Raw genomic sequence first — 55,605 nt, forward strand, 5'->3', positions numbered from 1 at the left:
TCGTCGGTCAGCAGGGTTGCCACTTCCTTCACCAGCGAATCGACATCGGTCACGGTGATCAGGCCTTCGGCTTGGGAGAGCTTGGCGCAGATGTCTTTAAAGTTGAAAGTATGCGGGCCCATCAACACCGGGATGGCGTGCGCGGCGGCTTCCAGCGGGTTGTGCCCGCCGCGTTCCACCAGGCTGCCGCCGACAAAGGCCAGATCGGCGATGCCGTACAGCAGCATCAGTTCGCCCATGGTATCGCCGATCACCACCTGGGTGCTGCCGGACGGGATTTCGCCGCTGCTGCGCAGGGTGTAACTGAAGCCGGCCTTCTGCACCAGCTCTTTGGCTGTCGGGAAGCGTTCCGGGTGACGCGGCACCAGGATCAGCAGCAGGTCAGGGTGTTTTTCCAGCAGCTTGCGGTGCGCTTCCAGCAGGATGGTTTCTTCACCGTCATGGGTGCTGGTGGCGATCCACACCGGGCGGCGCGGCGCCCATTGGCGGCGCAATGTAACGGCGCGGGCGGCCAGCTCCGGGGTGACGGAGATATCGAATTTCAGGCTGCCGGTGACGGCCAGCTGAGAGCGTTTCAGGCCCAGTTCGATAAACCGATCGCCATCTTCCTGGTTCTGTGCGGCGATCAGCGTGATGCGGCGCAGCATATCGCGCATGAATCCGCCAATTTTCTTATAGCCGGCGGCGGAGCGGGCCGACAGGCGTGCATTGGCGATCACCAGGGGGATTTGCCGCTGATGCAGCGCGTTGATCAGGTTAGGCCATAGCTCGGTTTCCATGATGATCACCAGCTTGGGATTCACCTGGTCGAGGAAGCGGTTCATGGCGCCGGGCAGATCGTAGGGCAGATAGACATGATGCACGTCTTTGCCGAAAGCGGACTGGACGCGTTCTGAACCTGTCGGGGTCATTGTGGTCACAGTTATCGGCAAAGCGGGGTAACGATGGCGCAGCGCCCGCACCAGCGGGATGGCCGCCAGCGTTTCGCCGACGGAGACGGAATGCAGCATGATGCCGCCTGGCACGACTTTCCCGGCGCAGAAGCCATAGCGTTCCGCCCAGCGTTTACGGTAGGCTGGAGCTTTGCGGCTGCGCAGCAGTAAGCGGAGCCAGATCAGGGGTTGGATGAGGTAGAGTAGTACCTGATATAAACGCAGCAACATTCTATCAATTTCATTTATATGGGTTATTCGGAATAGTACCATAACTGGAAGGGAAAGGCGCTAATTTGGTAACCTTGGGTGTCAGTTTCAGACAACCGGCGAGCGATTTCGCCGACAGGCTCGGAATGAAGAATATTTTAATTATTCGCCGCGACAACATCGGCGATCTTGTTTGCACCACGCCCTTGATTGAGGGGGTGAAAATTGCCTATCCGGACGCAAAAGTTTATCTGCTGATCAATAAAGTCAGCCAGGATGTTGTTAAAAACAATCCTCATCTCGAGAAAGTCTTTGTCTATAAAAAGGCCAAGCACAAGGCGAAAAATGAGACCACGTTGGGCGTTTATTTCGAACGCATGATGATCTTCCTGAAGCTGCGCAAAATAAAATTCGATGCGGTTATTCTGGCCAACCCGGTGCCTTGCAAATACAGCCTGCGTCTAGCGAAAATGGCCGGGGCCACCCATATCATCGGCGCCGATCTGGGCACGAAAGCTATTCATCGCCCGTTCCGCAAGGACGATTTCCGCGGCCTCCATCAGGTCGAGCACACCTACAGCTATTTATCGGCGATAACCGATCAATCCATTCCGATCCCGCCGGTGCGGGTGTTTCTGGCGCCTGAAGAGCGGCAATTGGCGGCGCAGCGGCGGCAGGAACGTCTGCCGCCGGTCGAGCGCGTATGCGCCGTGCACATCAGCAGCCGCAGCCCGAAACGGCGTTGGCCGGTTGAGCGCTATGCCGAAATCATCAACCGTCTGGTTGCCGATCCCCACACCGGCGTGCTGATCTTTTGGTCGCCGCAGGGCACGCTGGCGCCGGACGACATCGGCGATCAGCAGCGCGCTGAACAGCTGCTGGCGCTGTGTCAAAATGAACGCGTCGCGCTTTATCCGACGGCGTCGGTGCGTGAGCTGTTGGGCGGGTTTGATTTATGCGACCGGGTGTTGTGCAGCGACGGTGGGCAGATGCATCTTGCCGCTGCGTTGAATAAGGACATGGTGGTGTTCTTTGGCGATACCGATAAAGTGTCCTGGCATCCATGGACTGGCCGCCATCATATTTTGCAAAGTGAATCGGGGCACTGTGAAGATGTTTCTGTCGATGAGGTTTGGCAGAAAATGCAGGCGCTCAACTAACGAAGAAAATAAGGCAGGCATCCCCTGCCTTATTTATTTTTTTATTGTTCTTCTTTCAGCTCAATATATTGATGGCAAATAGGCTCAAGCCCATAGCTCAGCAATTGCTGTTGATTTATCTGCGGCGGGTTGGCGTAAACCTCCGCCATTTTTTCTGCCAGCGACGCTTCGTTTAATTCCGCCAGCGCGTTAGCCATGCCGGCTTTTTCCAGAATTTCCGCAGGGCCGCCCGGGCAGCGAGTGCTGACCACCGGTGTGCCGCACAGCAGCGATTCTACCAGTACGTTGCCAAACCCTTCGCTGTCGGAGCTGAGCACCAGCTGCGAGGCATGGCGAATAAACGGGTAGGGATTGCTCTGGAAACCGAGGAACAACACGCGCTCTGCGATGCCCAAGTCTGTCGCCAGACGTTTGACCTCGTCGACTTTGGCGTCGTCACCGGACCCGATCAAGGCCAGCGGTGCCTGAATGCCGGAGAGCGCATAGGCTTTCAGCAGGCGGTCATGCCGCTTGGTGGTGTGAAAGCGGCCGACGTGCACCAGATAGTCCTGGCCGGCCAGTTCGCAAGGCGCCGCCGCCTGTTGCTGAATGGCGTCGATGTCGAACGGGTTGTTGATGACCGCCAACCGGCGCGGGCGGATCGGCAAGTTCCGCTGCAGATCGTCGCCGACCGCCTGTGAAACGGCGACGATATTTCTTCCCTGGTAAACGTTGGCGATTTTGCGTTGCTTCAGCCAGCGGTCCAGACCCTTGCGGTGGCCGAGGTAGGACGTGGAGAGAATGCCGTGAATGCAGAACCACAGGCGATCCGCGGCCAACCGCTTGCTGCGGCTGACGATGCGATCGGTTTTATGCAGGTTGGAGAACACCAGATCGAACGCGCCGTGTTGGCGCTCGTGTTCGGCTATCGCGCGATCCAGCGCGGCGGCGCGGCGCGACAGCTCGGTCAGCTTGCGCCAGGGGGCACGGCTGCGATCGGCCACCACCTGATAATCAATGCCCGGTGGAATAGGGTAATTGCAGACGTCGCGCAGCGAGATCAGACTGACGTCGTGCCCCTGTTGCTGCATGCCCTGACACAGGGTCAGCACCACTTTTTCCGCGCCGCCTCCCGGCAGGCCATCGATGATCATCAGAATACGCATAGCTAATCCAGTAACCGGTTATAGAGGGAAATCAGCTGTTCGGACAGATGCGCCGGCGTAGCCGTCATAATGCGCAATCTTGCCGCTTCGCCCATGGATGATCCCAGCGCCTGGCGCGGCAGTGCCCGAATAGCCTCCGTGATGGCCGGTACGTCGAGCGCGTCGGTCACGAAGCCGTTCTGGCCTGGGGTGATAAACTCGGCGCCGCCGCAGGTGGTGCTGGTGATAACCGGCAGGCCGCACGACATCGCTTCCAGAATCACATTCGGGAACGGATCGTACAGCGTCGGCAGCAGCAGCGCGTCCGCGGCCTGATAGAACGGCAGGGTCTGCTTCTGCACGCCCATAAAGTGAATGCGATCGCCGCAGCCCAGCGACTGCGCCAGCGCCCGGTAGCGTTTTTCGGCTTTGTCTTTACCGATCACCAGGAGGTGGCTGTCGGTCGCCGCCACGGCGCGGATGGCGGCGGCCAGCCCTTTGCGCTCGAAACCGGAGCCGACGAAGATCAGGCAGTGCGCCTGTTGCGGGATCTGATATTGCTCGCGCAGACGTTGACGCAGGGCCTCGTCGGCGGGCGGGAACTTTTGATTGTCGATGGCGTTATAGATCACCGTGATCTTGTCGGCGGGCACGCCAAAGTCGGCGATGATTTCCTGCTTGATCATCTCGGCGTTGCAGATGACGGCTTTCAGCTCGGGCGCGGCGTACATGGCGCGTTCGGCGCACATCACATAGCGGTGATAGCGATTGGAGAACAGCCACTTGCGGCGCCATTCCGGCAGCAGACGCGCGCGTTGCAGCAGCCAGCGGCGGTGTACGCCGTCGCCGGCGCGATAGATGTCGCAGCCGGGAATGCGCTCGTGGCTTTGCACCAGATCGAAGCGCTCTTTCTGCCACAGCGCCCTGGCTGCCACGGCGAAGCCTCGCTCGCGGCTGATGCGGCCGAGCTTTAACGGGTTACACAGGTGGATATGCCAGTTGGGATTGGCGTCGCCCTGCCATTCGCGAGTGATGACGTTCAGATCGAGATCCTGTTGCTCCAGCGCTTCCAGGGCGCGGGAAACGAAACGTTCGGCTCCGCCGTCCGGGCGATATTTTTGGCGAACGATCGCCAAACGAAATGCTTTCATGCCAGCGTGCTCCGCGCGGCTGCAATCACCGCGTCTGTAGGAATAAGGTCGAGATACCGTTCGTCGGTGCCGGTATCGATGGCGTCCGGATCGGGCAGTTCGCCGAAGTCGCCGGCCCAGATCACGGCGCCGGTAGCTTGCCACGGCCGCCAGAAAGTCAGCTTGGAAGGGCCGAACAGCGCCACGCACGGCGTTTGCAGCGCGGCGGCCATGTGCATCGGCACCGAATCCACGCCGATAAACAGCTTGGCGTGGTCGATCAGGGCGGCCAGTTGGCGCAGCGTCAGCTGGCCGGCCAACGAGATCACGCCCTGTGGCGGGCAGAGCGCCAAAATGCGCTCGACCATGGCTTGTTCTCTGGCGTCGGGGCCGGAGGTGATCACCAGCTGGTGGCCGTCGGCCTGCAAGGCGGTGAGGGTGGCGGCCATTTTCTCTTCGCTCCAGCATTTGAAGAACCAGCGCGAGGTGGGTTGCACCACAATATAACTGCCGAAGACGCCCTGCTTCTGCAACCGTTGCTCACAAGCCTGCCAATCCTGCGGATCGTAACTCATGGTCACATGTTCATTGAGCGCGGGCAGGTTCAGCGGCGCCAGCAGCGAAAGATTCTGTTCGACGGTATGCAGGTGGGCGTGATTGTCGACCGGCACCAGCTGGGTGTGGCAATGGCGCCACAGCAAGCCGCGGCGTTTGGGGAAATCGAAGCCCAGACGGATACGCGCACCGGTCAGGCGCGTGAGGATGGCGCTGCGCCACTGATCGGCCAGGTTGACCACCAGATCGTAGCGTTGCGCCTTCAGGCGACGCAGCAGCGCCAGTTCGTGCCCCAGGTGCGCGCGGGCGCCCTGTTTTTTCCATTGACGGTCGATGGCGAACAGCGTCGACAGTTCCGGATTACTGGCCAGCATCTCCTGCGTTTCCTGATACAGCAGCACATCGATCTGCGCCTGCGGGTAGTTTTGCCGCAGGCTGCTGATGACCGGCGTGACCAGCAGCATATCGCCGTGATGGCGCAGTTTTATGATCAGAATACGCTGTACGGATGGGGCGGAAGTTGGGGCTGGCGCGTCGTTCATCATGAGTCGCTTTCTGGGAAACCAATCTTTGATTCTAAATGACACGATCGCATGTGGCTACTGTTGCAAGGTTTTCTTGCCTGGCCGTAAAAAAATCGCCGAGCCGGGGACGAATGCGCTTCAACGTTGTCCAAACCAGGCAGCAAAGTCGTTTGCCCTGGCGAAACGGCCTGCGTAACATAGTGCATTCTGTTGATATCAGGCTCGATATTCATGACTAAACCGGCGTTTCTCATCACCATTGATACCGAAGGCGATAATCTGTGGCAAAACCACGATCGCATCGCGACCGAAAACACGCGTTTCTTGCCGCGCTTTCAGGCATTGTGCGAAAAATACGCCTTCAAACCGGTTTATCTCACCAACTATGAAATGGCGGTGGACCCGGCTTATGTCGAGTTCGCGCGCGACGTGATCGCTCGCGGCACGGGTGAAGTGGGCATGCACCTGCATGCCTGGAACAGCCCGCCGCTGACGCCGCTCACCGACGACGACTGGCGCCACAAGCCTTATTTGATCGAGTATCCCGCCGATCAGATCCGCGCCAAGGTCGATCACATGACCAAGCTGCTGGAAGATGCCTTCCAGACCAAAATGCTCAGCCATCGCGCCGGCCGTTGGGCGTTCAACGAATATTATGCCTCGCTGCTGCTGGAATACGGCTATCAGGTGGATTGTTCGGTGACGCCGCGGGTCAACTGGCAGTTTTCGCCGGGCAATCCACAGGGCAACGGCGGCACAGATTACAGCCGGTTCCCGTCGCAGGCCTATTTCATCGATCCGCAGAACATCGCCAAACCGGGCGCTTCGTCGTTGCTGGAAGTGCCGATGAGTATCCAGTACAAGCACTCGGCGCTGATGAATGCCTTCAAGCAGGGCTATGACCGGCTGCGCGGCAAGCGGCGTTCGCCGTCCGTCAACTGGCTGCGGCCGAGTGGCGGCAACGTGGCCAAGATGATAAGCGTGGCCGAGACGTCGTTGGCGCAGGGGCATGACTACGTCGAGTTTATGCTGCACTCCTCCGAGTTTATGCCGGGCGGCAGCCCGACGTTCAAAACCGAGCAGGATATCGAAGGGCTGTACCGCGATCTGGAGCAGCTGTTTGACTGGCTGCAGCAGCGCACGGTGGGCATGACGCTGGCCGAGTATTATCAACTTAAAGCGAATTAAGCACGCACATGTCGAAGAAATGGAAAATCAAGGTTGCCGACTGGTTCTTGCGGCGCTATACGGCGAAGTACGGCCGTTTTCAGGACAAGGCGACGTTCGACGGCGCCCAGCAGTTTGACAATATCGTCATCTATTCCACCACGGCGTTGGGCGATTTCATGTTCAACACGCCGGCACTGCGGGCGATGCGGGAACGCTACCCCAACGCGCACATCACGCTGGTGGTGCACAAGAAAAACCGCGAGCTGGTGGAAAACGGCCGCTATTACGATCGCGTGGTGTATTGGGACAGCAAGATCAAGACGATGCGCCCGTTGCTGAAATCGCTGCGCGAACATCAGCCGGATTTGGCGCTGATCCTGCACTCTCACCTGCCTTATGACATCATCAGCGCCGTCATGGCGGGGGCAAAGTACATCATCAGGGATAACTACAGCTCGGGTATTTGCGGGCTGGAACCTTGGTTAACCAACTATATCTTCCATTATTACGGCCACTTCGTGCGCCGCAAGCTGGAGCTGATTTCCATTTTGGGCTGCCGCAGCGACGATCCGACGATGGAAATTCCCGTGGATTATCAGCGCGGCGTCAAAAGCAGCGAGCATCCCACCATCGGTTTTCAGCTGGGGGCGTCAACGGAGTCGCGTTGCTGGCCGGTTGCGCACTATGCGCGGCTGGCCGATGAGCTGGTGGCGAAGCACCCAAATGTACGCATCGTGCTGATTGGCGCACCGTTTGACGACGGCAAGGCCAAACAGTTTTTGAGTCTGATCGGCCCGCAAACGCAGGCCTGCGTGGATAACCAGATCGGTAAAACGGGGCTGCAAGGTTTGCTGACGTTGCTCGACAGTTTCCATGTTCTGGTTACCGGCGATACCGGGCCGCTGCATCTGGCAGTGGCATTGAAGGTGAAAACCATCAGTCTGTTCGTGACCGCCGACTCACGCTCCACCGGGCCGATTCAGGATCCTGAACTGCATCGCATCATTCAGGTGTCTCGTACCGGTTATACAATGCCGCTGGAGGCGGAAAGCCCGATGGGGGTTATCCAGCCGCAGCGGATTTATGACGAGCTGGTCGCGCACGTGCCTTTAGCGCGCTAAAGGCGAGACGACGCATCGGCCGCCCGGCCGATGCGATTAGTGCGGCCTGCGCCCGCGCAGCTTCGAAAGAAAGGTATCTACTCGCGCATAGCGCATCTGGCGGACTTTTTTGCCCGGCACGTCGCTGTTGCGGCAGACAGCGGCGGCGCGGCGCAGGATATGCAGCGTTGCCGGTGCGTAATGGTAATAGCCGTATACCGCCTTCGACATGCTTTTCACCTCGGAAAAGCAGTTGGCCAGCATCAGGGCGGCTAACCGGCGCAGCGGCTCATCCCCGGGATGCTGCGCCACAAAACGCAGCATCTTCTCCATGGCGAACAGCAGATCTTCAATATCTTTGGGTTTGATATTGCGGGTGATGCCCTGGCTGTTGTCCCGATAGAAGTAGAGTTCGCAGTCAAGATGGGCGATGCGGCGAGTTTTGAAATACTGAAAAGGCGTGAAAATCACGTCTTCGTAGCGCCTGCCGTCTTCGAACGCCTCCCCTTCCAGCAGCGTGCGTTTATATACCCGGCTCCAGAGATGCCACATCGAACGTGCAAACAGCGGTTGCAGGCAGCCGAGCCCCAACTGTGAAAAGTCGTAGGCTACGGGCTGCGCCGCGCGGTTATCCGGTGTCGACGGATGTTCGGTGAACTTCTGATAATTAAAATCGATCAGGTCATATTCACCGGCGATCAGCAGGGGGCGCAGGATCGCCAGATAGTCGTCGCTCAGCAGATCGTCTCCGTCGAGAAAGGTGATATAGCGCCCGGTGGCCTGCTGTAGGCCGACGTTGCGGGCGTGCGCAATGCCGCCGTTGGCCTGCGAAGTAAGGACCGCGCGCGGGTGCCGCCGCTGCGCCAGATAGTGGCTGACCAGCGCCCCTGACGCATCGGTAGAGCCATCGTCGATGATCACCACTTCGATATCGTCGCTAATCTGTACAAATAACGAATCCAGCGCAGCGATAACGAACGCTTCATTATTATAAAACGGCACGATAACGCTGAGCAGCGGCTGCTGAGGATTCACAAGGTGGGCTCCTGAACTGGGGGCTGTTTCGTAACGGAAAGAACGGCGGCGATCAGCGCCAGACAGAACATGACGGTGCCTTCCGTGCTGAAGAAGATGACGTCGCTCAGGCCGTAAACGAACAGGCTGGCGCTGACGCTCAGCAACAGCGCGTTGCGCTGCGGCCGGAATGAAGAGCAGAACAGGCCGATATACAGCGCCAGCAACAGCAACGTCCCCCAGACGCCCTTGAGCGAGTAGGTTTCCAGCAGTTCGTTGTGCAGGTGGACGTTGATGTAGGGCATGACGCCGTACAGATGTGGCTGCTGCGCGACGATGGCGCGGATCTCTTCACCGCGTTGTTCGGCGGATTGGCCCCAAGGGGCTTGTGAACCGGTACGCCATGCCAGCGTTTGCATCGACAGCCGGGAAATGATCGAGTTATCTATCTCAGGTTTATCGATCAGTTGCATGTTGGTTTTGAAGTCGGCAATGCGTTGTTCAATCTGCGCTTTAAAGACGAATCCGCAGATGAGTAGCAATAATGGCACCGAGGAGACCAGCAAAAACTTGTGTTTTCTGGATACCAGATGCTTGGTCGCCAGCAGCGACAGACAAACCGCCACCGGGTAAACCAACATGGCCGCGCGCGTGCCGGTGAGCACCAGCGCAGAGAAGGACAGCAGGAACGCCGCAATGTACAACACCAGACGGTAGCGGGTGCGCAGCATCAGGATGGCTTGCATCATCACCAGATCGATGGCGGTCATCAGGTAGGCAACGACCGTGGCGCGATCGAAGTTGAGCTCCACGCGCGGAATATCCAGCCGCAGCCCCTGATAGAGTGAATAACCGTTGACCGCCAGACCGGTAATGAGGGCCACGACAACGAGCAGGCGCTGCACGCACAACCGCTCATTAAGCGCAATCAGCAGGATGAAGGCGGTTGCCAGTTGGAGTTTACCGGTCGACATATAAGAGCGGTAAATGTTGATGTATTCACCCGGCTGTTTGAAGTGGTGCATCCAGAGGATGGTCCCCATGCCGACGCTGAACATCAGCGCCGGCAACAGCAGATTTTTAACGTTGCTGAGGTAATAGCGCGGATACAGGCAAACGGCGATAAAGGCGATGTAGCTGGAAACATAAAACAGATTGCGTCCGGTCGCGGAACCGAAAGGAATGGTGCAAAAAGCGATGGCGCACCCCAGATAGATTAAATAGCTGAAGGCAGGGTGCGGTGTTCTGTGTTTTAACATTGGGCGTGTTTTCCGGCTCACGTTTTAATTAAGCGATGAAGGAGCGCAGCGTGTCGTCGAACTCAACTTTGAACTGAGCATAGTTGAAATGCTCCGCAGGATAGCGCTGCGCATTTCGGCTCAGAGTCTGGTAGGTTTCTCGCTCCAGCAATTTCTCAACGGCATCCGCACAGTCGATATGCGACAGCAGCTTGGGCGCCACCAGGCTGTCGGTCTGCGGATCGTAGACCTCATGCGGGAAGTCGACCTCGATATCGGTGAGCTGCCGGTGTTGTTCGATGGTGACCGACGGCGTCAGGCCAAGGCCGCAGACCCCGTCCCTGACCGCTTCCGGCTGGCCGTCGACCTGCGGGAAGATGACCGGCACGCCGAAATAGAGCGATTCCATGCAGGACAAGCCGAACGGCTCGGTGATCGGCGTGCTCATGTAGATGTGCGTGCGATTGAAGAAGCCGGCGACGTCATCCTGATAACCGCTGAAGGTGACGCGATCGCCGAGCTGAAGCCGTGCCGCCAGCGCCTCGAACGCCGCGCGATCCGGTCCTTTGCCGGCCACTTCCAGCGTGACGTCATGCCCGCGCCGCAGCAGTTCCTGCATCATCAATAATGAAACGCTGATGCCTTTCAGGCTGACCAGGCGTGAGGCAGTGCCGATCCTGACCGGCTGCGACAGCGTTTTCGGCGCAGCGTCGATCCCCGCCGGCGTCTTGATGCGGTTGATCACCACGTGATTTGGGCAAGGCAGATTAAAGCGCAGCTCCATCACCCGCTTCGACGCGTGTGAGGCGGAAATCACGCCGTCCAGCATGGCGAAGAAACGCAGCGTCTTTTTATTCTTGGGGTAACGCCAGGAGCAGCCGTGATCGTAGTAAACCAGCTTGCCGCGCTTGGGTTTGGCCGCCAGCCCCGGCACCAGGTCCCAGACGATCACCACGTCGGCGTTCGCCCGTTCAATTTTCCATTTCAGCAAAAATTTGCGCAGGAACTGCGGGCAACGCAACGGCAACGCATTGATCAGGCGGTTGGCGAAGGTGACGGGCTGATGCGCCGGCAACTGGCGGCGGATCTCTTCGCCAATGTCGCCGCTGATGCACAGGACCTGGTTGCTGCCGTCGGTGGTATCGTTGATGTACTGCAGGAACAGGCGCTCGACGCCGCCCATTTTACCCAGGTTGATAATGTGCAGTTTTTTCATGCTATAACCTTTTGCAACGCCTGCCATGCCGTATCGGCGTCGATTGTCGCCATGCTTTTTTCCGGCGAAATCAGCGAGTGCTGATTTTGCCCGTAACCGCCGATCAGGCCGGGATCGGTCGGCCCGAACAGCGTGATGTTCGGTTTGTCGAGCGCGGCGGTCAAATGGCTGAGCCCGGTGTCGACCGAGATCACTCCCCTGGCGCCGGCCAGCACCTCGGCCACCTGCTGCAGGCTGAGTTTCGGCAGCACCTCGACATGTGGAAAACCTTCCGCCAAGCGCAGCGCGCGCTGATGTTCATGCTCTGCGCCCCACGGCAGTTTGATCTTCAGCCCGCTGTCCGCCGCCAGCGCGATCAGCTCACGCCAGTTTTGCTCCGGCCAATGCTTATCGTCACGGGTCGTCGCGTGCAGAAACACCAAATACTGCCCGGCATCGGCCGGCGGGCGGCTGAGAAAGCGTGCGGCGATGGCGTAATCGCCGTAGCTGCCCGGTTTATCGTAGCCGAGGCTTTTGGCGAACAGTTCGCGCGTGCGTTCCACCGCGTGCTGCTGTTTGTCTACCTCATGGCGCACATTGTAGAACCAGCTGGCGAACGGCTCGCGCGCGCTCTTGCAGTCCGGGCCATGTTTGTTGCCTTTAGCGATGCGCGTGATCAGAGCGGCGCTTTTGATCAGGCCCTGCGCGTCGATCACCACGTCGTAACGGCGTTCTTGCAGCGCGCGCTTGAAGTCGCAGCGCTGTTGCCGAGTATCGTTGCCGAACCAGTTTTTTCGCCAGCGGCGAATGGCCACCGGGATCACGCGATCTACCGCCGGGTGCCAGGTGGGGATTTGGCTGAAGCCTTCTTCCACCACCCAGTCGAAGCGGATATCGGGAATGGCCTGCAGCGCGTCGGTCAGGGCGGGCAGCGTATGCAGCACGTCCCCCATCGAGGAGGTTTTTACAATTAACACCTGCATGACTATTCCTCGCTGGCGACAAGTAACGGCGTCAGCGCATCCAACACTTGCTGCGGCTGAATATCGATCAAACTTTGGTGGTATCCCTGCTCGGCATCGCCCTTACGCACCTTGTGGTAGCCGCTGATCAGGCGAATGACCCGCGCCTTGTCGGAAAGCGGCGGTGTGAAGTCGGGGCTGCTTGGCCCGTACAAAGCTATCAGCGGTTTGTTCAACGCTGCGGCAACGTGCATTAAACCGGAGTCGTTGCTGACCACCGCCCGGCAGGCTGCGATCAGGATAACTGCTTGCTCCAGCTGGGTTTTCCCGGCCAGATTAAGGCAGAAATCGCGCGCGTCTTCCTGCAATGCGGCGCGGATCTGTTCGCCGGCCTCATGGTCTTTCGCCGAACCGAACAGCGCGATTTGATAGCCGCTCTCGATCAGCCGCTGAGCCAGCGCCGCGTAGTGATAGTGCGGCCAGCGCTTGGCGGGGCCGAACTCCGCGCCTGGGCAGAAGCCGACGATCGGGCGGCTGTCGGTCAGGTTGAAGGCCGCGGTGGTGTCGGCGATCTCTTCGTCGCTCACCCGCAGCTGCGGCCACAGCAGCGGCTGCGGCAGATCGTCGGCGCGCTGAACGCGGCCTTTGTCATAGGCCAGCGCCACATAGCGCTGCACCATCAGCGGGAAAGCGGCCTTGTCGAGCACGCGGACGTCGTTCAGCAGGCCGTAGCGCATTTCGCCCCGCCAGCCGGTGCGCTGCGGGATATCGGCGAAGAAAGGCACCAGCGCGGATTTGAACGAGTTGGGCAGAACGTAAGCGCGATCGTAACGGTTGGCGCGCAGAGCGCGCCCCAGGCGGCGGCGCTCGCCGAGCCCCAGCGCGCCGTGGCCCAGCGGCATCGCCAGCGCCTGATTGACTTCCGGCATGCGCGCCAGCAACGGGCGACACCAGGCCGGCGCCATCACATCGATCTCCGCCGACGGGTATTCGGCCTTCAGGGTGCGATAGAGACTTTGCGACATCATCATGTCGCCAACCCAAGAAGGGCCGATAACCAGTATTTTCATACCCAGCGTTAATTCCTTCAGCTTATGCGGTGCGGTTCAACCAGGCCATGTACTCTTTCACGCCTTCGGCGACCGTTTTGAACGGTGCGTCGTAGCCGGCCGCGCGCAGCTTGGTCAGATCGGCCTGGGTGTACGCCTGATAGCGGCCTTTCAGCTTCTCCGGGAACTCGATGTATTCCACAGCGCCTTTCTGGTGGAAGTCCACCACCGCGTCGGCTACCGCCTGGAAGGTTTCCGCTCGGCCGGTGCCGCAGTTGAAGATGCCGGATTTGCCGGTTTCCCAGAACCACAGGTTAACCGCCGCCACGTCGCCGACGTAGATGAAGTCACGCTTGAAGTTTTCGCTGCCGGCGAACAGTTTCGGGTTTTCGCCGCGGTTGATCTGGGTATTCAGGTGGAAGGCGACGCTGGCCATGCTGCCTTTGTGGCCTTCGCGCGGGCCATAAACGTTGAAGTAGCGGAAGCCGCAGATCTGCGAGTCCGCTTCCGGCAGGATCTCGCGCACGTATTGATCGAACAGGAATTTGGAGTAGCCGTAAACGTTGAGCGGCGCTTCATACTCACGCTCTTCGATGAACTCTTCGCGGCCGCCGTAAGTGGCGGCGGAGGAGGCATACAAGAACGGGATTTCGCGATCCAGGCAGTAGTGCAGCAGGTCTTTGGAGTACTGATAGTTATTGTCCATCATGTACTTGCCGTCCCACTCGGTGGTCGCGGAGCAGGCGCCTTCGTGGAACACCGCTTCGATCTCGCCCAGATCGTCGCCGGCCACGATGCTGGCGATAAAGTCTTCTTTATCGATATAGTCGGCGATATCCAGATCGACCAGGTTGACGAACTTGGTGCCGTCTTTCAGGTTATCCACCACCAGGATATCGCGATATCCCTTGTCGTTCAGTGCCTTAATGATGTTGCTGCCGATCATGCCGGCGCCGCCTGTGACGATAATCATTGGGTTACCCCTGCTAAGCTGCCTGGCGGGGCACAATGCCCCACGCTCAATGGCGGTTATAATAGCATTTCATGCCGCGGCAAACAGCGGAAGGGCTCCGAATATCCCGCATTGCCATTGAAGTCCGCCGTTTGCCGTGATATCTGCTGCAATTTTAATATTCTCTCCCGCGCATTCTCGTCAGTTTGGTTACAAATCAGTAAAATATGCCGCAAATAGCCCAATCCTGGAGATAACCGAATGTCAGCGTCTTTTTATCAGCAGTTGGAACAACAGCTTGCCGCCACGCGCAGTGAAGGGCTGTTCAAGGAAGAACGCATCATCACCTCCGCGCAACAGGCGGATATCGCCGTCGCCGACGGCAGCCATGTGATCAACTTCTGCGCCAATAACTACCTGGGCCTGGCCAACCACCCGGCGCTGATCGCCGCCGCCAAGTCGGGCATGGACAGCCACGGTTTCGGCATGGCGTCGGTGCGCTTCATCTGCGGCACCCAGGACAGCCACAAGCAGCTGGAACAGAAACTGGCGGCCTTTTTGGGCATGGAAGACGCGATCCTGTACTCCTCTTGCTTCGACGCCAACGGCGGGCTGTTCGAAACCCTGCTCGGCCCGGAAGACGCCATTATCTCCGATGCGCTGAACCACGCGTCGATCATCGACGGCGTGCGCCTGTGCAAGGCCAAGCGTTATCGCTATGCCAATAACGACATGACCGAGCTGGCCGCGCAGCTGAAGCAGGCCAAAGCCGACGGCGCGCGTCACATCCTGATCGCCACCGACGGCGTCTTCTCGATGGACGGCGTGATCGCCAACCTGAAAGGGGTTTGCGATCTGGCGGACGAATACCAGGCGTTGGTGATGGTGGATGACTCTCACGCGGTGGGCTTTGTCGGCGCCAACGGGCGCGGCACCCATGAATACTGCGAAGTGATGGGCCGCGTCGATATCATCACCGGTACGTTAGGCAAAGCGCTGGGCGGCGCGTCCGGCGGCTACACCGCCGCCAAGAAAGAAGTGGTGGAGTGGCTGCGCCAGCGTTCGCGCCCGTACCTGTTCTCCAACTCGCTGGCGCCGGCGATCGTCGCCGCGTCGATCAAAGTGCTGGAACTGCTGGAAGAGGGCGATGCCCTGCGCGATCGCCTGTGGGCCAATGCGCGTCTGTTCCGCGAAAAAATGACCGCCGCCGGCTTCACGTTGGCCGGCGCCGATCACGCCATCATCCCGGTGATGCTGGGTGAGGCGAAGTTGGCGCAGGAATTCGCCAATGCGTTGCTCAAGGAAGGCATCTATGTGACCGGTTTCTTCTATCCGGTGGTGCCGAAAGGCCAGGCGCGCATCCGCACCCAGATGTCCGCCGACCACACCCCGGAGCAAATCGAACGCGCAGTGGCGGCGTTTACACGTATCGGTAAGGATCTTGGCGTTATTGCATAAGGTAAAACCATGAAAGCACTGTCAAAACTGAAAGCGGAAGAAGGGATTTGGATGACCGACGTGCCTCAGCCGGAGCTGGGCCACAACGACATCATGATCAAAATCCGCAAAACCGCGATCTGCGGCACTGATGTGCATATCTACAACTGGGACGAGTGGTCGCAAAAAACCATTCCGGTTCCGATGGTGGTCGGCCATGAATACGTGGGCGAAGTGGTGGCGATCGGTCAGGAAGTCAAAGGCTTCAACATCGGCGATCGCGTGTCCGGCGAAGGCCACATCACCTGCGGCCACTGCCGCAACTGCCGCGGCGGCCGCACGCACCTGTGCCGCAACACCGTCGGCGTGGGCGTGAACCGCCCGGGCAGCTTCGCGGAATACCTGGTGATCCCGGCGTTCAACGCCTTCAAGATCCCGGATAACATCTCCGATGAACTGGCTTCGATCTTCGATCCGTTCGGTAACGCGGTGCATACCGCGCTGTCGTTCGATCTGGTCGGGGAAGACGTGCTGGTGTCCGGCGCCGGCCCGATCGGCATTATGGCGGCGGCGGTGTGCAAACACGTCGGCGCCCGCCATGTGGTGATCACCGACGTTAACGAATACCGCCTGGAACTGGCGCGCAAAATGGGCGTGACCCGTGCGGTGAACGTCAGCAAGGAAAACCTCAGCGACGTGATGGCCGAACTGGGCATGACCGAAGGGTTCGACGTCGGCCTGGAAATGTCCGGCGCGCCGCCGGCGTTCCGCACGCTGCTCAATGCGATGAACCACGGCGGGCGTATCGCCATGCTGGGCATTCCGCCTTCGGATATGTCGATCGACTGGAATCAGGTCATCTTCAAAGGGCTGTTTATCAAAGGGATTTACGGCCGCGAAATGTTCGAAACCTGGTACAAGATGGCGGCGCTGATCCAGTCCGGTCTGGATTTGACCCCGATCATCACCCACCGTTTCTCGATCGACGAGTACCAGCAGGGCTTCGACGCCATGCGCTCCGGCAAATCGGGCAAAGTGGTGCTGAGCTGGGATTGATCTCGGCAGGCGTGAAAAGGGCCGGAATTCCGGCCCTTTTTTTATGCTTGCGGTTTGGTTTGTGTCCAGTGCTGCCAATGACGCTTGATGAAGGTCACCGGCGGCGAGGTGGCAATGCTGTCGGCGATAACGCCCAGCGCGGTGCCGGCGTTGGCTTTTTCCTTCGGCGGTTTGACCTTGCACTGCTTGATGCCGCCGCTGAACGGGTTCTTCGGCTGCGGTTTTTGCGGTTTGACCGGCGGCGGAACGTAGCTGCCACCGCCGTTGCCCTGCGGTTCGTTCAGCAGCGCGCTCGGTTTGACCAGCACGATATCGGCGGGCAGCGACGGCAGCATCTGCTGCAGCACTTTCACCGTCGCCGGGCGCGGGTGGCCGATGGCGATGGCGGAACCGTTGCGCCGCGCCAATTCGACCGCGCGGTTGAACTGGCGGCGGATATCGGCTTCGTTCGCGGTATCGTCGAGGAACACCCTGCGTTTGATCACTTTCACGCCGGTGCCGGCCGCGGCGCGGGTCGCCTGGCTGCTGCCGATGGTCATGCTGTCGAGGAAATACAGACGATAGCTTTCGAGCGCCTGCATCACTTTCTGCATGCCCGGCAGGCTGGAGGTCATGGCGCTGCCCATGTGGTTGTTCATGCCGACCGCGTAGGGCACGTTGTTCACCGCGTTGCGGATGATGCGCTGGATCTCGTCGCTGCTCATGGAAGGCTGCAGGGTATCGCGTTCCAGCGGCTGCTTGCTGAGCGGCGCCATCGGCATGTGGATCAAGACTTCGCGGCCCTGGCTGTGGGCGCGGGTGGCCATCAGGCGGGCATGCGGCGCGTTGGGCAAGACTGCGACCGAGATCGCCGTCGGCATTTGCAGCACCGCGTTTTCTTCGTGAGGGCGGTAGCCCACGTCATCGATGACGATGGAGAGTTTTCCTGCCTGCGCAGCGTAAACCTGCAGCAGACAGCCGATTAACAAAGCTGTACGGGTTTTGACATAACGCAAATCTATCTTCCCAACCACGGCAGTGGGTTAACCGCCTGTCCCTGACGACGGATTTCGAAATAGAGCGACGGCGTTCCCTGGCCGCCGCTGGTGCCGACCAGAGCGATCGGCTGGCCAGCGCGCACCTGCGCCCCGACGTTGACCAACGCGCTTTGGTTGTAGCCGTACACGCTCATGTCGCCTTTACCGTGTTCGACCACCACCATCAGGCCATAGCCTTGCAGCCAGTCGGCCAGCAGCACGCGGCCATCGGCGACGGCTTTCACTTCGCTGCCTTCGCGGGCTTCGATCACCATGCCTTTCCAGCGTAGCTCGCCCTGCTGCTGCTCGCCAAAGCCGTGCAGCGTGCGGCCGCGCACCGGCCACATCAGCTGGCCGGCCGGACGACCGAGGCCGCCGGTTCGCGCCATCAGCGAGCGATCGGCTTCGCTAGGTTTGTAGGTGGTGCCGGTTTTCTTCGCCTGCTGTTCCTTGATGCGCACCTGTTCGCGCACCTTGGCCGCTTCACGCGCTTCGCGTTCGGCGCGCGCACGGGCTTCGCGCTCCGCTCGGGCGATCTTGTCGCGCATGCGGGCTTCGTTTTGGCGCAGTTCCACCAGGCGTTGTTGGTCTTTTTCCAGCGAGGCTTCCAGCGCGGTCAGCGTTTTCTTGCGGGCGCCGCGCGCCTGCTCCAGCTTCTGCTGCTGCGTCTGTTGTTCGCTCAGTAAGGATTTTTGCTGGCCCTGTTTGGCCACCAGCGTGGTTTTTTGCTTCGCCAGCTCGGCGCGGGTCTGTTTCAGCTCTTCGATGGTTTTCTGGCGCGCTTCGTTCAGATAACCGAAATAGGCCAGAATACGTTCGCTGCGCTGGCTTTCTTCACCGCTGAGGATCAGCTGCACGGCGCTGTGCTGCCCTTGCCGGAAGGCGGCGTCGAGCTGTTTGGCGAGGAGGTTTTGCTGGGTCGATTGCTGTTTTTGCAGCTTGGCGATCGAGGCGTTCAGGCCGGAAATGTCCTTGCCCAACTGGGTGAGCGTGCCCTGGGTGTCGCGCAACTGGCGGCTGGCCTGGGCGATGGTTTTTTCCTGCTGCCGCAGCTGATCCTGCAGCGAGCTGCGCTGCTGTTGCTGCTGCTTCACCGCTTTTTCTTTCTCGGCGATGCTCTGCTGGATGTCTTTCAGCTGGGATTTATTGTCTTCAGCCGCCTGGCCGGCGAGCGGCAACAGCAAGACGCCAGCGCAAAATACGCTGGCGCACATGGCGGTGAACGTCCTTGGCGCGGTGCGTTCAGGCAGCGGCCGGCTGCCTGCGTTTGCGCTTCGGGTTACCCTTGATAGTGCAAAAAACGCCTTCTCCCTCATGGAGAAGGATTATTCCACGATGAACAGCGGCTTACCAGTCATCTCTTGCGGGATTTCCATTCCCATCAGCGTTAACAGGGTTGGCGCGATGTCCGAAAGCTTGCCGCCTTCGACCGCGCGCGCCGGTTTGCCGACGTAAATCAGCGGCACCGGCAGGCTGGTGTGGGCGGTGTGCGCCTGGCCGGTGGCCGGATCGCGCATCTGCTCGGCGTTGCCGTGATCGGCGGTGATCAGCAGTTGGCCGTCGACGTCGCGCACCGCGTCAACCACCTGAGCGATGCAGGCGTCCAGCGTTTCCACCGCTTTGACCGCCGCTTCATACACGCCGGTATGCCCCACCATGTCACCGTTCGGGTAGTTGCAGATAATGGCGTCGTATTTGCCGCTGCGGATGGCGCTCAGCAGCTTGTCGGTCAGTTCGGCGGCGCTCATCTCCGGCTGCAGATCATAGGTGGCGACCTGCGGCGAGTTGACCAGCACGCGGTCTTCCCCTTTGAACGGCGCTTCCACGCCGCCGTTATAGAAGAAGGTGACGTGGGCGTATTTTTCGGTTTCCGAGATGCGCAACTGGGTTTTGTCGTGCTTCATCAACCATTCGCCGAAGGTGTTGGCCAGCGGCGCCGGCGGATAGGCGCAGGCTGTCGCGATGTCGGCGGCGTATTCGGTCAGCATCACGAAATCGCCGAACTGCACCTGCTTGGCGCGCGGGAAACCGTCGAAGTCGGCGTTCACGAAAGCGCGGGTGATCTGGCGCGCGCGGTCGGCGCGGAAGTTCATGAAGATCAACGCGTCGCCGTCCTGCATTGCGGCATCGGCCTCACCGGCGGCGCGGATCACGGTCGGTCTGACGAACTCGTCGTTTTCACCGCGCTGATAAGCAGCCTGCAGGCCGGCGATCGCATCCTCGGCCACGGCATCGCCTTTGGCTGCGGTCAGCAGGTCATAGGCCAGCTGCACGCGATCCCAGCGGTTGTCGCGGTCCATCGCGTAGTAGCGGCCGATCAGCGAGGCGATGCGCCCGACGCCCAATGCGGCGAAGGCGTCGCGGCAGCGTTGCAGCGGGGCTTCGGCGCTGCGCGGCGGCGTGTCGCGCCCGTCAAGGAAGGCATGCAGATAAATGGCTTTGGCGCCGCGTTGGGCGGCCAGCTTGATCATGGCCAGGATGTGCTCGTCATGGCTGTGCACGCCGCCCGGCGACAGCAGACCCATGATATGCACCGCCTTGCCGGCCGTTACGGCCTTATCGACGGCGGCGGTCAGCACCGGGTTGGTGAAGAAGTCGCCGTCGGCGATCGCTTTGTCCAGCCGGGTCAGATCCTGGTACACGATGCGCCCGGCGCCCAGATTGACGTGGCCGACTTCGGAGTTGCCCATTTGCCCATCGGGCAGGCCGACATCCAGCCCGGAGGCGGCGATCAGCGTATGCGGCTGCTCCCGCCACAGACGATCCATCACCGGGGTGCCGGCGTTCAGGATCGCGTTGTCCTGTTGCTCTTCACGGTGGCCGTAACCGTCCAGGATCACCAGGACCATCGGTTTTTTGTTGTTCGACATTGCATTGACCTCTTATGAACTTTTTAAGCTGCGAATAGCCATGCGCCCGCCGCAAGCATGGCTATTCGCCCTCGAAAAACCGGCTGATTTTACACCGCCGCCGGCGATAAATAGCCCAAAGAGATCAAGGTTGCGGCGAATCGCGCGGGCTTTTATGCTCTGACCTCGGGAATTTCTCAGCGCAGCCCGCAGTTTCTACAATCGCGCTTGCTTATTGGCTGTATTTGCCGCACTCGGCAGGTATACTCTGGAACCTTGACTTATTTATCCCTTAACTGACGGGAGTTGTTACACCCCATGCTGCAAGAAATTATGCCATTCGTAAGCAGACACCCTATTCTGAGCCTGGCTTGGATCGCTCTGCTGGTCGCCGTGATCGTCATGACCTTCAAAAGCCGTTTCTCCAAGGTCAAAGAGATCGCCCGCGGTGAAGCCATTCGCCTGATCAACAAAGAAGAAGCCGTGGTGGTCGACACCCGCAGCCGCGACGATTTCCGCCGTGGTCACCTGGCCAACGCCATCAACCTGACCGCCAGCGAAATCAAAAACGGCAGCCTGGGCGAGCTGGAAAAACACAAAGCGCAGCCGATCATCGTCGTGTGCGCCAACGGCACCGCCTCCCGCGAGCCGGCGGAGAACCTGAGCAAGGCCGGTTTTGAAAAGGTGACGATGCTGAAAGACGGCATTGCCGGCTGGAGCGGAGAAAACCTGCCGCTGGTGCGCGGTAAGTAACCGTTTAACCTATTTGAGGTGGCAATCCATGGCTAACATTGATATCTACACCAAAGCGACCTGCCCGTTCTGCCATCGCGCCAAGGCGCTGTTGAACAGCAAGGGCGCGGCGTTTAACGAGATCGCCATCGACGGCGATAGCGCCAAGCGCGAAGTGATGATCGAGCGCAGCGGGCGCACCACCGTGCCGCAGATTTTCATCGACGGCCGGCATATCGGCGGCTGCGATGATTTATATGAACTCGATGCTCGCGGCGGCCTGGATCCGCTGCTTTAAGCAGCTTGCCGGTTCACCGAGTGTCAATAAGGACGTTTAACCAAGGGTATTACTCACATGTCAGAACAAAACAGCACCGAAATGGCTTTCCAGATCCAACGTATCTATACCAAGGATATCTCCTTCGAAGCGCCGAACGCGCCGCAGGTTTTCCAGCAGGAATGGCAGCCGGAAGTTAAACTTGATCTGGATACCGCGTCCAGCCAGCTGGCTGACGAAGTGTATGAAGTGGTACTGCGCGTAACCGTGACGGCGACCCTGGGCGAAGAGACTGCGTTCCTGTGCGAAGTGCAGCAGGCTGGCATCTTCTCGGTAGCAGGCATTGAAGGCACGCAGCTGGCGCATTGCCTGGGTGCATACTGCCCGAACATCCTGTTCCCGTATGCGCGCGAGTGCATCACCAGCCTGGTTTCCCGCGGCACCTTCCCGCAGCTGAATCTGGCACCGGTCAACTTTGACGCGCTGTTCATGAACTATCTGCAGCAGCAGGCGGAAGGCGAAGGTGCCGCACCACATCAGGATGCCTGATGAACACCGTCAATGCTTCAATGACTGTTATCGGTGCCGGCTCGTACGGCACCGCATTGGCCATTACGCTGGCGCGTAACGGCCATTCCGTGGTGCTGTGGGGGCACAACCCCGCGCAAATTCAAACGTTGCAGCACGATCGCTGCAATCAGGCGTTTCTGCCCGATGTTCCCTTCCCCGATACCCTGCTGCTTGAAGCCGATTTGGCGCGTGCGCTGGCCGCCAGCCGCGACGTGCTGGTGGTGGTGCCGAGCCACGTGTTCGGCGACGTGCTGCGCCAGCTGAAGCCGCATCTGCGCCCGGATGCCCGCATCGTGTGGGCCACCAAAGGGTTGGAAGCGGAAACCGGCCGCTTGCTGCAGGACGTGGCGCGTGAGGCGTTGGGCGAGGCGATCCCGCTGGCGGTGCTCTCCGGGCCGACGTTCGCCAAAGAGCTGGCCGCCGGCCTGCCGACGGCGATCGCGCTGGCGGCGACCGATGCGCAGTTCGCCGACGATCTGCAACAGCTGCTGCACTGCGGCAAGAGTTTCCGCGTCTACAGCAATCCCGACTTCATCGGTGTGCAGCTTGGCGGCGCAGTGAAGAACGTGATCGCCATCGGCGCCGGCATGTCCGACGGCATCGGTTTCGGCGCCAATGCCCGTACCGCGTTGATTACGCGCGGGCTGGCGGAAATGAGCCGTCTGGGTTCTGCGCTGGGCGCCGATCCCTCGACGTTCATGGGCATGGCGGGGCTGGGGGATCTGGTGCTAACCTGCACGGACAACCAGTCGCGCAACCGTCGCTTCGGCATTATGCTGGGGCAGGGTAAAGGCGTGCAGGAAGCGCAGGACAGTATCGGTCAGGTGGTCGAGGGCTATCGCAATACCAAAGAGGTGTTGGCGTTGGCGCAGCGGCACGGTGTGGAAATGCCGATCACCGAACAGATTTATCAGGTGCTTTACTGCCACAAGGACGCCCGCGAAGCGGCGCTGAGCCTGCTGGGGCGAGCCCGAAAGGACGAAAAACCCAGCGCGTGACATAAAACGATATGTCGGGGCAGCTGAATGCTGACCCCGCAAATGACCTGGGCCGCTTCGCGCTACCGTGTGAAGCGGCCCGTTTGGCAAGGTAAAGGGGTATGTGATGTCGTCAGAAGAGTTGGAACAGGTCTGGAACAGCATTAAATCAGAAGCGCGAGCACTGGCTGATTGTGAACCGATGCTGGCCAGCTTTTTCCATGCGACGTTGCTCAAGCACGAGAACCTGGGCAGCGCGCTCAGCTATATGCTGGCCAACAAGCTGGCCACGCCGATCATGCCCGCCATCGCGGTGCGTGAGGTGGTGGAAGAGGCCTACAAGTCTGACAACCAGATGATCGTTTCGGCGGCGCGCGATATCCTAGCGGTGCGCCTGCGCGACCCGGCGGTCGATAAATACTCCACGCCGCTGCTTTACCTGAAGGGGTTCCATGCGCTGCAGGCTTACCGCATCGGCCACTGGCTGTGGCAGCAAGGGCGGCAGGCGCTGGCTATCTACCTGCAAAATCAAATTTCCGTCGCCTTCGGCGTAGACATCCACCCGGCGGCGACCATCGGTTGCGGCATCATGCTCGACCACGCCACCGGCATCGTGATCGGTGAAACGGCGGTGGTGGAGAACAACGTCTCTATCCTGCAATCGGTCACCCTGGGCGGTACCGGTAAAACCAGCGGCGACCGTCACCCGAAAATCCGTGAAGGGGTGATGATTGGCGCAGGCGCCAAAATTCTCGGCAATATCGAAGTGGGCAAGGGCGCGAAGATCGGTGCGGGCTCGGTGGTCTTGCAGGCGATACCGCCGCACACCACCGCCGCCGGCGTGCCGGCGCGCATCGTCGGGCGGCCGGAGAGCGATACGCCGTCGATGGATATGGACCAATACTTCAACGGCACCAACCACGGCTTCGAGTACGGCGACGGCATCTAAGCCGCGCCTGCGGGTCCATTCAGGGGGAGCTTCGGCTCCCCCTGTGTTTTTCAGGCGGCGGTCAGCCCTGTTTCGGGAATGTGACGATGTCGTTGACCATGTCATCGATCGCCGCTTTGACTTCTTGTTCCGTGACTGGCGCGCTGTCGTTGTTGACGGTTTTGCCGTAACTCTTGCGCACCACTTCCAGCACCGTTTTACCGCTATCCTGATCGATCAACTGCGCTTCCAGGAACAGCGTGGTGTTTTGCGTCCGGTGGCCAGTGGCGGCCATGGTGCTGGCCACCACGGCCGCTACCGGCACCACTTCATAGAATTTCATATCCTCATCTTCGGCAGACACGGCGGTAATCGCGACTTTGGCCAACAGCACGCGGGAACCTGTCGGGTTATTCAAAACGGTAGTGCGCTCGGCCACCGCTTTTCTCACGCTTTGGTCGGTATAGTTTCTAATTTTGTCCAGCGTTTGTTGGCTGACGCGGGCGGTGGGTTTAGCCGCCGGGTAATAAACCACGGGAGCGACATACACGCCGCGATAATTCGACTCTTTAAAGTTGGGATCGATCCAACGCAGCGTTTTATGGCCGCTTGGCGAGCTGGTTTCCTGCAGCTTGCTGTAGTCCGGCAGGAACCCCGAATATTGATTCGTTTGGGTGACTTTGGACGAGCAGCCCGCCAGCAACAGGCCCGCCGCCAGAACCGCCATGGCAACGCTCAAACGTTGTTTCTTCATATGGTTTCCTATGATGAGTGGTGATTACCCTTACAAAACATAGCGCATTATCTGCGCCTCATCGGGCTTTTTCGGGGCCGGGCGTGCCCTGCTGCGGCCTTTTTTCAGGATCGTGATGCGCCGCCGGTTTTCGCCGCCAGTGCCGGTGATAAGGCGGCGAGCAAGGCGTCCGCTCTGACCAGCGCCTGGCGTTGCTCAGCTTGCCACCGGGGCAACAAGGGCCAGAGATCCGCCTGATGCTCGGCTTGCAGGCACCAAACCTCCCGGTCGTGCCAATCACCGAGGGCGTTCTGCGCCGCTTTCAGGCTCGCCATCGCGGCGGGGGAGAGGGGAAGGCGCTGCGGATAGGCTTCAGCCGCGTAACGCAGGCGTTTTATCAGCAGCCGCAGGCGGTGGCGATCGTAGCCGGTATCGGCCAATGCCCGGCGCAATTGCCGTTGTTGGCGCTGCAGGTGTTTATTCAGGCGGTGTTTGGCGACGCGTTGCGCGCTGCGGCGAAAGCGGCGCGGCCAGGCGTGCAAAAGCGAGGGAAAGCCGATGAGCTGCGGATGGGTGAGCAGTTGACGGTAGCGGGCCTGAAATTCGCTCTGGCGCACGTTGGCCTGCCAATCGAGGCGATGTCGCGCCAGTTCGGCGATCAGCACCTCGAGATCGCGCAGCGGCGTCGTGAGCCTGCCCAATTCGGCGGCGGCCCGATCGAGCCGGGTTGCGCCGGGGCAGCCGCGTAACGGGCGCAGCAGGCTGCGAATGCGGCGCAGACAGACGCGCAAGTCGTGCAGCGCTTCGCTGTCTTGCGCCTGTTGCAGCCGCAACAGCGCCTCGTTCAGCGCCGGTTCGAGCCGGCGAAGCTGGGTGACAATCTCTGCGACGAAAGCCATATGCCGTGCCTGGAAAGGATGACTCTTCCAGTATGGCGCGACGTCGCGGATTACGCCTTGATCAGCGCACCGGCATAGCCCAGCTGCCGCCAGGCTTCATACACCACCACCGATACGGCATTCGACAGGTTCATGCTGCGGCTTTGCGCCTGCATCGGGATGCGGATTTTTTGCTGCGCGGGCAGCGCATCGAGGATGTCGGCAGGCAACCCGCGCGTTTCCGGGCCGAACAGCAGGTAGTCGCCGGCCTGGTAGCTGACGGCGCTGTGCGCCGGCGTGCCTTTGGTGGTGAGGGCAAACAGCCGCTGCGGGTTTTCGGCGGCGAGAAAGGCGGCGTAATCGGCATGGCGGCTGACGCGGGTGAACTCATGATAGTCCAGCCCGGCGCGGCGCAGGCGTTTGTCGTCCCACGGGAAACCCAGCGGTTCGATCAGGTGCAGATTAAAGCCGGTATTGGCGCACAGGCGGATGATATTGCCGGTATTGGGTGGAATTTCGGGTTCAAATAAAACGATGTTCAGCATGTTGCAGGCCCCTCGTGAACGAGGGGCGCAGGATAGCAAACTCTTACTGTTCTGTCTTAGACGATAGGCGTTGATGATGCAGCGGCAGCCACAGCACCAGCCGCAGACCGCCAAGCGGGCTGTCTTCGGCCTTCACCCAGCCGCGATGCTGATTGACCGCCGCCTCGACGATAGCCAGGCCAAGGCCGGTGCCGCCGGACTCACGGTCGCGCGCCTCATCGGTGCGGTAGAACGGACGGAAGATCTGCTCGCGGTCTTCGGCGCTGACGCCGGGGCCGTCGTCGTCAACCTGGATAGTCACGCCCTGATTGTCGGCGCTGAACGCCACGGCGATGCGGGTGTGCGAATAACGCAGGGCGTTGCGCACGATGTTTTCCAACGCGCTGTCCAGCGCGCTCGCGTTGCCGAACAGCGTCCACGGACCGGGCGGCGCAGCGATCTCCAGCTGCTTGCCCATCTGTTCGGCTTCGAAACGGGCGTTATCCAGCACGTCGGCCCACAGTTCGTTGGCCTTCAACTGCTCGCGCGCCAGCTCGCCCTTCTGCTGCCCGCGCGACAGCGCCAGCAGATCGTTGATCATCGAATCCAGCCGTTGCGCTTCGGTTTCGATGCGCGCCAGCTCGTGGCCTTCGCCGTGGCGGCGGCGCATCAGCGCGGTGGCCAGCTGCAGGCGAGTCAGCGGCGTGCGCAGCTCGTGCGAGATGTCCGAGATCAAGCGTTGCTGGGCGTTCATCATGCGTTCCAGCGCGCTGACCATCTGGTTGAAGCTGGCGCCGGTGGCCAGAAATTCCTGCGGGCCGGCCTCCAGTTCCGGATGCTGCTTCAGGTTGCCGCGCGCCACGTCATCGGCGGCGTTCTTCAGCTTGCGCGCCGGTTTCGCCAGGCTCCAGGCCAGCCACAGCAGCAGCGGGGCGCTGATCAGCATGGTGACGATCAGCAGCAGCAGCGGCCGGTCGAACATCAGGTTGATGAAATCGGATTGCGGGCTGTTGGCGGGGCGGATCAGGTACAGCTGGTAGTTGTCTTCGCCGTCGCGCACCGCGAACGGCCCGACCAGTTCGACGCGGCCGTACTTTTTCTTCTTCGGATGATCCGAATTGTCGGATTGGCCGATGAAGTTGCGGACGATCTGCATTTCATTGCGCTGCGCGCCGATCACCCGGCCTTCGCTGGTGACCAGCAGCAGGCGTTGGCCCGGCGGCGCCCATTTGTCGATGGCGCGGAACAGGCGGCGCCACCACATCAGATCGTTGGCCGGATCGTTTTGCAACTCGGCCTCGACGTGCTGTTCCAGCATCAACCCCTGCCGCTGCTCGCTGTCGAGCAGCGAGGTCATTTGGCGGGAGTCGAGCTTGGGCACCATCAGCACCAGCATTAGCACCAGGGCTAACGTGAACCAGAAAATGGCGAAGATGCGTGCCGTCAAACTGTTGATCATGTTGCAGATACCATCAAATAACCACGCCCGCGCAGGGTTTTGAACCACGGATGCCCGTCTTTGCGATCCGGCAGCTTACGCCGCAGGTTGGAGATATGCATGTCGATGGCGCGATCGAACGGAGTCAGGCGTTTGCCCAGCACTTCCTGGCTCAGCAGTTCGCGCGACACCACCTGGCCGAGATGTTGCGCCAGCAGATACAGCAGGGTGAACTCGGTGCCGGTCAGATCCAGCACCTGGTCGTCGAAGCTGGCCTCCTGGCGGCCGGGGTTCAGCTGCAGGCCATCGACATCCAGCGTCGGGGCGCCGCTGTCGACCTGCTGCTGCTGTTCGCTCCAGTTGGAACGGCGCAGAATGGCGCGAATGCGCGCGACCAGTTCGCGATCGTTGAAGGGTTTCGGCAGGTAATCATCGGCGCCCAGCTCCAGGCCCAACACGCGATCCAGTTCGCTGCCGCGCGCGGTCAGCATGATGACCGGCGTCTGGTGATGTTGGCGCAGTTCTTTCAGCGTATCGATGCCGTTTTTCTTCGGCATCATGATGTCGAGCAGCAGCAGATCGACGGAGCTGTCCAGCAGCGACAACGCCTGCTCGCCATCGTGCGCGACGACGATATTAAAACCTTCCATTTCAAGCAGTTCTTTTAACAGCGAGGTCAACTCGCGGTCGTCGTCAACTAACAGAATCTTGTTCATTATGATTTACCTCCAGACGCAAAATACGTCATCAACTGTTGCCATTCCATGACTTTACGTAGTTTTACATGCACTGACGCAGGTTTTCAGGTGCGGCGGTACACTGCTCCTCGTTGATTCGCAAAGTGAGAAAGCTTGAGGAGTTGAAATGCGTAAGGTGACCGCATTAGTTATGGCATCACTGCTGGCAATTGGTTCGACCGCTGCCTTCGCTGCCGACACTATACCGGACACAGCCCAACCTCCCGGCAACGACGCGATGACCCGAATACCCGGCCAGCACCATATGTTCGACGGTGTCAGCCTCAGCGAACAGCAGCGCCAGCAAATGCGCGATTTGATGCGCCAGGCCCGGCACGATCTGCCAGGTGTCAATGTAGCTGAAATGGAAGCCATGCATAAACTGGTGACCGCAGAGAAATTTGACGAAGCCGCCGTGTATGCCCAGGCGGAAAAGATGGCCCAACAGCAGGTCAAGCGCCAGGTCGAAATGGCCCGGGTGCGCAACCAAATGTATAACCTGCTGACGCCAGAGCAAAAAAGTGTTTTAGACCAGAAACATCAGCAGCGCATGCAGCAGATGGAGCAACAAATTTCTGGTTTGCAGCAAGCTTCTGCCCAGAAGTGAAGTACGACTGAGTAGTCCCCTGTTTTTCCTTGCCATAGACACCATCCCTGTCTTCCCCGCCATGATGGCGGGGTTTTTTTTATCCGACATTTCGCTATATTGAGCGCCATACCTTTTGACCGGGATCCCTCAATGGAACAGCGCTATGCACGCCTGGTAAAGTCCGCTGCGTTGGCCGCTACCGCGCTGGCGTCGTCGCTGTTGTTGATCAAAATCGTCGCCTGGTACCAGACCGGTTCTGTCAGCCTGCTGGCGGCGCTGGTGGATTCGCTGGTCGATATCGCCGCCTCGCTGACCAACCTGCTGGTGGTGCGCTATTCGCTGCAGCCTGCCGATGCCGAGCACACCTTTGGCCACGGCAAAGCGGAGTCGCTGGCGGCGCTGGCGCAAAGCATGTTTATTTCCGGTTCCGCCCTGTTTCTGTTTCTCACCGGCTTCCAGCATCTGTATGCACCGCAAACGCTGCGCGATCCCGGCGTTGGGGTCGTCGTGACGGTGATCGCGTTAGTCAGCACCCTGATGCTGGTCACCTATCAACGCTGGGTGGTCAGAAAAACGCGCAGCCAGGCCGTGCGCGCAGATATGCTGCATTATCAGTCAGATGTCATGATGAATGGTGCTATTCTTATCGCTCTTGGGCTAAGCTGGTACGGCTTCCAACGGGCGGATGCGTTGTTCGCGCTGGGCATCGGTGTTTACATCCTCTATAGCGCGCTGCGCATGGGCTATGAAGCGGTGCAGTCGCTGTTGGATCGGGCGTTGCCGGATGACGAGCGCCAGGCGATTATCGCCGTGGTTTCCTCCTGGCCCGGGGTGAAAGGCGCACACGATCTGCGCACGCGTCAGTCGGGGCCGACGCGTTTCATCCAGCTGCATCTGGAGATGGAGGACACGCTGCCGCTGCGCGAGGCGCACCGCTTGGCCGATCAGGTGGAACAAGCCCTGCGGCAACGTTTTGCGGGGGCGGATGTCATCATTCACCTGGATCCGTGCTCCGTGGTGCCACCGGGTAGGCAGGGGCATTGGGAGCTATAATCATATAGAGGCATAGCGCAACGTATTATCATGAATATCTGAGTTAGCTCAGCGTGCCATGCGGTGTTTTAACCGTTATATTGCGTGACTTGAATCAATTCAGCTGGGTGTTTTTGATATAATATCCAGCAATAAGCCGTAAAGCTGGTTTTCTGCAGCCGGAGAGGTTTCAAGACGATCGGCGGAGACAGAATTCTTAAGAAATTGCATCTACACAGTTCAGAGGTAGTCATGATCAAGAAAATCGGTGTACTGACGAGCGGCGGTGATTCGCCGGGTATGAACGCTGCAATCCGCGGCGTTGTGCGTTCTGCGCTTTCAGAAGGTCTGGAAGTTTTTGGTATTTACGATGGCTACCTTGGCTTATACGAAGATCGCATGGAGCAGCTGGACCGCTATAGCGTGTCCGACATGATCAATCGCGGGGGCACCTTCCTTGGTTCGGCCCGCTTCCCGGAGTTCAGGGATGAAAACGTGCGTGCCAAGGCGATTGAAAACCTGAAGAATCGCGGCATCGACGCGCTGGTGGTGATCGGCGGCGACGGTTCCTACATGGGCGCCAAACGCCTGACGGAAGAAGGTTTCCCGTGCATCGGTCTGCCGGGCACCATCGATAACGATGTCGCCGGCACCGACTACACCATCGGTTACTTCACCGCGCTGGAAACCGTGGTGGAAGCGATCGACCGCCTGCGCGATACCTCCTCGTCGCACCAGCGCATCTCCATCGTGGAAGTGATGGGCCGTTACTGCGGCGATCTGACGCTGGCGGCGGCGATTGCCGGCGGCTGCGAATTTATCGTGCTGCCTGAAATCGAATTCAACCGCGAAGATCTGGTGTGCGAAATCAAGGCCGGCATCGCCAAAGGCAAAAAACACGCCATCGTGGCGATCACCGAGCACATCTGCGATATCGATGAGCTGGCGCGCCACATTGAGCAGGAAACCAAGCGTGAAACCCGCGCCACCGTGCTGGGCCACATTCAGCGCGGCGGTTCGCCGGTCGCCTATGACCGCATCCTGGCCTCGCGCATGGGCGCCTACGCCATCGAACTGCTGCTGCAGGGGTACGGCGGCCGCTGCGTCGGTATCCAGAACGAAAAAATGGTGCACCACGACATCATCGACGCGATCGAAAACATGAAGCGTCCGTTCAAGGGCGACTGGCTGGAAACGGCAAAAAAGCTGTACTGATACGCCACTTACCGCACGACAAAAAGCCTCCGCTCCCGGGGGCTTTTTTATGCTCGCCGGTGACATATTCCAGAATCATCTATCCCAAAATTTTTTATTCTTTAGTTGCCGGGAAAGTTTCTGGCAGGCTCTGATGCTAAATCAACCGATTGAGGTTGCGCTTAATTTTCTGGGAGAGCCTGTCGATGCGTAAATGGGGTGTAGGTCTGACATTGGTGCTGTTGGCGTCCGGCGCCATGGCGAAGGATATTCAGTTGCTGAACGTGTCATACGATCCGACGCGTGAGTTCTATCAGGCTTACAACACGGCATTCAGCAAGCACTACCAGGCGGAAACCGGCGACAAGGTGACGGTGCGCCAGTCGCACGGCGGCTCCGGCAAGCAGGCGACGTCGGTGATCAACGGCATCGAGGCCGACGTGGTGACGCTGGCGTTAGCCTATGACGTCGACGCTATCGCCGAACGCGGGCGCATCGAGAAAGACTGGATCAAACGCCTGCCGGACAATTCGGCGCCTTACACCTCGACCATCGTCTTCCTGGTGCGCAAAGGCAACCCGAAACAGATTCATGACTGGCCTGATTTGATCAAGCCGGGCGTGTCGGTGATCACACCAAACCCGAAAACTTCCGGCGGCGCCCGCTGGAACTACCTGGCCGCCTGGGGCTACGCGTTGCACCACAACAACAACGATAAGGCCAAGGCGCAGGACTTCGTCAAAAACCTGTACAAGAACGTCGAAGTGCTGGATTCCGGCGCGCGCGGCTCGACCAACACCTTCGTTGAGCGCGGCATCGGCGACGTGCTGATCGCCTGGGAAAACGAAGCGTTGCTGGCGGAGAAAGAGCTGGGCAAAGACAAGTTCGAGATTATCACCCCGAGTGAATCGATCCTGGCCGAACCGACGGTGTCGGTGGTGGATAAGGTGGTCGACAAACGCGGTACCCGCGAGGTGGCGACCGCCTACCTGAAATATCTGTATTCGCCGGAAGGGCAGACTATCGCGGCACAGCACTATTACCGCCCGCGCGATGCGGCGGTGGCGGCCAAGTTCGCCGGGCAGTTCCCGCAGTTGAAGCTGTTCACCGTGGATGACACCTTCGGCGGCTGGACCGAAGCGCAGAAGGTGCACTTCGCCACCGGCGGCGTATTCGACGAAATCAGCAAACGCTGATGCCGTTTAAACGGCAATAAAAAACCCCGGCTTGCCGGGGTTTTTTTATGGCAAGCCTAAGGCAATCAGGCTTTTTTCGCTGCGGCAGCGGCTTTGACGATCACGGCGAAAGCGTCGGCTTTCAGCGAGGCGCCGCCAACCAGCGCGCCATCGATGTCCGGCTGAGAGAACAGCTCTGCGGCGTTCTTGTCGTTCACCGAACCGCCGTACTGGATGATGATTTCAGCGGCAACCGCGGCATCGTGCTTGGCGATGTGATCGCGGATAAATTTGTGCACGGCCTGCGCCTGCGCAGGGGTGGCGGATTTGCCGGTACCGATGGCCCAGACCGGCTCATAGGCGATCACGGTGCCTTTCATCGCCGGTGCGCCCAGCGTTTTCAGCACGGCGTCGATCTGGCGCGCGCATACTTCTTCGGTTTTGCCCGCGGCGTTTTCCGCTTCGGTTTCACCGATGCACAGCACCGGGATCAGGCCGGCTTCTTTCAGCACGGCGAATTTCTCGGCGATCACTTCGTCGCTTTCTTTGTGGTAGGTGCGACGCTCGGAGTGGCCGATGATGATGTACTGAGCGCCGACGTCTTTCAGCATGTTGGCGGAAACTTCACCGGTGAAGGCGCCGGACAGGTTAACGTCCACGTTCTGCGCGCCCAGCGCGATGCGGCTGCCGGCCAGCGCGTGCTTGGCCTGATCCAGATACATCACCGGCGGGGCGATGGCGACGCCACAGCCGTCAACGCTGCTCAGCTCATTGCGCAGGCCGGCGATCAGTTCGTTGACCATGTGGGTGCTGCCGTTAAGCTTCCAGTTACCCATAACTAATGGATGACGCATGTTTTTTCCTCCAACTAGGGAACGCGAGAGTCGAAATGACAACTGCCGGACCGGCAGTTTACCTGCCCAACAGTATAGAGATCATTAAGCGCGAAGGCTTTGCTTTTCGTCATTAAATGCCGCGCCGTTACGGCTCGGAAAGCGCCAGCTTAATCGGTTCAACCGCGAAGGTGACGCCTTTATCGCCGTTGTCCGAGACGACATAGCGAATGGCGCCGACCTGCTGTTGGTAAAAACGCGATCCTTTGCCTTTTTCCAGCAGGCTGTTCACCTTGTTCTGGCTCTGTTCCACCGTCAGCGCCGGTTCGAACTGACGCATCAGCGCCGCCATGTAGTTGATGGCGATGGCGCGCGCGGCTTTTTCTTCATTGGCCTGCTGCAGCGGCAGATGCGTGATCTGCAACGTTTTGATTTTACCGGTACCTTTCTCCAGTGCGGTGGAGGCGTACAGGTTTTCGTTGAGTTTACTGGCGGCGCGCGTCAGCAGCGGCGAATCGTCTTCGGCGGCGGGAATGGCGCGGAATTCGCCAATCGGCAGCTTGGGGTTGTCGCGATTGTATTTCTCGCGGAATTTGACCACCGTCAGATCGAAGGTCGGCGCCCCGGCCAGCAGGTAAGGCGCGGTCGGTTTCGCTTCGGCGGCGGGCGGTTCGGCCCAGGCGCTGGCGGCGGCCTGCAGCAGGCAGGCGATGGCGAGGGTTTTTCTCAGCATGGCGTATGGCATCAAGGACAAAGATGGCTCCGATTAAAGCGATAACCCGCAGGCCTTGTCAAAGATCCCACGCCATTATCGGTTCGCTGACGAGAAAGCTGTGCGGCGCGCCGCGTTATGCAAGGCGGAAAACTCGGCCCGGCAGCGCCTATGTTACACTGCGGCGCAGAATATGGGCAGGCTTAGAGCGCAGGAATCGATGACGTTACAACAGTGGTGTTTTTCTTTTAAGGGCCGCATCGGGCGGCGCGACTTCTGGATCTGGATGGGGCTGTGGTTGGTGCTGATGGCGGCGGCGTTTACGCTGGCCAATTATCAATTGATCGCCATCCAATCCATCGCCTTCTTTATCGTGGCGCTGCTCTGGCCGACGGCGGCGGTGCTGGTCAAACGTCTGCACGATCGCAACAAGGCCGGCTGGTGGGCGTTGCTGCTGATCCTGGCGTGGATGCTGGCGGCGGGCAACTGGCAAATGCTGGCGCCGATCTGGCAATGGGGCGTCGGGCGTTTCATCCCGACGCTGATTATCGTGATGATGACTATCGATCTGGGCGCCTTCGTCGGCACGCCGGGAGACAATCGGTTCGGCCCGGAAGCCGAACCGGTGAAGTTCCGCTGATCCTCGGGTTACCAGTAGTGCTCGCTGGTGATGTGGCCCGGTTTGCGGCGCAGGTGCTTGCGCATTTGGCGGTGGTCTTTCAGCGTTTGCTGGGTGTCCCGCACCATCTGCGGGTTGCCGCACAGCATCACGTGGCTGGTTTCGGCGTCGATGGTCAAGCCGATCGCCGCTTCCAGCCGGCCGTCCTCGATCAGCGCTGGCACGCGGCCGGTTAATGAACCGGGCGTCTCTTCACGGCTGACGACGGTCTGGATGCGCAGCTTGCCGTTGTAGCGTTGCTGCAGTTGCTGCATCAGCGGCAGGTAGCTCAGATCGCGCGCAAAACGCGCGGCGTGCACCAGCACCAGGTTGTTAAAGCGTTCCAGGCCGACACCTTGCTGCAGAATCGATAAATAGGGGCCGATGGCGGTGCCGGTCGCCAGCATCCACAGCGTGTCGCAGTCGGGCACCTCATCCAGCACGAAGAAGCCGGCGGCTTCTTTGGTCACCATGACATCCGACCCTGGCCGCAGCTGATTGAGGCGCGGGCTCAGTTTGCCTTCCGGCACCGTCACCAGATAGAACTCCAGGTTGGCGTCATCGGGGGCATTGACGTAGGAGTAGGCGCGTTGCACTCGTTCGCCGTCGATCTCCAGCGCCAGTTTGGCGAATTGCCCGGCGGTGAAAGGATCGATGGGGGCATTGACCACCAGGCTGAACAGCCCGTCGGTCCATTGTTTTACCTGCGTAACCTTGCCGTTTACCCATTCAGCCATACTCTAAAGCTCCCGTGGTCGAATCAAATAAGCACAATGTCGTGAGCCGGAAATGGCGTGCGTGGTGCGCTCTATCCGGTAGTCGTTGCCGAACAGGCGGTGAAACAGCTGCAGCTCGGAATTGCACAGGCTGCTGCAGTTGGAACCGGCCACGCCGATCGGACAGTGGTTTTCCACCAACAGCGCACCGTGCGGATGATCGAGCAATTCAGCCATGTAACCATCATGTTGCCGCAGACGCACCAATCGGGCTAACCGCTCTTGGTGGCTGCGCTCGGCAGACAGCTCTTCGGCATAACGCAGATAAAGCTGCTCTTCACGCGCGTTCAGCAACGGTTCCACGCCGGCGCCGCCAAACAGCCGCAGCGCGGATGCCCGCAGCCGTTCCTGATCGGCGGCCGCAAAAGCGTGCCCTCGCGCTGTCAGCGACCAGTAGCGCGTCGGGCGGCCGACCTTGCTGCGCGCTTCTTCGTAACAAACCAACTCACGTTTTTCCAGGGATTGCAGATGTTGTCGGATGCCCATCGGCGTGATGTCCAGACGCTCCGCCAGCATTTTGGCCGAGTGCGGGCCGAGAGCCTTTAACTGCAATAAAATCAGCTCAGGTGTTTTCATGAACCAAATCCCTATGGTGTTATTTTATTTCAAGTTGATGAAAATAATTATCGATTAAATGCTAAAGCGCGGCTACTGCAAGGGCGCTATTTTTAACTCCAAAGCGTTAGACGTACAGTTTAATTTACGAGCCTGGTCGGGTTTGCTGCCAGTGTGACCTGGATCAATATCTGCCTGAAACTCGCTAAAAAAATCAGATTTGATTAGTTTATGCCGCCATAGAGGGCTGCTCGCCGTTCTGGCTGCTGCAACGGCCATACCGGGACGCTGTGACGAGTTGAAACGTTAACGAAGATAATGAGAAAACTAGAGAATTTTCACCTGCTGGTGATGCTTATCCTGTTGGTCGCCGTCGGCCAGATGGCGCAAACCATTTATGTTCCCGTTATTGCTGATATCGCCCACGATCTGTCGGTTCGCACCGGCGCCGTGCAACGGGTGATGGCGGCGTATCTGCTGACCTACGGTTTCTCCCAGCTGATTTACGGGCCGATATCGGATCGTATCGGGCGCCGCCCGGTGATCCTGACCGGCATGATGATCTTCCTGGTCGGTGCGCTGGGCGCGCTGCTGTCCACCAACCTGACGATGCTGGTTGCCGCCAGCGCGATTCAGGGCATGGGCACCGGCGTGGCGGGCGTGATGGCGCGCACCATGCCGCGCGATCTGTATGCCGGCACCGCCCTGCGCTACGCCAACAGCCTGTTGAACATGGGGATTTTGGTTAGCCCGCTGCTGGCGCCGGTGATCGGCGGCGCATTGGCGATGGTGTTCGGCTGGCGCGCCTGCTACGCCTTCCTGCTGGCGCTGTGCGCCTGCGTCGCCTTCGCCATGTTCCGCTGGCTGCCGGAAACCCGCCCGGTGCAAACGGAAAAACGTCGCATGCTGGCCAGTTTCCGCCAGCTGCTGGGTGACAGCACCTTCAGCTGCTATCTGGTGATGCTGATCGGCGCGCTGGCGGGGATTGCGGTATTCGAGGCCAGCTGCGGCGTGTTGATGGGCGGCGTGTTGGGGCTGAGTGGGCTGACCGTCAGCATCCTGTTCATTCTGCCGATCCCGGCGGCGTTTTTCGGCGCCTGGTACGCCGGGCGCGACGGCAAGACCTTCCACACGCTGATGTGGCATTCGGTGATTAGCTGCCTGCTGGCGGGGGCGATGATGTGGATCCCGGGCTGGTTCGGCGTGATGAACATCTGGACGCTGATCGTGCCGGCCGCGCTGTTCTTCTTCGGCGCCGGCATGCTGTTCCCGCTGGCGACCACCGGGGCGATGGAGCCGTTCCCTTACCTGGCCGGCGCGGCGGGCGCACTGGTGGGCGGGATGCAGAACATGGGGTCCGGTCTGGCGACCTGGCTGTCCGCCATGTTGCCGCAAACCGGGCAGTTCAGCCTCGGCTTGCTGATGTTCGCAATGGCGCTGCTGATCCTGCTGTGCTGGTGGCCGCTGTCCAATCGTATGCAGCATCAGGGGCATACCGCATAACGACAGGGCGCCATTCGGCGCCCTCATACCGTTGACAAAGGGGAGAAAAAGCGGGGTTTTTCTCCCCTTTGTGGTTATCAGCCGAAAATCAATAAATTGATTTTCCTTGTTTTTTATTCGCTGTTCTCTGCCAACACGGCAAGGGCATGAGGTTTGTCATCAATCATCAGGGCGCCATTCGGCGCCCTGTTTCGTTACAGCAGAAACTCGTGCAGCGCCGGGTCTTTGCGATCCAGATAGTGGGTCGAACGAATACGGCGGATGGTGCGCGACTTGCCGCGGATCAGCAACGTTTCGGTGGTGGCCATGTTGCCCTGGCGGCTGATGCCTTCCAGCAAATCGCCCTTGGTGATGCCGGTGGCGGAGAAGATCACGTTGTCGTTGCGCGCCATCTGATCCAGACGCAGCGCCTGGCCGGCTTCGATACCCATCTCCCGGCAGCGGGCCAACTCTTGTTCGCCGATGCGGCGGTTTTCGGCGCTGTCGCCTTTCACCTCATGACGCGGCAGCAAACGCGCCTGCATGTCACCGTCCAGCGCGCGGATCACCGCGGCTGAGATCACCCCTTCCGGCGCGCCGCCGATGCCGTACATCACATCGACCTCGCTTTCCGGCATGCAGGTGAGAATGGAGGCCGCTACGTCGCCGTCAGGAATGGCGAATACTCGCACGCCCAATTGCTGCATCTGCGCGATGACGCCGTCGTGGCGCGGTTTGGCCAATACAATCACCGTCAGCTGCGACAGCGGTTTGCCCAGTCGTTCGGCGACGTTCTGCAGGTTCTCGGCCAATGGCCGGTTGAGATCGATGGCGCCGCGCGCCGCCGGGCCGACCACCAGCTTCTCCATGTACATGTCCGGCGCGTGCAGGAAGGTGCCGCGATCGCCCACCGCCAATACCGCCAGCGCATTGGACTGGCCCATGGCGGTCATGCGGGTGCCTTCGATCGGATCGACCGCGATGTCGACTGCGTCGCCCTGACCGGTACCGACCTGCTCGCCGATATACAACATCGGTGCTTCGTCGATCTCGCCTTCGCCGATCACGATGCGCCCATCGATATCCACTTTGTTGAGCATGATGCGCATGGCGTGGACCGCCGCGCCGTCGGCGGCGTTCTTGTCGCCGCGTCCCAGCCATTTGTAGCCCGCCAGCGCGGCGGCTTCGGTAACGCGGGAGAATTCGATGGCTAATTCACGTTTCATGGCAAACCTGTCTGTGAGAAAGGGAGGAAAATATCGACAAAGTCTATCACAGCGCGGTGGCGGCAGGGCGGGGCAAAAAAAGCGCCGCCCGCAGGCAGCGCTTGTTGGCGAAACGGCAGCTTCGGGATTACTCGTGATCTTCCCATGCCTGAGCGCGAGCCACCGCTTTTTTCCAGCCGCTGTAGCGGTAGTTGCGTTCGGTGGTTTCGATGCTTGGGCGGAATTCACGCTCAACCACCGCTTTGCTCTTCACTTCATCCAGATCGTTCCAGTAGCCGATGGCCAGGCCCGCCAGGAACGCCGCGCCCAGCGCCGTCGATTCACGCACTTCAGGGCGTTCTACGCGGGTGCCGAGAATATCGGACTGGAACTGCATCAGGAAGTTGTTGGCGACCGCGCCGCCGTCCACGCGCAGCGATTGCAGGCGGGTGTTGGCGTCGGCCTGCATGGCGTCCAGCACGTCACGGGTCTGGAAGGCGATGGATTCCAGCGTGGCGCGGATGATGTGGTTGCTGTTGGCACCACGGGTCAGGCCGAAGATGGCGCCGCGAGCATACGGATCCCAGTAGGGCGCGCCCAGGCCGGTGAAGGCCGGCACCACATAGACGCCGTTGCTGTCTTTCACCTTGGTGGCGAAATATTCGGAGTCGGCGGCGTCGCTGATCAGTTTTAGCTCGTCGCGCAGCCACTGGATAGACGCACCGCCGATGAACACCGCGCCTTCCAGCGCATAGTTCACTTCGCCGCGTGGGCCGCAGGCGATGGTGGTCAGCAGACCGTTTTTCGAGCGCACCGCTTCTTTGCCGGTGTTCATCAGCAGGAAGCAGCCGGTGCCGTAGGTGTTCTTCGCCATGCCCGGTTGAACGCACAGCTGGCCGTACAGTGCCGCCTGCTGGTCACCGGCGATACCGGCGATAGGAATACGCGTGCCGCCCTTACCGCCGATGTTGGTCTGGCCGTACACTTCGGAGGACGGGCGGACTTTCGGCAGCATGGCGCGCGGGATATCCAGCACTTCCAGCATGCGCTCGTCCCAGTCCAGTTCGTGGATGTTGAACATCATGGTGCGTGAGGCGTTGGTGTAATCGGTGACGTGTACGCGCCCCTGGGTCATTTTCCACACCAGCCAGGTATCCACGGTGCCGAACAGCAGTTCGCCGCGCTTGGCGCGCTCGCGGGCGCCTTCGACGTTGTCCAGGATCCACTTCACCTTGGTGCCGGAGAAGTACGGGTCAACCACCAGGCCGGTGTTGTGACGGATGTACTCTTCCAGGCCGTCGCGCTTGAGCTTCTCGCAGATGTCGGCGGTGCGGCGGCACTGCCAAACGATGGCGTTGTAAATCGGCTTGCCGGTCTCTTTTTCCCAGACGATGGTGGTTTCGCGCTGGTTGGTGATGCCGATGCCGGCGATCTGATCGGAATTGATGTCGGCTTTCGCCAGCACTTCTACCAGCGTCGAACTTTGCGACGCCCAGATCTCCATTGGGTCGTGCTCAACCCAGCCGGCCTTTGGATAGATCTGCGGGAATTCGCGCTGCGATACTGCAACGATGTTGGCGTCGTGATCGAGCACGACGGCACGTGAGCTGGTGGTCCCTTGGTCGAGTGCGACAATGTATTTTTTTTCTACAGTCATGGTAATTATCCTGCTGTTGTTAACCGTGTAAAACTGCACCCATCACGCTTTACGCTGCTGGGTCTTGGCGTCAGGCTCTTCTTCCGTCACGCAGACGTCGCACGGCAGGTGGCGGCCAATCAGCGCGCGGTAACCGAAAGCGCCCAGGCCACAGCCGACGATAGGGGCGAAGATCGGCACCAGGAAGTACGGGATGTCGCGTGCGCCGGTGAAGGCGACTTTGCCCCAGCCGGCCAGGTAGGCGAACAGTTTCGGCCCGAAGTCACGCGCCGGGTTCAACGCAAAGCCGGTCAATGGTCCCATGGAGGCGCCGATCACGGCAATCAGAATACCGATCAGCAGCGGCGCCAGCGGGCCGCGCGGAATGCCGTTGCCGTCGTCGGTCAGCGCCAGGATCAGGCACATCAGGATTGCAGCGATCACCATTTCTACCAGGAAGGCCTGGCCTACGGAGATGTGCGCGTTAGGGTAAGTCGAGAAGATGCCGGCCAGTTCGAGGCTTTCGTTGCTGCCGCGCACCATGTGGTGGGCCGCTTCGAAGTCGAAGAACAGATTGTAGTACAGCCCGTAGACCAAGGCCGCGGCGCAGAAGGCGCCGGCGACCTGCGCAATGATGTAAGGCACCACTTTGCGCCCGTCGAAGCAGGCGAACAGCCACAGGGCGAGGGTGACCGCCGGGTTGAGATGCGCACCGGAAATCGCGGCGGTCAGATAGATGGCCATGGCGACGCCCAGGCCCCAAATGATGCTGATTTCCCACTGGCCGAAGCTGGCGCCCGCCAGTTTCAGCGCGGCAACGCAGCCTACGCCAAAGAAGATCAGCAGCGCCGTGCCGAGGAACTCGGCGATGCACTGGCCTTTTAATGTCGGACTGGTGGTTTGGCTCATAATGTTGGTGTCCTGCAAAACGGCGGTTGTTGGTTTATAGGCTCAGCCAGGTATACATCTGACCTATGGGCACAGTTTTTTCATCTCGTCCAATTATTGAATGAGGACGTGATGTAAATTTATCGTTAACGAACATAAACGAGAAATAGCGAAATCAAAATGTGTGTGGCGCGTCATAAAATTGAGCGATTTCGCGTCGTTTAGTGTTCTTTCTGAGCCATAAAAGTGTGATCTGACCAGTGGTTTAGCGAGGGGCGTTAACAACTCGCGGCGGCGGCGATGGGGATTTTCAGTTTTTGCTGATGGCGAGGGCAGGAAAATTGCAACAGACTGCGCGATGATCCGGTATGTTGCTAGACAGGCGGAGACTGGCTACTTACAATCGTTTTTAACGAATCGAGACCGGCGCGCCTTTCGTAACGGCGCGCGTCACTGAGCGCGATGCAATATTCGCAGTAGCTGCAGCCGACGTTGCGGCCGCTACTTATAGATGTACGCCTTGCTATCATGAGGGGACTGAAGCATGTCATTTGAAGTATTTGAGAAACTGGAAGCAAAAGTACAGCAGGCGATTGATACCATCACCTTGTTGCAGATGGAAATTGAAGAGCTGAAAGACAAAAACAACTCTCTGTCGCAGGAAGTTCAGGCTGCCTCCGGCAACCACGAAGCGCTGGTGCGTGAAAACCAACAGCTGAAAGAAGAACAGCACGTATGGCAAGATCGCCTGCGCGCGCTGCTGGGCAAAATGGAAGAGGTTTGATTCCTTACGCCATGCAGCAACGAAAAGGGCGCCTGAGGCGCCCTTTTTCATGTCCGAAAATCACTCGATGTCGAGCGGGTCTTCGGAGAGGATGATGCCGGTATTGTCGGCATACAGGTGGTCGCCTGAGAAGAAGGTGACGCCACCGAAGTTGACGCGGATATCGCTTTCGCCCACGCCTTCGCTTACGGCACCCGCCGGGATCGCCGCCATCGCCTGAATGCCGATGTCGAGCTCTTCCAGATCGTCCACCTGGCGCACCGCGCCGTACACCACGATGCCTTCCCATTCGTTCTGGGCGGCCAGGCGCGCCAGTTCGGCGTTGATCAGCGCCCGGCGTACCGAACCGCCGCCGTCGACCAACAGCACGCGGCCGCGACCGTTTTCTTCAAGCAGATCGAACAACAGGCCGTTATCCTCAAAGCATTTCACCGTGGTGATCTGCCCGCCAAATGAAGTACGCCCGCCAAAATTGGAGAACAGAGGTTCAACAACGTTCACCTCTTCATGATAGATGTCGCAAAGTTCGGAAGTATCGTATTTCATAGGATTTTACGTCTGTTTGCCGCTGGAATGTTCAGTATATCCCTTTATTCGCCCTGTTGGCAAAATCATCAGTTTTTAACTGAGCGCCACGCCGATGGCGAACAGCAGGTTGGCCAGCAACGCCGCCTTGACCATATGCTCCAGCATCGGCCGCATGCCGACCGGCGTCGGATCGCGCAGCACGCGCAGGCCGTGGCGCACCAGCAGCGGGATCGCCAGCACGAACAGCCAACCCCACGGGCTGTGGAGGTTGAACAGCGTGAACAGCGCGAAACACAGCACCGCGCCGCCGAGCAGCAGGGCGTGGTAAATGCGCGCCTTGTGCGGGCCGAGACGCACTGCCAGCGTATTCTTGCCGTTTTCGCGATCGCTTTCGATATCGCGCAGATTGTTGATGTTGAGCACCGCCGTCGCCAGCAGGCCGCAGGCGGTGGCCGGCAGCATCACGACGCTGTCGAAGGTGTGCGTCTGCAGATAGTAGGTGCCGGCCACGCTCAGCCAGCCGAAGAACACCAGCACCGAGATATCGCCCAGCCCCAAATATCCGTAGGGCTTGTTGCCGACGGTGTAGGTGATGGCCGCCACGATGGACAGCCCGCCCAGCACCAGGAAACCCACCACGTCGCTGGGTTGCTCACAGGCGACGGCGATCAGCGAACAGCCGGCGAGGGCGATCAGCACCACCGTCACCACCAGCGCCCGTTTCATCTGCGCCTGGGTGATCATGCCTTTCTGCATGCCGCGCAATGGCCCGATGCGATCTTCTTTGTCGCTGCCTTTGACCGCATCGCCGTAGTCGTTCGCCAGGTTGGAGAGGATCTGCAGCAGGCCGGCGGTCAACAGCGCCAGGAGCGCTACTTCCGGTTTCAGGCTACCGTGCCAGGCGGCGATTGCCGAGCCGACCACGATGGAGGCAAAGGCCAGCGGCAGGGTGCGGGGGCGTAGACTTTCCAGCCAGGCGGAAATCGGGGTGGTGGAGGTTGATGAGCTCATGTTTCGCTTCTGTGTCCGTTAGAAATAATTGTGGGAGGCAATGCCTCCCACACAGATGACTGACAAGACAATGATTGAGCGATTATAGGATAAAACGACTCAAATCTTCATCCGCCACCAGTTCATCCAGATGACTGCGCACGTAATCCGCATCAATTGTAATGGATTGGCCATTAATTTCACTCGCATCGTAGGAAATATCTTCCATCAGACGCTCCAGCACGGTGTGCAGACGACGCGCGCCGATGTTCTCGGTGCTTTCGTTGACCTGCCACGCGGCTTCGGCGATGCGGCGGATGCCGTCGGCGGTGAACTCGATGTTGACGCCTTCGGTGCCCATCAGCGCTTTGTACTGTTCGGTCAGCGACGCGCTCGGCTCGGTCAGGATGCGCTCGAAGTCTTCGGTGGTCAGCGCCTGCAGCTCAACGCGGATCGGCAGACGGCCCTGCAGTTCCGGGATCAGATCCGACGGATTGGCGGTCTGGAACGCGCCGGAAGCGATGAACAGGATGTGGTCGGTCTTCACCATGCCGTGCTTGGTGGACACGGTGCAGCCTTCCACCAGCGGCAGCAGATCGCGCTGCACGCCTTCGCGCGAGACATCCGGGCCGGAGCTTTGGCCGCCGCGCTTACAGATTTTGTCGATCTCATCGATAAACACGATGCCGTGCTGCTCAACCGCTTCGATCGCCTGCTCTTTCAGCTCTTCCGGATTCACCAGCTTGGCGGCTTCTTCTTCCACCAGCAGCTTGAAGGCTTCTTTGATCTTCAGCTTGCGCGGTTTTTGCTTCTGGCCGCCGAGGTTCTGGAACATCGACTGCAGCTGGTTGGTCATCTCTTCCATGCCCGGAGGCGCCATGATTTCCACGCCCATCGGCGCGGCGGCCAGATCGATTTCGATCTCTTTGTCATCCAGCTGGCCTTCGCGCAGTTTCTTGCGGAATGCCTGGCGGGCGGCGGACGGTTCCTGATTTTCTTCCGGCTGGCCCCAGTTGTTTTTGGCCGGCGGGATCAGCACGTCGAGAATGCGCTCTTCGGCCAACTCTTCGGCGCGGGTGCGGTTTTTCTCGATCGACTGCATGCGCACCATTTTGATGGCGGCATCGGTCAGATCGCGGATGATGGAGTCCACTTCTTTGCCCACATAGCCCACTTCGGTGAACTTGGTGGCTTCAACCTTGATGAACGGCGCGTTGGCCAGCTTCGCCAGACGGCGGGCGATTTCGGTTTTACCGACGCCGGTCGGGCCGATCATCAGAATGTTTTTCGGGGTCACTTCGTGACGCAGCATCTCGTTGAGCTGCATCCGGCGCCAGCGGTTGCGCAGGGCAATGGCGACAGCGCGTTTGGCCTTGTTTTGGCCAATGATATAGCTGTCCAGTTCGCTGACGATCTCGCGCGGGGTCATTTCAGACATGGTATTCGATCCTTACGCTTTGGAAGGCAATTCTTCAATGGTGTGGAAATGGTTGGTGTAAATACAGATGTCGCCGGCGATGTTGAGAGATTTCTCAACGATGTCGCGGGCGCTCAGTTCGGTATTTTCCAACATGGCGCGGGCGGCGGCCTGGGCGTACGGGCCGCCGGAGCCGATGGCGATCAGATCGTTTTCCGGCTGCACCACATCGCCGTTGCCGGTGATGATCAGCGAGGCGGTTTCATCGGCGACCGCCAGCAGCGCTTCGAGCTTGCGCAGCATGCGGTCGGTGCGCCAGTCTTTCGCCAGCTCGACGGCGGCTTTCACCAGGTGGCCCTGATGCATTTCCAGTTTGCGTTCAAACAGTTCAAACAGCGTGAAGGCGTCAGCGGTGCCACCGGCGAAACCGGCGATCACTTTGTCGTTATACAGGCGACGCACTTTCTTGACGTTACCCTTCATCACCGTATTACCCAGGGTTGCCTGGCCATCACCACCGATGACGACCTGGCCGTTGCGGCGTACGCTTACAATTGTTGTCACGAGCAGACCCTCGTTAAAGACGGAAAGAAGTCCCCGCAGCGCCTGCTTTCGCAGACGCTACGAGGCATATTGAGAGTATAGATGGGGGGGGATTGACGCTTTTCAACCCCCAACGGAGAGGGGAATGCAACTCGACATGCCGACGCCCTTCAGGCGCGAAAGGGTTTTGTCCGCTGCGGCGCGGCTGCTGTAGGGGCCGAGCACTACGCGATTCCAGCCGCCGCCGGCGGTGATGCGGCTCTCGATGCCCTCGAACGCCAGGCGCGCACGCACGGATTCAGCCTGATCGGTGGCGCGGAACGAACCGCATTGCACCATCCACTTCTGTTTCGATTCCGGTTTGGTGTCCTGCTTGGCCGTTTCCTGTTTCACTTCCGGTTTGGGCTCCGGCTTCGGTTGCGGCTTCGGCTCAGGCTGTTTCACCTGCACCGGTTGCTGGGTGGCCGGCTTCGGCTGCTGGTGCTGCTGCACCGGCGCGGTGGTGGCCCCGTTGTTGAACGGGTTGCGCGGCGGCTGAGTGACCTGCTGCTGTTGCTGTACCGGCTGCTGCTGCATTTGCGGTTGTTGCATCTGCTGCTGCTGGCGGTTGCTGCGCGCGTTGGCCTGGCCCGGATCGTTATACGGCACTTCATTCAGCTGCGTCGGACGCTGCTGCATGTCGGCCTGCATTTGTTCCAGCAACTGCCGCTGTTCGGCGGTCAGCTGAGTTTTGGAATTGAGCTCGCCGCCGGCAGTCGGTTCGGTCGGGGTTTGCACGCCGATCTGTCGGTTTTCCAGCTCTTTGATATAGCGCCAGCGCTCTTCCGGCTTCGGCGGCAGGCCGTTGCCTGGGCGAGTGGTGTGTGCAGGCAACAATGGCGCGTCTTCCGGCTTGTTGTGCGTAATGAAATAGAGGCCACCGACAAAGACAACCAGCAACGCGACGGCTAACGCCAGCACGGTTTTGGAAACCTTCGGAGAACTGCGTTTTTTACGGCTGGGGGTTTTGCGCTTAGCTCCTGCTGCGCGCCCACGGCTTACATAGTCTTTTTGTGCCACTATTATTCCGCTGTGTCCTGATGAGAGGATAAGTCCGTCATGTTACTGAACCCTAAAATATTTGACTAGCGTTTCGGAGCAGCGGTGCTGCCTCTGATAATCAATTCACTGTCCAATAGCCGGGAGCCGCTGGCCACCGTCTGGCCGTTCAACTGCTCCAGCAGCAGCAACATCGCCTGCTGGCCGATCTGGAAGCGCGGCTGCGCCACCGTGGTCAGCGGCGGATCGCAATACTGCGCCAGCTTGAGGTCGTCAAAGCCGACGATCGACAGATCCTGCGGTACCCGCAGCCCCATTTTCTTCGCCTGGGACAGCACGCCGATCGCCATGACGTCGCTGTGGCAGAACACCGCCGTCGGCGGTTTCGGCTGAGCCATCAGCGCCGTCAGCGCTTGCGCGCCGGCTTCGTAGGTAAAATCACCCCGGGTAATATAGCTGCTTTCGACGGTAATGCCATTACGACGTAGCGCTTGAACGTAACCCTGCAGCCGATAATGGCTCAGCGGCATCTGTTCCGGCCCGGCGACGCAGGCGATCTGCCGGTGGCCCAATTGATGCAAATAATGCACGGCTTCAAAGGCGGCGGTCAGGTTATCGATGTGCACCGTCGGCAGTTCCAGCTCAGGGGCAAACTCGTTGGCCATCACCATCGGCGGCAGGTTGCGCTGCTCTTCCTTGCTGGCGTCAAACGGCAGGTTGGAGCCCAGCAGCAGCATACCGTCGATCTGTTTGGTGATGATCAGATTGACGAAGGTGCGCTCTTGCTGGTTCTGCTGCGCGCAGTCGCCGATCAGCACCAGATAACCTTGTTGGGCCGCGGTCTGTTCGATCCCCTGGATCACATCGGCGAAAAACGGATCGCAGATGTCGGGCACGATCACCAGGATGGTGCGGGATTCGTTGCGTTTGATATTGCGTGACAGAGCATGAGGAGAATAACCCACGGCCAGCACGGCCTGTTCCACTTTCTGGCGCGTTGGCGTTGACACCTTTTCCGGGTTCATCAGCGCACGCGATACGGTAGCCGTTGAAACGCCCGCCATTTCGGCGACGTCTTTCATGGTCGCCATGGATAACTCTTTCTTGTGTTCCAACGCCTTTCTCCTTGCGTCAGCCCCATGCCGACGCCACTACTGCTGTTTGCTCACAATGTCCGGCATGCGGTGGCGAGATTGTTGTCATTGAGCGCCACTCGCGTTCGGGCACTCCGTCGCGCTGCGATGTGGCGACAAAATTTGCCCTCGCAGACATTCTAAACAGAATACGCCCCGCCTTTGTTACCTAATTTGCATAAAAAATGTGACCTGAGAAGGTTTTTTAGCGTTCGCTCGCAATTTCAAGGGTAAACGTTTGCACTGCGGCAGCTAAATCGGACTTTTCCGGGATCAGCTGTCGATCGGATCGACATCCAGCGTCCATTTCACCTTGCGCGTTTGCGGCAGGGTGCCGATCAGCGGCAGCGAGCTTTTCATCAGCTGTTGCAGGACGCGCCGCGTCGGGTGCTGCAGCAGCAGCTGCCAGCGGAAACGGCCGCCGCGTTTGGATTGCAGCGCCGGCACCGGGCCCATCACCCACAGCGAGTCGTCCTTCAGCGGGCTGGCTTCCAGCAGGTTGCGCAGCTGCTGCAGGAACAGCGGGGCCTGTTGGTTATCGTGATCTTCGGCGCGCACGATGATGTGGCTGGTGTAGGGCGGCAGAAACACGCTGCTGCGCTCCGCCAGCGTCTGTTTGGCGAAGGCGTCGTAACCTTGTTGCAGCAGCACCTGCAATAACGGGTGCTCCGGGTGGTGGGTTTGCAGCAGCACTTCACCCTGTTTGCCCGCTCGGCCCGCGCGCCCGGAGACCTGGGTATAGAGCTGAGCGAAACGCTCGGCGGAGCGGAAGTCGGCGGAGAACAACGCGCCGTCCACGTCCAGCAACGCCACCAGCGTGACGTCGGGAAAATGGTGGCCCTTGGCCAGCATCTGCGTGCCGATCAGAATGCGCGCTTCGCCGCGATGAATATCCGCCAGGTGCTGCTCCAGCGCCCCTTTACGGCTGGTGGTGTCGCGATCGATGCGGGTGATCGGCGTGTCGGGGAACAGCGGCGCCAGCTCCTGCTCCAGCTGCTCGGTGCCGACGCCGACTGATACCAGGTGGGTGGAGCCGCACTGCGGGCATTGGTGCGGCACCGGCCGCTGGCTGTCGCAGTGGTGGCAGCGCAGCTGGCGCTGATGCTGGTGGAAGGTGTAATAGTGATCGCAGCGCTGGCACTCGGCGATCCAGCCGCATTCGTGGCACAACAGCGCCGGGGCATAGCCGCGGCGGTTGAGGAACAGCATCACCTGATTGCCGGCTTTTAAATGGTGCTGCATGCTCTTCAACAGCGGCTGCGACAGGCCGACCTTCAGCGGCAAACCTTTCAGATCGATCAGATGCTGCGCCGCCGGTTTGGCGTTGCCCGCGCGCTGGGTGAGCTTTAACTGGCGATATTTGCCCAGCTGCACGTTGTGCAGCGTTTCCAGTGCCGGCGTGGCGGAGCCCATCACCATCGGGATGTCCTCTTCCCGGGCGCGAAACACCGCCAGATCGCGGGCATGGTAGCGCCAGCCTTCCTGCTGTTTATAAGAGCTGTCGTGCTCTTCGTCGATGATGATTACGCCCAGTTGCCGGAACGGCGTGAACAGCGCCGAGCGGGTGCCGATGACGATCGCGGCTTCGCCGCTGCGCGCGCGCAGCCAAACCGCCAGCCGTTCGCTGTCGTTCAGTCCGGAGTGCAGCACGTCCACCGGCGCGTTGAAGCGCTCGCGAAAGCGGGCGATGGTTTGTGGCGTCAGGCCGATTTCCGGCACCAGCACCAGCGCCTGCCGGCCTTTGGCCAACACGTTCTCCAGCACGCTGAGATACACCTCGGTCTTGCCGGAGCCGGTGACCCCGGCCAGCAGCCAGGCGGCGAACTGCTCATCCTCGCTTCTGATCGCCCCGACGGCGGTGGCCTGTTCGGTATTCAGCCGCAGCCGCTCGCCAAGCACCGCGAAATTGGGGCGCCAGTCCTGCGTGGCCGCGACCTGAGCACGCAGGTCGATCAGCCCTTTGGCGCGCAGCGCCTGTAGAGCGCTTTCCGTCAGCTCAAGCTGGCTGACTTGATGGCGATAGACCGGGCGTTGCAACAGCGCCGCCAGCGCCTGCTGCTGTTTCGGCGCGCGTTTCAGGCTTTCGGGCGGCGTGGCGCGCCCCTCTTCGGTGGCGAACCACTGCCACAGCAGCGCGGCCTCGGCCGGTTTGCCTTGGCGCAGCAGGATCGGCAGCGCATGGAACAGCACTTCACCGATGGGATAGTGATAGTAATCGCTGGCCCAGCGCAGGATGCGCCACAGGCTGGGAGAGAACAGCGACTCGGTGTCGATCACGCTGTCGATCGGTTTGAGCTTGTCCAGCGGCAGTTCGCTGGTGTCGCTGCAGCCGGTGACGATGCCGATTGCATGCTGCCTGCCCCAGGGCACGCCCACGCGCGCGCCGGCCACCGGCTGCATGCCGGGCGGCAGCAGATAGTCGAAGGTGCGGGCGAGGGGGACCGGCAAAGCAACGTGTACGACGGGCATGATCTCATCCAAATTGAAAAAAAGTGGGCATCAGTTTACACGGCGCATCGGCAAATGTACGGTTCCGATTGCGCGCCCCGGCTAATGCTGTATAATTTGCCGCCTTTGGTATAATTCGATACCAAAATTCTATTATCAACCACGTGTGGTGTCTGGCGAAACAGGGCTGGATAGCGACACGGCCTTAACTGAGGTTTCCCATGAAACAAGGTATCCACCCAAAATACGAAGAAGTTACTGCTAACTGCTCTTGCGGTAACGTGATGAAGATCCGCTCCACCGTGGGCCACGATCTGAACCTGGACGTTTGTGGCGCATGCCACCCGTTCTACACTGGCAAGCAGCGTGACGTTGCTACCGGTGGCCGCGTTGACCGCTTCAACAAGCGTTTCAGCGTACCAGGCGCTAAGAAATAAGATTTCTTATCGACCGATGAAAAAGGCGCCCTGGGCGCCTTTTTTCTTTTCTGCCGCCGGCGTTCGCCGGGCGGTTCTCAATATTCCCAGGTATCGGGATCGACACCCAGTTCGCGCATCAACGCTTTTGCGGCTTCCGGGATTTCATCGCTGCGCTCTTTGCGCAGGTCTTCATCGTTCGGCAGCGGCTGGCCGGTAAAGGCATGCAGAAACGCTTCGCACAGCAGTTCGCTGTTGGTGGCGTGGCGCAGGTTGTTCACCTGGCGACGGGTCCGTTCGTCGGTAAGGATTTTCAGGACCTTCAGCGGAATGGATACCGTGATCTTTTTGACTTGCTCGCTTTTTTTACCGTGTTCAGCGTAAGGGCTGACATACTCGCCGTTCCACTCAGCCATGGGACACCTTAACTTTGTCAGAAAAATTACAAAATTCTAAAAACCGGCCAATTATGCCCGATCTTCACTGTTCTCACTAAATAAATGTCAATTTTACGCGACCAGGGTCACTGAATGCCCCGCTTCGGCCAGGCATTGCCGCTTAACATCTTATCGTCATGTCATATCGGCATAATTTTAGCGGGTATTGTGTCATTGCTCAATCTATACGCAAAGAAGTTTAGATGTCCAGATGTATTGACGTCTATCAATCCTGCGATTACTCTTTAGGCCTCATCCACCGAACCGAGAGCCGAGCGAGCCCATGACGCGTAAACCAGCCACGATTGCCGTACGCAGCGGCCTGAACGACGACGAACAGTACGGCTGCGTTGTCCCGCCGATTCATTTGTCCAGCACCTATAACTTTACCGACTTCAACCAACCCCGAGCCCATGACTACTCGCGACGCGGCAACCCGACGCGCGACGTAGTGCAGCGCGCGTTGGCGGAGCTGGAAGGCGGCGCCGGCGCGGTGATGACCGGCAGCGGGATGTCGGCGATCCATCTGGTGACCACCGTGTTGTTGAAGCCCGGCGATCTGCTGGTGGCGCCGCACGACTGCTACGGCGGCAGCTATCGGCTGTTCGACAGCCTGAGCAAGCGCGGCGCCTATCGCGTGCTGTTCGTCGATCAGGGTAATGAAGAAGCCCTGCAGCAGGCGCTGGCGCAGAAGCCGAAGCTGGTGCTGATAGAAAGCCCCAGCAATCCGCTGCTGCGGGTGGTGGACATCGCGGCGATCTGCGCTGCCGCGCATGCGGCGGGCGCGTTGACGGTGGTGGACAACACCTTCCTCAGCCCGGCCCTGCAACAGCCGATCGAACTCGGTGCCGATCTGGTGGTCCATTCTTGCACCAAATACCTGAACGGGCATTCGGACGTGGTGGCCGGGGCGGTGATTGCCAAAGATCCCGAGCTGGCGGTCGAGCTGGCCTGGTGGGCGAACAACATTGGCGTGACCGGCGGCGCGTTCGACAGTTATCTGTTGCTGCGCGGCATGCGCACGCTGTCGCCGCGCATCAAGGCGGCGCAACAAAACGCTGAAGCGATTGTTGACTATTTACAGCAGCAACCGCTGGTGAAAAAGCTGTATCATCCCTCCCTGCCGGAGAATCCGGGGCATGAGATCGCCCGTCGTCAGCAGCGCGGTTTCGGCGCGATGCTGAGTTTTGAACTGGACGGCGATGAAGCGGTGCTGCGCCGTTTTCTCTCTGCCCTTGAGCTGTTTACTCTGGCAGAATCGTTGGGCGGCGTAGAAAGCCTGATCTCGCATGCAGCGACCATGACTCACGCCGGCATGGCGGCGGAGGCGCGGGCAGCGGCCGGCATCTCCGAGAGCCTGCTGCGCATTTCCGTGGGTATTGAAGACAGTGAAGATTTGATTGCCGATCTGGAACGCGCTTTCCAGGCGGCGGCAACGAGGTAAGCATGAATGCAATTGCTGTAGCAGGGCCGGTGAGCGGGCGTCAACTGCACAAGTTTGGCGGCAGCAGTCTGGCGGATGTGAAGTGTTATCTGCGTGTGGCCGGGATTATGGCGGAATACAGCCAGCCGGGCGACATGATGGTGGTATCGGCCGCCGGCAGTACCACCAACCAGTTGATCAACTGGCTGAAGCTCAGCCAGAGCGATCGCCTGTCTGCGCACCAGGTGCAGCAGACGTTGCGTCGTTATCACAGCGATCTTATCAGCGGCCTGCTGCCGCCGGAAAGCGCAGAGCCGCTGATCGCCGAGTTCATTCAGGATCTGGAACGTCTGGCGGCGCTGCTGGACGGCAACGTCGACGAGGTGTGCTACGCCGAAGTGGTCGGGCACGGCGAGATTTGGTCGGCGCGCCTGATGGCGGCGGTGCTCAACCACCTGGACATGCAGGCGGCCTGGCTGGATGCGCGTGATTTCCTGCGCGCCGAGCGCGCCGCGCAGCCGCAGGTGGATGAAGGCCGTTCTTACCCGCTGCTGCAGCAATTGATGGCCCAACACCCGGGTAAACGCCTGGTGGTGACCGGCTTCATTTCGCGCAACGACGCTGGGGAAACCGTGTTGTTGGGGCGTAACGGCAGCGACTACTCCGCCACTCAGGTCGGCGCGTTGGCCGGCGCTGCGCGCGTCACCATCTGGAGCGACGTGGCCGGGGTATACAGCGCCGATCCGCGCAAGGTGAAAGACGCCTGCTTGCTGCAGCTGCTGCGTCTGGACGAAGCCAGCGAGCTGGCGCGCCTGGCGGCGCCGGTATTGCACACCCGTACCCTGCAGCCGGTCTCCGGCAGCGATATCGATCTTCAGCTGCGCTGCAGCTATCAGCCGGAGCAGGGCTCGACGCGCATCGAGCGCGTATTGGCTTCCGGCACCGGCGCCAAGATTGTCACCAGCCACGACGATGTGTGCCTGATTGAACTGCACGTCGCCGCTCAACATGACTTCAAACTGGCGCAGAAAGAGTTGGATCTGGTGCTCAAGCGCGCGCAGATAAAACCGCTGGCGGTGGGCATCCACCCTGACCGCAACCTGGTGCAGCTGTGTTACACCTCCGAGGTGGTCAACAGCGCGCTGGCGACGCTGCAGGCCGCGGCGCTGCCAGGCGAGCTGCGCCTGCGTGAAGGGTTGGCGCTGGTGGCGATGGTCGGCGCCGGGGTGTGCAAGAACCCGCTGCACAGCCACCGTTTCTATCAGCAGTTGAAAGATCAGCCGGTCGAGTTCATCTGGCAGGCGGAAGATGGCATCAGCCTGGTGGCGGTATTGCGCCAGGGGCCGACCGCGCTGCTGATCCAGGGGCTGCACCAAAGCCTGTTCCGCGCCGAGAAGCGCATCGGTCTGGTGCTGTTCGGCAAGGGCAATATCGGCTCGCGCTGGCTGGAGCTGTTCGCCCGTGAGCAGACCAATATCTCCGCGCGCAGCGGCTTCGAATTTATCCTGGCGGGGGTGGTGGACAGCCGCCGCAGCCTGCTGAACTATGACGGGCTGGACGCCAGCCGCGCGCTGGCATTCTTTGAGGACGAAGCGCAGGAGCTGGATGAAGAATCGCTGTTCCTGTGGATGCGCGCGCACCCGTTCGACGATCTGGTGGTGCTTGACGTGACCGCCAGCGAAGAGCTGGCCGGGCAGTATCTGGATTTCGCCAGCTACGGTTTCCACGTGATCAGCGCCAACAAGTTGGCGGGGGCCTCGTGCAGCGACAGCTATCGCCAAATTCGCGACGCCTTCGCCAAAACCGGCCGCCACTGGCTGTATAACGCCACCGTCGGCGCCGGCCTGCCGGTCAACCACACGGTGCGCGATCTGCGCGACAGCGGCGACAGCATTCTGGCGATCAGCGGCATCTTCTCCGGCACGCTCTCCTGGCTGTTCCTGCAGTATGACGGCACGGTGCCGTTCACCGAGCTGGTGGATCAGGCCTGGCAGCAGGGGCTGACCGAACCGGATCCGCGGGTCGATCTCTCCGGCCAGGACGTGATGCGCAAGCTGGTGATCCTGGCGCGCGAAGCGGGCTACGACATCGAACCGAACCAGGTGCGGGTCGAGTCGCTGGTGCCGGCGGGCTGCGAGCTGGGCTCTGTCGATCAGTTCTTCGAGAACGGTGAGGCGCTGAACCAGCAGATGCAGCAGCGCTTTGAGGCCGCCAGCGAAATGGGCCTGGTGCTGCGCCACGTGGCGCGTTTCGACGCCAACGGCAAGGCGCGGGTCGGCGTGGAGGCGGTGCGCCCTGAGCATCCTCTGGCCTCGCTGCTGCCGTGCGACAACGTGTTCGCCATCGAAAGCCGCTGGTATCGCGATAATCCGCTGGTGATCCGCGGGCCGGGCGCCGGCCGCGACGTCACCGCCGGCGCGATCCAGTCAGACCTTAACCGATTGGCGCAGCTGCTTTAATCCTCTGCGGGCGCGGGTTCACCGCGCCCCTTGGCTTTTCCTGCCATACTTATCTTTGTCGCGATCATGAAATTCCCTCGTTGAGCGGGTGAGGATTAATCATCTTATTCCCCTCATTTTCCTGTTGACTCTTTAGCCAACATGCGGCATTTTCTATCTAGACGTCTAAACGTATAGACGCTCATCAAGATGAAATAAAAACAGTGATCGATAAGAGGTGAGCAGGGTATGAGTTTTTTCCACGCAAACCAGCGGGAAGCGCTGAATCAGAGTCTGGCGGAGTTGAACGGCCAGATTAACGTATCATTCGAGTTCTTCCCGCCACGCACCAGCGAGATGGAAGAGACCCTGTGGCAGTCGATCGATCGTCTGAGCATCCTCAAGCCTAAATTCGTTTCCGTCACCTACGGCGCCAACTCCGGCGAGCGCGATCGCACCCACAGCATCATCAAAGGGATCAAGGAACGCACCGGCCTGGAGGCGGCGCCGCACCTGACCTGCATCGATGCCAGCCCGGCGCAGCTGCGCGACATCGCGACCGATTACTGGAACAGCGGCATCCGCCATATCGTGGCGCTGCGCGGCGATCTGCCGCCGGGCGGCGGCAAGCCGGACATGTACGCGACCGATCTGGTGGCGCTGCTGAAAGACGTGGGCGACTTCGACATTTCCGTCGCCGCCTACCCGGAAGTGCACCCGGAGGCGAAGAGCGCCCAGGCCGATTTGATTAACCTGAAACGCAAGATCGATGCCGGCGCCAGTCGCGCGATTACCCAGTTCTTCTTCG

The 55,605-nt window shown here is 60.0% G+C and carries 54 protein-coding genes (2 of these 54 running past the window's edge); 21 read left to right on the forward strand and 33 right to left on the reverse strand.

Annotation, left to right across the window (positions count from 1 at the left end; translation table 11 throughout):
• Nucleotides 1-1,163, reverse strand: the 5' portion of a protein-coding gene (gene waaA / locus ACMGF9_RS24015) for a lipid IV(A) 3-deoxy-D-manno-octulosonic acid transferase (protein WP_015379436.1). It extends 115 nt beyond the left edge of the window; the window shows 1,163 of its 1,278 coding nt (coding positions 1-1,163); the start codon lies at nt 1,161-1,163; the stop codon falls past the left edge of the window.
• Between the two features lie 125 nt (nt 1,164-1,288).
• On the opposite strand from waaA, the gene ACMGF9_RS24020 reads away from it, so the two are divergent.
• Nucleotides 1,289-2,302: a glycosyltransferase family 9 protein gene (locus ACMGF9_RS24020; RefSeq protein WP_075684477.1), complete on the forward strand. Its 1,014-nt coding sequence runs from the start codon at nt 1,289-1,291 to the stop codon at nt 2,300-2,302.
• Between the two features lie 41 nt (nt 2,303-2,343).
• Here the strand turns inward: ACMGF9_RS24020 and ACMGF9_RS24025 are convergent, their stop codons facing one another.
• From ACMGF9_RS24025 to rfaQ, 3 genes are read right to left on the reverse strand one after another with little or no spacing between them, the layout of a single operon-like run.
• On the reverse strand, nt 2,344-3,447 hold the full coding sequence (locus tag ACMGF9_RS24025) for a glycosyltransferase (protein WP_118892628.1): 1,104 nt from the start codon (nt 3,445-3,447) through the stop codon (nt 2,344-2,346).
• Nucleotides 3,448-3,449: 2 nt separating this feature from the next.
• A complete protein-coding gene (locus tag ACMGF9_RS24030; RefSeq protein ID WP_004931172.1) occupies nt 3,450-4,577 on the reverse strand; it encodes a glycosyltransferase family 4 protein in 1,128 nt (375 codons plus the stop codon).
• Nucleotides 4,574-5,656 carry a putative lipopolysaccharide heptosyltransferase III gene (rfaQ, locus tag ACMGF9_RS24035; protein WP_041922294.1) on the reverse strand — a complete coding sequence of 361 codons (1,083 nt, stop codon included), beginning with the start codon at nt 5,654-5,656 and terminating at the stop codon, nt 4,574-4,576. The genes ACMGF9_RS24030 and rfaQ overlap by 4 nt, the downstream gene beginning before the upstream one ends.
• Nucleotides 5,657-5,866: 210 nt before the next feature.
• On the opposite strand from rfaQ, the gene ACMGF9_RS24040 reads away from it, so the two are divergent.
• Complete coding sequence (locus ACMGF9_RS24040) at nt 5,867-6,823, forward strand: polysaccharide deacetylase family protein (RefSeq protein ID WP_004931169.1); 957 nt, start codon at nt 5,867-5,869, stop codon at nt 6,821-6,823.
• A gap of 8 nt (nt 6,824-6,831) precedes the next feature.
• Entirely contained in the window at nt 6,832-7,926 is a 1,095-nt protein-coding gene (locus ACMGF9_RS24045) for a glycosyltransferase family 9 protein (RefSeq protein WP_049187734.1), read from the forward strand.
• A gap of 36 nt (nt 7,927-7,962) precedes the next feature.
• Here the strand turns inward: ACMGF9_RS24045 and ACMGF9_RS24050 are convergent, their stop codons facing one another.
• The 6 genes from ACMGF9_RS24050 to rfaD are packed head-to-tail and all read right to left on the reverse strand — an operon-like array spanning nt 7,963 to nt 14,336.
• Nucleotides 7,963-8,940, reverse strand: coding sequence for a glycosyltransferase (locus ACMGF9_RS24050; RefSeq protein WP_049187732.1), 978 nt, complete (start codon nt 8,938-8,940; stop codon nt 7,963-7,965).
• On the reverse strand, nt 8,937-10,178 hold the full coding sequence (locus ACMGF9_RS24055) for an O-antigen ligase family protein (protein WP_118892630.1): 1,242 nt from the start codon (nt 10,176-10,178) through the stop codon (nt 8,937-8,939). Before ACMGF9_RS24055 ends, ACMGF9_RS24050 begins: the two co-directional genes overlap by 4 nt.
• A gap of 28 nt (nt 10,179-10,206) precedes the next feature.
• Nucleotides 10,207-11,373 carry a glycosyltransferase gene (locus ACMGF9_RS24060; RefSeq protein ID WP_021504467.1) on the reverse strand — a complete coding sequence of 389 codons (1,167 nt, stop codon included), beginning with the start codon at nt 11,371-11,373 and terminating at the stop codon, nt 10,207-10,209.
• On the reverse strand, nt 11,370-12,335 hold the full coding sequence (gene rfaC / locus ACMGF9_RS24065; protein ID WP_004931160.1) for a lipopolysaccharide heptosyltransferase RfaC: 966 nt from the start codon (nt 12,333-12,335) through the stop codon (nt 11,370-11,372). The genes ACMGF9_RS24060 and rfaC overlap by 4 nt, the downstream gene beginning before the upstream one ends.
• A 2-nt stretch (nt 12,336-12,337) precedes the next feature.
• On the reverse strand, nt 12,338-13,384 hold the full coding sequence (rfaF, locus tag ACMGF9_RS24070; protein ID WP_015379429.1) for an ADP-heptose--LPS heptosyltransferase RfaF: 1,047 nt from the start codon (nt 13,382-13,384) through the stop codon (nt 12,338-12,340).
• Nucleotides 13,385-13,406: 22 nt separating this feature from the next.
• Nucleotides 13,407-14,336, reverse strand: coding sequence for an ADP-glyceromanno-heptose 6-epimerase (gene rfaD / locus ACMGF9_RS24075; protein ID WP_015379428.1), 930 nt, complete (start codon nt 14,334-14,336; stop codon nt 13,407-13,409).
• 240 nt (nt 14,337-14,576) lie between these two features.
• Here rfaD and kbl point away from each other — a divergent pair, with 240 nt between their 5' ends.
• Complete coding sequence (gene kbl, locus ACMGF9_RS24080) at nt 14,577-15,773, forward strand: glycine C-acetyltransferase (RefSeq protein WP_004931154.1); 1,197 nt, start codon at nt 14,577-14,579, stop codon at nt 15,771-15,773.
• 9 nt (nt 15,774-15,782) lie between these two features.
• On the forward strand, nt 15,783-16,808 hold the full coding sequence (gene tdh, locus ACMGF9_RS24085) for an L-threonine 3-dehydrogenase (protein ID WP_015379427.1): 1,026 nt from the start codon (nt 15,783-15,785) through the stop codon (nt 16,806-16,808).
• A gap of 41 nt (nt 16,809-16,849) precedes the next feature.
• Here the strand turns inward: tdh and ACMGF9_RS24090 are convergent, their stop codons facing one another.
• The 3 genes from ACMGF9_RS24090 to gpmM are packed head-to-tail and all read right to left on the reverse strand — an operon-like array spanning nt 16,850 to nt 20,694.
• On the reverse strand, nt 16,850-17,803 hold the full coding sequence (locus ACMGF9_RS24090; RefSeq protein ID WP_015379426.1) for a divergent polysaccharide deacetylase family protein: 954 nt from the start codon (nt 17,801-17,803) through the stop codon (nt 16,850-16,852).
• Nucleotides 17,804-17,805: 2 nt separating this feature from the next.
• Nucleotides 17,806-19,140, reverse strand: a complete 1,335-nt coding sequence (gene envC, locus ACMGF9_RS24095; protein ID WP_028128084.1) for a murein hydrolase activator EnvC — start codon at nt 19,138-19,140, stop codon at nt 17,806-17,808.
• A 9-nt stretch (nt 19,141-19,149) separates the two neighbouring features.
• Nucleotides 19,150-20,694, reverse strand: a complete 1,545-nt coding sequence (gene gpmM, locus ACMGF9_RS24100) for a 2,3-bisphosphoglycerate-independent phosphoglycerate mutase (protein WP_088382013.1) — start codon at nt 20,692-20,694, stop codon at nt 19,150-19,152.
• Between the two features lie 297 nt (nt 20,695-20,991).
• Between gpmM and ACMGF9_RS24105 the strand changes: the two genes are divergently transcribed.
• The 5 genes from ACMGF9_RS24105 (at nt 20,992) to cysE (ending at nt 24,178) form a co-directional block, all read left to right on the forward strand.
• Nucleotides 20,992-21,426 carry a rhodanese-like domain-containing protein gene (locus tag ACMGF9_RS24105; RefSeq protein ID WP_015379424.1) on the forward strand — a complete coding sequence of 145 codons (435 nt, stop codon included), beginning with the start codon at nt 20,992-20,994 and terminating at the stop codon, nt 21,424-21,426.
• A 28-nt stretch (nt 21,427-21,454) separates the two neighbouring features.
• A complete protein-coding gene (gene grxC, locus ACMGF9_RS24110; RefSeq protein WP_019452217.1) occupies nt 21,455-21,703 on the forward strand; it encodes a glutaredoxin 3 in 249 nt (82 codons plus the stop codon).
• 57 nt (nt 21,704-21,760) lie between these two features.
• Entirely contained in the window at nt 21,761-22,231 is a 471-nt protein-coding gene (gene secB, locus ACMGF9_RS24115; RefSeq protein ID WP_004931139.1) for a protein-export chaperone SecB, read from the forward strand.
• Entirely contained in the window at nt 22,231-23,250 is a 1,020-nt protein-coding gene (gpsA, locus tag ACMGF9_RS24120; RefSeq protein WP_075684470.1) for an NAD(P)H-dependent glycerol-3-phosphate dehydrogenase, read from the forward strand. The genes secB and gpsA overlap by 1 nt, the downstream gene beginning before the upstream one ends.
• A 106-nt stretch (nt 23,251-23,356) precedes the next feature.
• A complete protein-coding gene (gene cysE, locus ACMGF9_RS24125; protein WP_004931135.1) occupies nt 23,357-24,178 on the forward strand; it encodes a serine O-acetyltransferase in 822 nt (273 codons plus the stop codon).
• Between the two features lie 61 nt (nt 24,179-24,239).
• Here the strand turns inward: cysE and ACMGF9_RS24130 are convergent, their stop codons facing one another.
• The 5 genes from ACMGF9_RS24130 to cpxR all read right to left on the reverse strand — a co-directional run bounded on the left by ACMGF9_RS24130 (nt 24,240) and on the right by cpxR (nt 28,446).
• A complete protein-coding gene (locus ACMGF9_RS24130; protein ID WP_033631337.1) occupies nt 24,240-24,911 on the reverse strand; it encodes a DUF3313 domain-containing protein in 672 nt (223 codons plus the stop codon).
• A gap of 104 nt (nt 24,912-25,015) precedes the next feature.
• Nucleotides 25,016-25,789 (reverse strand): CHAD domain-containing protein, encoded by a 774-nt coding sequence (locus ACMGF9_RS24135; RefSeq protein WP_118892632.1) that lies wholly within the window; start codon nt 25,787-25,789, stop codon nt 25,016-25,018.
• Nucleotides 25,790-25,839: 50 nt separating this feature from the next.
• Nucleotides 25,840-26,313 carry a tRNA (uridine(34)/cytosine(34)/5-carboxymethylaminomethyluridine(34)-2'-O)-methyltransferase TrmL gene (gene trmL, locus ACMGF9_RS24140; RefSeq protein WP_015379422.1) on the reverse strand — a complete coding sequence of 158 codons (474 nt, stop codon included), beginning with the start codon at nt 26,311-26,313 and terminating at the stop codon, nt 25,840-25,842.
• 43 nt (nt 26,314-26,356) lie between these two features.
• Complete coding sequence (gene cpxA / locus ACMGF9_RS24145; RefSeq protein ID WP_015379421.1) at nt 26,357-27,751, reverse strand: envelope stress sensor histidine kinase CpxA; 1,395 nt, start codon at nt 27,749-27,751, stop codon at nt 26,357-26,359.
• Nucleotides 27,748-28,446 carry an envelope stress response regulator transcription factor CpxR gene (cpxR, locus tag ACMGF9_RS24150; RefSeq protein ID WP_414160462.1) on the reverse strand — a complete coding sequence of 233 codons (699 nt, stop codon included), beginning with the start codon at nt 28,444-28,446 and terminating at the stop codon, nt 27,748-27,750. The genes cpxA and cpxR overlap by 4 nt, the downstream gene beginning before the upstream one ends.
• Before the next feature lie 148 nt (nt 28,447-28,594).
• Between cpxR and cpxP the strand changes: the two genes are divergently transcribed.
• The 4 genes from cpxP (at nt 28,595) to ACMGF9_RS24170 (ending at nt 32,478) form a co-directional block, all read left to right on the forward strand.
• Nucleotides 28,595-29,074, forward strand: a complete 480-nt coding sequence (gene cpxP / locus ACMGF9_RS24155; RefSeq protein WP_004931122.1) for a cell-envelope stress modulator CpxP — start codon at nt 28,595-28,597, stop codon at nt 29,072-29,074.
• A gap of 132 nt (nt 29,075-29,206) precedes the next feature.
• Nucleotides 29,207-30,109, forward strand: coding sequence for a CDF family cation-efflux transporter FieF (fieF, locus tag ACMGF9_RS24160; RefSeq protein ID WP_015379420.1), 903 nt, complete (start codon nt 29,207-29,209; stop codon nt 30,107-30,109).
• 231 nt (nt 30,110-30,340) lie between these two features.
• A complete protein-coding gene (pfkA, locus tag ACMGF9_RS24165) occupies nt 30,341-31,303 on the forward strand; it encodes a 6-phosphofructokinase (protein ID WP_004931116.1) in 963 nt (320 codons plus the stop codon).
• 185 nt (nt 31,304-31,488) lie between these two features.
• Nucleotides 31,489-32,478: a sulfate ABC transporter substrate-binding protein gene (locus ACMGF9_RS24170; RefSeq protein WP_015379419.1), complete on the forward strand. Its 990-nt coding sequence runs from the start codon at nt 31,489-31,491 to the stop codon at nt 32,476-32,478.
• 65 nt (nt 32,479-32,543) lie between these two features.
• Here ACMGF9_RS24170 and tpiA read toward each other — a convergent pair whose 3' ends face one another.
• Both tpiA and ACMGF9_RS24180 read right to left on the reverse strand, forming a co-directional pair.
• Entirely contained in the window at nt 32,544-33,311 is a 768-nt protein-coding gene (gene tpiA / locus ACMGF9_RS24175) for a triose-phosphate isomerase (protein ID WP_004931113.1), read from the reverse strand.
• Between the two features lie 127 nt (nt 33,312-33,438).
• Nucleotides 33,439-34,023, reverse strand: coding sequence for a DUF1454 family protein (locus ACMGF9_RS24180; protein WP_021504458.1), 585 nt, complete (start codon nt 34,021-34,023; stop codon nt 33,439-33,441).
• Between the two features lie 199 nt (nt 34,024-34,222).
• On the opposite strand from ACMGF9_RS24180, the gene ACMGF9_RS24185 reads away from it, so the two are divergent.
• The gene (locus ACMGF9_RS24185) at nt 34,223-34,642 is read left to right on the forward strand and encodes a DUF805 domain-containing protein (protein WP_004931108.1); all 420 of its coding nucleotides are present in this window, start codon (nt 34,223-34,225) and stop codon (nt 34,640-34,642) included.
• 8 nt (nt 34,643-34,650) lie between these two features.
• Here ACMGF9_RS24185 and fpr read toward each other — a convergent pair whose 3' ends face one another.
• Nucleotides 34,651-35,397, reverse strand: coding sequence for a ferredoxin--NADP(+) reductase (gene fpr, locus ACMGF9_RS24190; RefSeq protein ID WP_004931107.1), 747 nt, complete (start codon nt 35,395-35,397; stop codon nt 34,651-34,653).
• Nucleotides 35,398-35,400: 3 nt separating this feature from the next.
• On the reverse strand, nt 35,401-36,012 hold the full coding sequence (locus ACMGF9_RS24195; protein WP_004931104.1) for a helix-turn-helix transcriptional regulator: 612 nt from the start codon (nt 36,010-36,012) through the stop codon (nt 35,401-35,403).
• A 297-nt stretch (nt 36,013-36,309) separates the two neighbouring features.
• On the opposite strand from ACMGF9_RS24195, the gene emrD reads away from it, so the two are divergent.
• Nucleotides 36,310-37,494, forward strand: coding sequence for a multidrug efflux MFS transporter EmrD (gene emrD / locus ACMGF9_RS24200; protein WP_004931102.1), 1,185 nt, complete (start codon nt 36,310-36,312; stop codon nt 37,492-37,494).
• Between the two features lie 194 nt (nt 37,495-37,688).
• Here the strand turns inward: emrD and glpX are convergent, their stop codons facing one another.
• From glpX to ACMGF9_RS24215, 3 genes are all read right to left on the reverse strand, one after another.
• Nucleotides 37,689-38,699: a class II fructose-bisphosphatase gene (gene glpX / locus ACMGF9_RS24205; RefSeq protein WP_016929713.1), complete on the reverse strand. Its 1,011-nt coding sequence runs from the start codon at nt 38,697-38,699 to the stop codon at nt 37,689-37,691.
• Nucleotides 38,700-38,826: 127 nt separating this feature from the next.
• Nucleotides 38,827-40,335 (reverse strand): glycerol kinase GlpK, encoded by a 1,509-nt coding sequence (glpK, locus tag ACMGF9_RS24210; RefSeq protein ID WP_004931097.1) that lies wholly within the window; start codon nt 40,333-40,335, stop codon nt 38,827-38,829.
• Between the two features lie 42 nt (nt 40,336-40,377).
• Complete coding sequence (locus tag ACMGF9_RS24215; protein ID WP_015379417.1) at nt 40,378-41,223, reverse strand: MIP/aquaporin family protein; 846 nt, start codon at nt 41,221-41,223, stop codon at nt 40,378-40,380.
• A 523-nt stretch (nt 41,224-41,746) separates the two neighbouring features.
• Between ACMGF9_RS24215 and zapB the strand changes: the two genes are divergently transcribed.
• The gene (gene zapB, locus ACMGF9_RS24220; protein WP_004931092.1) at nt 41,747-41,986 is read left to right on the forward strand and encodes a septal ring assembly protein ZapB; all 240 of its coding nucleotides are present in this window, start codon (nt 41,747-41,749) and stop codon (nt 41,984-41,986) included.
• 60 nt (nt 41,987-42,046) lie between these two features.
• Here zapB and rraA read toward each other — a convergent pair whose 3' ends face one another.
• The 7 genes from rraA to priA form a co-directional block, all read right to left on the reverse strand.
• Nucleotides 42,047-42,532 (reverse strand): ribonuclease E activity regulator RraA, encoded by a 486-nt coding sequence (gene rraA / locus ACMGF9_RS24225; protein ID WP_004931090.1) that lies wholly within the window; start codon nt 42,530-42,532, stop codon nt 42,047-42,049.
• Between the two features lie 75 nt (nt 42,533-42,607).
• The gene (locus ACMGF9_RS24230) at nt 42,608-43,525 is read right to left on the reverse strand and encodes a 1,4-dihydroxy-2-naphthoate polyprenyltransferase (protein WP_015379416.1); all 918 of its coding nucleotides are present in this window, start codon (nt 43,523-43,525) and stop codon (nt 42,608-42,610) included.
• An 82-nt stretch (nt 43,526-43,607) separates the two neighbouring features.
• Complete coding sequence (hslU, locus tag ACMGF9_RS24235; protein WP_004931086.1) at nt 43,608-44,942, reverse strand: HslU--HslV peptidase ATPase subunit; 1,335 nt, start codon at nt 44,940-44,942, stop codon at nt 43,608-43,610.
• Nucleotides 44,943-44,954: 12 nt separating this feature from the next.
• On the reverse strand, nt 44,955-45,485 hold the full coding sequence (gene hslV / locus ACMGF9_RS24240) for an ATP-dependent protease subunit HslV (protein ID WP_004931085.1): 531 nt from the start codon (nt 45,483-45,485) through the stop codon (nt 44,955-44,957).
• Between the two features lie 102 nt (nt 45,486-45,587).
• Complete coding sequence (ftsN, locus tag ACMGF9_RS24245; RefSeq protein WP_088382011.1) at nt 45,588-46,523, reverse strand: cell division protein FtsN; 936 nt, start codon at nt 46,521-46,523, stop codon at nt 45,588-45,590.
• Between the two features lie 65 nt (nt 46,524-46,588).
• Entirely contained in the window at nt 46,589-47,617 is a 1,029-nt protein-coding gene (gene cytR / locus ACMGF9_RS24250) for a DNA-binding transcriptional regulator CytR (RefSeq protein WP_004931082.1), read from the reverse strand.
• A gap of 291 nt (nt 47,618-47,908) precedes the next feature.
• Complete coding sequence (gene priA, locus ACMGF9_RS24255) at nt 47,909-50,104, reverse strand: primosomal protein N' (protein ID WP_414160464.1); 2,196 nt, start codon at nt 50,102-50,104, stop codon at nt 47,909-47,911.
• A 200-nt stretch (nt 50,105-50,304) separates the two neighbouring features.
• On the opposite strand from priA, the gene rpmE reads away from it, so the two are divergent.
• Complete coding sequence (gene rpmE, locus ACMGF9_RS24260) at nt 50,305-50,520, forward strand: 50S ribosomal protein L31 (protein ID WP_004931078.1); 216 nt, start codon at nt 50,305-50,307, stop codon at nt 50,518-50,520.
• 77 nt (nt 50,521-50,597) lie between these two features.
• On the opposite strand, the gene metJ is transcribed toward rpmE, so the two are convergent.
• Nucleotides 50,598-50,915, reverse strand: coding sequence for a met regulon transcriptional regulator MetJ (metJ, locus tag ACMGF9_RS24265; protein WP_004931076.1), 318 nt, complete (start codon nt 50,913-50,915; stop codon nt 50,598-50,600).
• 304 nt (nt 50,916-51,219) lie between these two features.
• Between metJ and metB the strand changes: the two genes are divergently transcribed.
• The 3 genes from metB to metF all read left to right on the forward strand — a co-directional run.
• Nucleotides 51,220-52,380 (forward strand): cystathionine gamma-synthase, encoded by a 1,161-nt coding sequence (gene metB, locus ACMGF9_RS24270; protein WP_015379413.1) that lies wholly within the window; start codon nt 51,220-51,222, stop codon nt 52,378-52,380.
• A 2-nt stretch (nt 52,381-52,382) separates the two neighbouring features.
• Nucleotides 52,383-54,818, forward strand: coding sequence for a bifunctional aspartate kinase/homoserine dehydrogenase II (locus tag ACMGF9_RS24275; RefSeq protein WP_380692275.1), 2,436 nt, complete (start codon nt 52,383-52,385; stop codon nt 54,816-54,818).
• Nucleotides 54,819-55,046: 228 nt separating this feature from the next.
• Nucleotides 55,047-55,605 carry the 5' portion of a methylenetetrahydrofolate reductase gene (gene metF, locus ACMGF9_RS24280; RefSeq protein ID WP_004931071.1) on the forward strand. 338 nt of this gene lie beyond the right edge of the window, so only the first 559 of its 897 coding nucleotides appear in the window; the start codon lies at nt 55,047-55,049; its stop codon lies beyond the right edge, outside the window.

Source organism: Serratia sp. BNK-23 (assembly GCF_047456145.1).
Taxonomy (GTDB): domain Bacteria; phylum Pseudomonadota; class Gammaproteobacteria; order Enterobacterales; family Enterobacteriaceae; genus Serratia; species Serratia nematodiphila.

Bases quoted from the DNA above. Each gene is read 5' to 3' on its own strand.
- ACMGF9_RS24020 (WP_075684477.1), top strand. From the start codon at position 1,289: ATGAAGAATATTTTAATTATTCGCCGCGACAACATCGGCGATCTTGTT.
- ACMGF9_RS24025 (WP_118892628.1), bottom strand. From the start codon at position 3,447: ATGCGTATTCTGATGATCATCGATGGCCTGCCGGGAGGCGGCGCGGAA.
- ACMGF9_RS24030 (WP_004931172.1), bottom strand. From the start codon at position 4,577: ATGAAAGCATTTCGTTTGGCGATCGTTCGCCAAAAATATCGCCCGGAC.
- rfaQ (WP_041922294.1), bottom strand. From the start codon at position 5,656: ATGATGAACGACGCGCCAGCCCCAACTTCCGCCCCATCCGTACAGCGT.
- ACMGF9_RS24040 (WP_004931169.1), top strand. From the start codon at position 5,867: ATGACTAAACCGGCGTTTCTCATCACCATTGATACCGAAGGCGATAAT.
- ACMGF9_RS24045 (WP_049187734.1), top strand. From the start codon at position 6,832: ATGTCGAAGAAATGGAAAATCAAGGTTGCCGACTGGTTCTTGCGGCGC.
- ACMGF9_RS24055 (WP_118892630.1), bottom strand. From the start codon at position 10,178: ATGTTAAAACACAGAACACCGCACCCTGCCTTCAGCTATTTAATCTAT.
- ACMGF9_RS24060 (WP_021504467.1), bottom strand. From the start codon at position 11,373: ATGAAAAAACTGCACATTATCAACCTGGGTAAAATGGGCGGCGTCGAG.
- rfaC (WP_004931160.1), bottom strand. From the start codon at position 12,335: ATGCAGGTGTTAATTGTAAAAACCTCCTCGATGGGGGACGTGCTGCAT.
- rfaF (WP_015379429.1), bottom strand. From the start codon at position 13,384: ATGAAAATACTGGTTATCGGCCCTTCTTGGGTTGGCGACATGATGATG.
- rfaD (WP_015379428.1), bottom strand. From the start codon at position 14,336: ATGATTATCGTCACAGGCGGCGCCGGCATGATCGGCAGCAACATCATT.
- kbl (WP_004931154.1), top strand. From the start codon at position 14,577: ATGTCAGCGTCTTTTTATCAGCAGTTGGAACAACAGCTTGCCGCCACG.
- tdh (WP_015379427.1), top strand. From the start codon at position 15,783: ATGAAAGCACTGTCAAAACTGAAAGCGGAAGAAGGGATTTGGATGACC.
- envC (WP_028128084.1), bottom strand. From the start codon at position 19,140: ATGAGGGAGAAGGCGTTTTTTGCACTATCAAGGGTAACCCGAAGCGCA.
- gpmM (WP_088382013.1), bottom strand. From the start codon at position 20,694: ATGTCGAACAACAAAAAACCGATGGTCCTGGTGATCCTGGACGGTTAC.
- ACMGF9_RS24105 (WP_015379424.1), top strand. From the start codon at position 20,992: ATGCTGCAAGAAATTATGCCATTCGTAAGCAGACACCCTATTCTGAGC.
- grxC (WP_019452217.1), top strand. From the start codon at position 21,455: ATGGCTAACATTGATATCTACACCAAAGCGACCTGCCCGTTCTGCCAT.
- secB (WP_004931139.1), top strand. From the start codon at position 21,761: ATGTCAGAACAAAACAGCACCGAAATGGCTTTCCAGATCCAACGTATC.
- gpsA (WP_075684470.1), top strand. From the start codon at position 22,231: ATGAACACCGTCAATGCTTCAATGACTGTTATCGGTGCCGGCTCGTAC.
- cysE (WP_004931135.1), top strand. From the start codon at position 23,357: ATGTCGTCAGAAGAGTTGGAACAGGTCTGGAACAGCATTAAATCAGAA.
- ACMGF9_RS24130 (WP_033631337.1), bottom strand. From the start codon at position 24,911: ATGAAGAAACAACGTTTGAGCGTTGCCATGGCGGTTCTGGCGGCGGGC.
- ACMGF9_RS24135 (WP_118892632.1), bottom strand. From the start codon at position 25,789: ATGGCTTTCGTCGCAGAGATTGTCACCCAGCTTCGCCGGCTCGAACCG.
- trmL (WP_015379422.1), bottom strand. From the start codon at position 26,313: ATGCTGAACATCGTTTTATTTGAACCCGAAATTCCACCCAATACCGGC.
- cpxA (WP_015379421.1), bottom strand. From the start codon at position 27,751: ATGATCAACAGTTTGACGGCACGCATCTTCGCCATTTTCTGGTTCACG.
- cpxR (WP_414160462.1), bottom strand. From the start codon at position 28,446: ATGAACAAGATTCTGTTAGTTGACGACGACCGCGAGTTGACCTCGCTG.
- cpxP (WP_004931122.1), top strand. From the start codon at position 28,595: ATGCGTAAGGTGACCGCATTAGTTATGGCATCACTGCTGGCAATTGGT.
- fieF (WP_015379420.1), top strand. From the start codon at position 29,207: ATGGAACAGCGCTATGCACGCCTGGTAAAGTCCGCTGCGTTGGCCGCT.
- pfkA (WP_004931116.1), top strand. From the start codon at position 30,341: ATGATCAAGAAAATCGGTGTACTGACGAGCGGCGGTGATTCGCCGGGT.
- ACMGF9_RS24170 (WP_015379419.1), top strand. From the start codon at position 31,489: ATGCGTAAATGGGGTGTAGGTCTGACATTGGTGCTGTTGGCGTCCGGC.
- tpiA (WP_004931113.1), bottom strand. From the start codon at position 33,311: ATGCGTCATCCATTAGTTATGGGTAACTGGAAGCTTAACGGCAGCACC.
- ACMGF9_RS24180 (WP_021504458.1), bottom strand. From the start codon at position 34,023: ATGCTGAGAAAAACCCTCGCCATCGCCTGCCTGCTGCAGGCCGCCGCC.
- ACMGF9_RS24185 (WP_004931108.1), top strand. From the start codon at position 34,223: ATGACGTTACAACAGTGGTGTTTTTCTTTTAAGGGCCGCATCGGGCGG.
- fpr (WP_004931107.1), bottom strand. From the start codon at position 35,397: ATGGCTGAATGGGTAAACGGCAAGGTTACGCAGGTAAAACAATGGACC.
- ACMGF9_RS24195 (WP_004931104.1), bottom strand. From the start codon at position 36,012: ATGAAAACACCTGAGCTGATTTTATTGCAGTTAAAGGCTCTCGGCCCG.
- emrD (WP_004931102.1), top strand. From the start codon at position 36,310: ATGAGAAAACTAGAGAATTTTCACCTGCTGGTGATGCTTATCCTGTTG.
- glpX (WP_016929713.1), bottom strand. From the start codon at position 38,699: ATGAAACGTGAATTAGCCATCGAATTCTCCCGCGTTACCGAAGCCGCC.
- glpK (WP_004931097.1), bottom strand. From the start codon at position 40,335: ATGACTGTAGAAAAAAAATACATTGTCGCACTCGACCAAGGGACCACC.
- ACMGF9_RS24215 (WP_015379417.1), bottom strand. From the start codon at position 41,223: ATGAGCCAAACCACCAGTCCGACATTAAAAGGCCAGTGCATCGCCGAG.
- zapB (WP_004931092.1), top strand. From the start codon at position 41,747: ATGTCATTTGAAGTATTTGAGAAACTGGAAGCAAAAGTACAGCAGGCG.
- rraA (WP_004931090.1), bottom strand. From the start codon at position 42,532: ATGAAATACGATACTTCCGAACTTTGCGACATCTATCATGAAGAGGTG.
- ACMGF9_RS24230 (WP_015379416.1), bottom strand. From the start codon at position 43,525: ATGAGCTCATCAACCTCCACCACCCCGATTTCCGCCTGGCTGGAAAGT.
- hslU (WP_004931086.1), bottom strand. From the start codon at position 44,942: ATGTCTGAAATGACCCCGCGCGAGATCGTCAGCGAACTGGACAGCTAT.
- priA (WP_414160464.1), bottom strand. From the start codon at position 50,104: ATGCCCGTCGTACACGTTGCTTTGCCGGTCCCCCTCGCCCGCACCTTC.
- rpmE (WP_004931078.1), top strand. From the start codon at position 50,305: ATGAAACAAGGTATCCACCCAAAATACGAAGAAGTTACTGCTAACTGC.
- metJ (WP_004931076.1), bottom strand. From the start codon at position 50,915: ATGGCTGAGTGGAACGGCGAGTATGTCAGCCCTTACGCTGAACACGGT.
- metB (WP_015379413.1), top strand. From the start codon at position 51,220: ATGACGCGTAAACCAGCCACGATTGCCGTACGCAGCGGCCTGAACGAC.
- ACMGF9_RS24275 (WP_380692275.1), top strand. From the start codon at position 52,383: ATGAATGCAATTGCTGTAGCAGGGCCGGTGAGCGGGCGTCAACTGCAC.